This is a genomic window from Treponema zioleckii (assembly GCF_014737315.1).
GTDB lineage: Bacteria > Spirochaetota > Spirochaetia > Treponematales > Treponemataceae > Treponema_D > Treponema_D zioleckii.
Map to the genome: position 1 here is coordinate 1 of NZ_JPUF01000007.1, position 57,671 is coordinate 57,671.

The window sequence follows — 57,671 nt, forward strand, 5'->3', positions numbered from 1 at the left end:
TCTGTGTCTCATCCGTGTCAATCTGTGTCAAAAATTACCAGCTAACTCTCACTTGGTTGTGGTTTCGACTACGCTCAACCACCGGGGTTTTCAGCGCATCTGTGTCCCATCCGTGTTTATCTCCGTTCATCTGTGTCAAAATTGCCAGCTAACTCTCATTTGGTTGTGGTTTCGACTACGCTCAACCACCGGGCTTTTTTCAGTTTATCTGTGTCCCATCTGTGTTAAAAATTGCGAAACAGGTTTTTCGCATTACAGGAAAGTTGACAAAAAATTGTCGAAACGAGAGTAAAAACGGCTTTTGTGAACGTTTGCAAGGTGAGCCGCTTTGCGGCGTCAATAATTTTCCTTGCGCCTTGCACCGCGTGAACAAAAACGGCTTTTACGGTAGTGCAGACAATTTTTTACACTTGCAAGTTTATAATGTGGAAGCCGGGAGTTTAGTTATCCGTACCTTGTTACAACCTTTTTTTTTCTATAGAATAGCCGTTATGGCAGATGCAAAATCACAATTTAGGACACTTATCGCAGATGCGGTAAACGAAATCATAAAAGAAAAAAATCTTGAATCAGATGTTGTTTTGGCTGAAAAAATTGTAGTTCAGCCTTCCCCGAACCCGGAAATGGGTGACATTGGCTCACCGATGTTTATGTTCGCAAAAGCACTCAGAATCGCTCCTCCACAGATTGCGCAGGAGGTTGTTGCAAAAATCGGCGCGAATGCAAAAGATTTGGGCGAAGTGCTTGCTGTTGGTCCTTATGTAAACCTTAAGATGGACAAGGCTGGAGCCGTAAAATCAATTCTTTCAAAAATCGAGAATGAAGGTGAGAATTTCGGAACTCTTGATAATGACGGAAAGCCGCACTTGGCTGGAAGCAAAATCATGATTGAGTTCTCTTCTCCGAACACAAATAAGCCTCTCCACCTCGGTCACATGCGAAACGACGCTCTCGGAGAGTCAGTTTCACGAATTCTTAAAAAAGCGGGCGCAGAAGTTTGCAAGGTTGACCTTATCAACAACCGCGGAATTCACATTTGTAAGTCGATGCTCGCATACAAGCTCTTTCACGAGGCAAATGGCGACACTCCAGAAAAACTCGGCATGAAAGGCGACCACTTTGTAGGTCAGTGCTATGTTGAATTCGACCGCTACTTGAAAGGCGAAAAGGACAAGCCGGAAACGGCTCACCCGGAAGCTCAGGAAATGGCAGAAGAAATGCTCCGAAAATGGGAAGCTGGCGACGAAGAAACCCGAAAACTCTGGCAGACCATGAACGACTGGACTTTTAACGGCGTAAAAGAGACTTACGACCGCACTGGCGTTAGCTTTGATAAATTCTATTTTGAAAGCGAAACTTACCTTAAAGGAAAGGATGAGATTCAGAAAGGTCTTGAAAAGGGCGTGTTCTTTAAAGCTGAGGACGGTTCTGTCCGTGTTGATGTTACGGAGGCCGTTGGCAAAGGAAAAGACGGCGAAGACCACGAAAAAGTTTTGCTCCGAAAGGACGGAACTTCGGTTTACATCACACAGGATATTGGAACTGCAATCAGCCGCCACAACGACTGGGCTTTTAACGAACTTGTTTACGTTGTTGCAACAGAACAGAACTTCCACTTTAAGGTTCTCTTCTATATTCTTAAAAAACTCGGTTTTGACTGGTCAAACAAACTCTATCACCTCGCTTATGGCTTGGTAAATCTTCCGAACGGACGAATGAAGAGCCGTGAGGGTACGGTTGTTGACGCGGACGATTTGATTGACTCTCTGCATGCGGACGCTCTCAAAGCGATTAAAGAGCGCGGACGTGAGGAAGAAGTTGGAAACGCGGACGAGGTTGCTGAAAAAGTCGCTCTTGCCGCATTGCACTATTATCTTTTGCAGGTCAGCCCGATTAAGGACATGGTTTTCAATCCAGAGGAATCTTTGAGCTTTAACGGAAACACGGGACCTTACTTGCAGTACATGGGAGCCAGAATCGCTTCGATTTTGCGAAAGGCTAATGACGAAGGAACGAGTCCTGCAAGCCCTGAAAAGGCTGCAAGCCTTCTTAAAGCCGGTGAAGAATGGGATTTGGTAAAACGCTTGGGCGAATACCCGGAGACCGTGGCTCGTTCAGCGACTGCAAAAGACTCTTCTATTATGGCAAACTACATTTACGACATTGCAAAACTCTTTTCGAAGTTCTATCAGCAGTGCCCGATTATGACCGCTGAAACAAAGGAACTAAAAGAAGCCCGCTTAACACTCGCAAAGGCAACGCTCCGCGTCCTCAAAGAGGCTATGGGATTGGTTCTCGTGCCGTATTTGGACAGAATGTAAGGCTGCGTGGCAAGTTGACTTTGAGATAAAAAGTTGACTTTTGCACAGCCCGCGAGTTTTCCGAGTGAAAACTCGCAAAGAAGCTATAGCCGACTTTTTGATTAAAAATTGGCTTTTAGCGCAGCCTGTGAGTTTTCAAAGAAAAATTTGCGAAGGGGCTTTTGTTTATGAAATTTCTTGTATTATCTGATATCCACGGAAGTGCTTCCTGTTTGCAGAAGGCACTCGACTCATTTGAAAAAGATTGCGACGCGATTGTTATTTGCGGGGATTATTTGAATCACGGACCGCGGAATCCGTTGCCGGACGGATGGAACACAAAATCCACGGCGGAGATTTTGAATGCGCGCAAAGACAAAATAATTTGCGTGCGGGGAAACTGCGACAGCGAAGTTGACGAAATGATGCTCACTTTTCCTTGCTTGAACGCATATTCAAATATTTTTGTGGGAAAGCCTTCAAAAAACTCGGTGAACAGAATCTTCGTTCATCACGGGCATTTGTACACCCGTGAAAAACTCGTGGATTGGCTTCCAAAAAATACGCTGGTGATTTCTGGACACACTCACGTTTGCGTTCTTGAAAAATCAGACGGTTTGGTTTGGTTCAATTCAGGTTCTGTGTCGCTTCCAAAATGCGAGGAAGGAAAAACTTGCGGAGTCGTGGAAGCTGACGAAAACGGAGTGAGCAAGATTTCCCTCTATTCAATAGAAGGAAATCTCATAAAATCACTTTTGGTCTGATAAAATTTGGCAGTACAGTTAATCTTTCATGCCTAAAAGTTTTTTTGCCGTGCCGAAGGCTGTGTTTTCGTCCAAAACCGAACCTGCTTCCTGGAAAAACGGCAAAAAATCATCCACGATTGCCTTGTTTTTTTTGAATTCTTCTTCACTAGCTGAGCTGTAAATTGTGTTCAGAATTAGATATGTAAGCGGCGTGATGTTGAATTTGTCGGATTTCTCGGTCATTGAGCGTCTTGCTTTTTCGCCGAATTCAGATAGATACATTTTTAGCGAATTGTAAGACTTGAAGCTGATAAGCCTGTAAACGAGAGAGTTTGGAATTTCAGTAGAAATTGTTGAGCCGTCGCGGTAATTCAGGCCGAATTTTGCGCTTCCGATGATTTTGTCAACGTCCGAGCCTTTTTCAATAAGACTTTTGAGCGTTTTAGAATCGTCTGTTTCTGCCGCAAAAAGAAGTGCGTTTGAACCTGTTTTGCCTTCAATCTGCTTTACAAAGTCGTCCGGCGAAGAAGTTTTTTGAATCGAAAGCTCCACTATTTTTTCAAGTTCTTCGCAATTCTTTGAAAGTTCCAAATCTTTTCCGTAGTATGCGTTGAACATTATTTTTCCAAGACCTGATTTTTCGTATGTCCGTCTCATTTGATGGAAAATCTGCATGTACTTTTCATTTTGGCTTTCTTTTGAAAGTTGTGAGAAATCGAGTTTTGAGATGAACTGCGAACTTTGCACCTGAATCAAATCTTCTGTGAATTTCTTTGGGCCGGCTTTTACGGAGGCTTTTCGCTGAATCGCGTAATAAAGAATTGAAACTCCGTTTATTCGTTCGGAGTCAAAATTGATACCGTCGGCAAGCTGACTGAACTGTTCAAAATCCGCGTCGTCAATCGCTTTTTGAATCGGGTTTGCGGCAGTTCGTTTGTAGTCGTTGCTGGCGCGATCCCTGGCTTTGTTTTGGTCAAGGCACATGTTCGGTGCGAATTGCAGCCAGAATTGTTCTTTTGAATTAAAATTTGTTATGAATCGTTCGTTTGCGGACGCAAATACTTTTTTCTCAACGCCAAAATTCCAGAATTTCAGCGCGTTTTCTTTTTCTCCGATGTACATAAAGAACGCGAAGCCCTGCTGTAAAAAGGTCGGAAGGTATTCGGCGGCTTTGTCCGCGTGCGAGAGTGCTTGTGTGTAGTATTCTTTTGCCTTTAGACCGTTGTTCTGAGCCACTGAAACAAATCCGCGCAGCCACGGTTCAAAAAAATCTGCCTGTGCCGGGACTATTTCGCGAATCTGTGCAAAAAAAGGCTCAACGTCATGATTTTTGTAAACGTAATCCTGTGTGATTGAGTCATAAATGTAGATTATTGTCTGAGCTTTTGCCGAGTTCAGTTCTTGAGAAGTCTGTGTTTCGTTTTCCATATTCATGACGAAGATTATACTCCATTAGGCAAGAAAAACTCTAGCGAAAAACTTAGTTCACTTGATTGCTTTTTTGAAAAGTTTACGAAATGAAGGAAGTGAATTAGTATATGCAAAGAAAGACTCAATCAAGGTTACGGTCGGTCTTTACGCCAATGGTTAATTTAAAACCGCCTCTGTGGCAAGACGAGGCGGTTTTTTTATGCTCTCTTACTCCGCAGAAAGCAATTTTTTTGTGCGCTCCAGAGCTATATCAATGTTGTCGCACACGTTCTCTGCACCGATTTTTTCGATGAGCCCCATTTTTGTAAGAAGCTTTCGTGGCTGAACGTGAACTCCGCTCAAGACAAGAGTGATTTTTTGTCGCTTTAAGCCCGCAAGAGCCTGTTCCAACGCACGGATACCGCCGGCATCGAGATAATGAGTGTTTCTCATTCGCATAATCAGAACTTTTATCTCCGTACCGCTGATTCCTGCGCGTTCAAGAGCGATTTCGAATTTTCGGACTGTACCAAAAAAGAGCGGGCCTTCAATTTCGTAAACTACCGCACCTTTTGGAAGATTAAGTTTTTCTTCCGGCATGTCAATCGTGTTCATCGATGCGCCGATTCCATTTGAAATCTTGCCGTCAGAAGTCTCAACTTCGCTCACGTCAATCATTTTTTTGATGAAGAAGAATGCCGCAAAACCGAGTCCTACCTCAATGGCAACCGTCAAATCGACAAAAATCGTGATTAAAAAAGTGACTGTAAAAACACAAATGTCAGATTTTTGACCGTGCAAAAGTGCCTTGATTGCCGGGAAGCCGGCCATGTTCCATGCCACGTTTATAAGAACAGCCGCAAGTGCCGCCATTGGAATAAGCGAAGCGTACTTTCCCGCGAAAAGCAAAATTATAAGGAGCACGAGAGCATGAATGATTCCCGCGATTGGAGTTTTTCCGCCGTTTTTAATGTTCGTTGCCGTTCGTGCGATAGCTCCTGTTGCCGGAATTCCGCCAAAAAGTGGCGAAACGATGTTTGCGATTCCCTGGCCGATAAGCTCTGTGTTCGAGTCATGCTTGTCGCCCGTCATACCGTCCGCGACAGCTGCCGAAAGAAGCGACTCAATAGCTGCGAGAACTGCAATAGAAATAGCCGTTGGGAACAATTTGATGATTGTCTGCACACCAAAATCTGGCAAAGTTGGCTTTGGAAGCGAAGTTGGAATTTCGCCGATTGTTGTTGTTTCGTAGCCGTATTTTCGCAAAATCACGCTCAAAATCGTAGCGACGAGGATAACCAAAAGCGAGCCTGGAATCTTCTTGATGAATTTTCCCCAGACGAACAGGAATACGAGTGAAACTGCCGCCATTACAAAAGAATAAGTGTCGATTGTTGAGAAAAAGTGACCGAATGCAATCATCTTCGGCAAAAAGTCACCCGGCATTTTTGTGTATTCTTCGCCCAAAATCGTGAGTGGTGTGGAAAAATCTGTGGTGAGTCCGAAGAAGTTTCCGATTTGTCCGCCAGCGATTGTTACTGCGATTCCTGCAGTAAAGCCTGTCACGATTGTATACGGAATGAATTTTACAAGTCCGCCCATTTTGAATACGCCGAGCATAATCAAAAGGATTCCTGCCATTACCGTTGCCGTTGCGAGTCCCGAAAGCCCGAAGTTTGCCACAACGCCATAAACGATTACGGTGAACGCGCCTGTCGGTCCGCCAATCTGCACGGTGCTTCCGCCGAATGCCGAAATAAAAAATCCTGCGATTATGGCTGTAAAAATTCCTGCCGCCGCAGTTACGCCAGATGCGATTCCGAATGCGATTGCCAACGGAAGCGCAACGATGCCCACGATGATTCCAGCTATCAAATCGCTTACGAATTTGTCTGCGCTGTAAGTTTTGATGCTGTTGATGAGTTCTGGTTTGTACATAAAAACCCCAACTATTTTGAATGTAGAGATTTCTACATAATGCCCCTATTTGCGAAAAAACGCAACGGCTTTTAAATGCAAGAGTATGCTTCCGCGTATAAACTTGCGGGTGTAAAAAATTTGGTCTGCCGTTCGCTCGTCGCCTAAAAAATGATTGCCGAATCATTTTTTTTATCAATCTTTTTTTCGCTAGAATGCGTCTTTCAAAAAAAGCGAAGTAAATTCTAGAGGATTCTTTTGGAAAAATTCTATTTTGGGGTGTAAAATAGTTGTGTTATTTCTGATAAGTTTCGGAATCTATTTTTTGGATGCGTTTTTTTTGTAAAACTTGATATTGCAATAAAAAAGGAGATTGTAAAAATGAATATGACACGAAAAGCCGGGGTGCTTCTTCATCCTACTTCTTTGCCGGGAACGCCTGGAATCGGAACGTTTGGCAAGGCTGCTTATGATTTTATTGATTTTCTTTACGAAAGCGACATGAAAATTTGGCAGATTTTGCCGCTTGGGCCAACTGGCTATGGAGACAGCCCGTATCAGTCGTTTTCGACTTTTGCCCTGAATCCTCTGCTGATTGATTTAGAAAATCTTGTGGAACGTGGCTGGGCTTCTAAAAACGACGTTAAGACGCCGGAATACATTTCAAAGACCGGCAACGTAAATTTTGGTTCTGTTGTTTACTGGAAGACCGGTGCGCTCACAAAATGCGCCGAATATTTTTTTAACCGGCTTACAGACACAAAAGACGCAGAATTCTTTGAGACAAAGCGGGCTTTTTACCAATTCTACAATGAAAATGAATTCTGGCTAAAAGATTTTGTGGCTTACATGAGCATAAAGTCTTACTACGAGGCGAAAGCCGAAGACGAGCGAAAATCTGGTGCGAATGTGAATGCTTCGTGGAACGTTTACTGGGACGAAAAACTTGCCAAGCACGACGAGCAAGCTGTTGATTTTTGGGTGAACTCGCATCAGGATTGCGTTTTTTATGAAATCATTCAGTTCTTTGCATTTACTCAGTGGGACGAGATTCATAAATATGCTGAATCCAAGGAGATTGAAATTATAGGTGACGTGCCGATTTTTGTTTCTCCTGACTCAAGCGATGTTTGGGCGAATCAAAAATACTTTCTTCTGAACGAGAACGGCTCGCCAAAATGCGTTGCGGGTGTTCCGCCTGATTATTTTTCTGCTACGGGGCAGCTTTGGGGAAATCCTCTTTATGACTGGGATTCCTTAAAGGCTGACGGATATTCTTGGTGGGTTAGCCGCGTAAAAAATATGTTAAAACTCGTTGATTACGTTCGAATCGACCATTTTAGAGGATTTGAGTCTTATTGGGCTGTTCCTTTCGGTGCGCCTAACGCGATGGGCGGGGAGTGGAAAAAAGGTCCCGGAAAGGCTCTGTTCGACGCTATTAAAAATGCCATTTGCCCTAACGGAGAGGAACTTCCTCTAATCGCCGAGGATTTGGGCGTTATTACCGACGAAGTGGCTTCTCTTCGCGACGAGTGCGGCTTTCCTGGCATGAAAGTTTTGCAGTTCGCGTTCTCAAAGGACGAAGCTAATAACGGCTCGCTCGTAAATGCGTTCCTGCCGCACAATTTTGCGACTCCGAATTGCGTTGTTTACACGGGCACGCACGACAACGACACGACTCAGGGACTTTTGAATTCTCTTGATGACGAAACGCTCTCGGTAATCGCTTCGTACATAAAAGGCGAGTTTGTTTCAAAAGAGAATGCCGTAAAAATGCGAGATTCTGGAAAAATGTGCCACGAGCTTATAAAACTTGCTTTTGCGTCAACTGCAAAATTTGCCGTAATCCCGTTGCAGGATTTGTATGCTTTGGGCAGCGAGACCCGCATGAACATGCCTAGCACCAGCGGAACGAACTGGAGCTGGCGTGCGGACAAAAAATATATTTGTGGACCGAAAGCCGAAAAAGTTCAGGAATGGCTAAAAGAAATGGTTGTGTTCTACGCGCGCTAAAAAAAATTGTGGTGGCTGAGCTTGTCTAACTAGCGAAACCACCACATTTTTTTAATAGTGTTCATCACGGAAAGTGAGTTTTTGCATTGAAAATTTTAATTCGATGAATGTCGTTTTTTCTTCAATGCTCTGGTAAGCCATAAGTTCTGTTTTGTCGCGAGTAATATAAAGCTTATTGCTCCCAGTTATTTTTGGTCGCTCAAAATAAGTCTTTTCATCTTCTTTTGTATAAAAATCAAGCAAATATCTTTTTACGTCTTGCTTAAAATCCCGAAGGTTTTCTTCGTATTCAAATGATTCTTTGTTTATATAATTTCCAGTGAACAAGACTGTTGAATCGTCTTCCGAACCTGAAATTTCGGCTCTGAAAGTTTCTATTGAAAGCTGACCGTTTCTGCTTTCCGTATAGCTTCCGAGCCATGTTCCTACAATCCAATCATCATTAAAATCATCTATGGAGATTGCATTGGAATCATCCGAGCAAGATATTGTTAGTGTCAAAAAAAATATCCCAAGAAGCACAAGAAAAAAGTTGAGATTCTTTTTCATATGACCCCCTGTTAAAAATAGTCTTAAAATTTATTATAAAATATTTTAAGAACATTTCAATTTATTTTTCAATTTATTTTTTACAGTTAAAAAAAGCTAGAGTATTCCTTATATCGATTTTTTAAATTAAAATCAAGACTATGAAAAGAAAATTAATTTTTATTTCAGCTATTTTTTTCCTTGTGATTTCACGGACGATGGCTTCTCCTGCTGACGGCGGGGACGTGACTTTTTCGCCGGAGTGGCAAGATCACTCAGAGGTGTATTTGATCTGGGGAACAATGTCTGTTATTCCGCCGCTGGTGGGACTTTTTGGTGCGATTGGCGGAGCTTTGAGCGGAGCGGACGACGTTAGCGGCGGCATGAGCGGCGTTATAGGCTTTGGAGCTGACACCTATCTTTTTGACTGGCTTTTTGTTGGTTTTGGCGGAACTTTCGAGCATTTTTCTATGAGCTACGATGACAAAGAAGCGTATTCAATCAATTTTTGGACGGCTCAAGCTCCGTGCGGGCTTGCAGTGGCACATCAAAAAACTTTATATTTATCACTCTCTAAGCGGCGGCGTTGGATATTTTGCCGGCGCAAAGAATCAAAGTTTTTCTAGCAACATGGTTTACATGTTCAATCTGAATTATTTGGGATTCAAGTTCCCGGTTTATAACAATCTTCATGGTTTTTGTGAATTCAACATCGGTTCGGGGGCTTTTGCGTCGCTTGGGCTAAGCTACAAATTCTAAAATTTTGTGAGGTAATAGAGGCATTTTGATGAAAGAAAGGTTGAAGCTTTTATGGGATTTGTTTTCGGTTTTTTTTAAGATTGGAATCTGTACTTTTGGTGGCGGAATTGCGATGCTCCCGATTTTGCAGCGTGAACTTGCCGACAAACGTGGTTGGACCGACGAAAACGAACTTTTGGATTATTTTGCAATCGGGCAGAGCACTCCCGGAATTATTGCGGTTAATGTTGCGACGTTCATAGGATTTAAGAAAGCCGGTGTGGTCGGCGGGTGCGTCGCCACTTTTGGAATGGTTTTTCCGTCAATTATAATTATTACGCTGATTGCAATGTTCCTTTCAAATTTTGCGGATATTGTCTGGGTAAAAAAGGCGATGAGCGGAATCAACGTTGCGGTTGCGGCGATTCTTACAAGTGCTGTTTATAAGTTTGCAAAAAAATCCGTAAAAGGAATTTTTGGTCTCATCCTTCTTTTGGCATCTTTCGTCCTGATTTTTTTGTTCAATGTGAATACGATTTGGATTATCCTCGGAAGCGCGCTTTTGGGCGTTGTTATTGCTGCTTGCCGCGGAGATTTTAAAAAGTCCGCTGTCAAAAATCAAAATGAGACTTCGGAGGCAAAGTAAAAATGACTGATTTTTTGATTTCTGAAATTCAGAGTCAGAGTGCGATGGGGCTTTTGTGTCTCGTTGCGGTTTTCTTTTATGTTGGACTTATTACGATTGGCGGCGGTCAGGTCGGAATCACGATTATGCAGCAAACTCTGGTAGAAAATTTTCATCTTCTGGGAAATTCTGATTTTTACAATATGGTCGCTATTTCGGAGTCAACTCCGGGGCCAATCGGAATAAACGTTGCGACCTACATTGGCACTGAGCTTTACGGTGTTTTTGGCGGATTCGTTTCGACTTTGGGCGAAGTTCTTCCGTCTTTAATCTGCATAATGATTATCGCAAAATTTTTTGGAAAGTTCGCTGAAAAAAAAGGCGTAAAGGCGGCTTTTTCAACGCTTCGTCCCGCGGTTTCGGGCGTTATTGCCGTTGCGGCTGCAAAAATCATAATTCTCGCGCTTTTTGCGTTCCTTCCTGGATTTGATTTGTACACGCCTTCAACCTGGCACGAAACATTCTACATCAGCGGAACGAGTTTTATGTTCTATCTTTTGTGCCTGTTAGTGCTTTTTAAGACCAAACTTCATCCCGTTTTTATAGTCCTCGGCGGTGCGGTCTTCGGCGTGCTTTTCTTTTAGCGAAGTCTTTGAAAGCTTAATCTCAGATTGAAGTTGGGACTAAGCTTTTTTTGCGAACAATTGCAATATTTTTATCAAAACTCAACAGCGTCAAGGGAAAACTGTACGGAATCCGCGTTAATTGTTACGGAGATTATCTCTGAAAAGTTTCGGTATATCTTTCCTTCTTCGAGACCGTTTGTCTTTTTTGCCACAAGAGAGCCGTGCATAGAAGGAGTTTCTGCAGAGTCTGTGATTTTTACCCGATGCAAATTATCTGTCTTAATTTTAGATTTTTCTATTCCTAAACTTTCGGAATAGCTGTCTGTCTTTGGGGGGCCGAGATAAAAATAATCGTTAATTTTAAGAAAGAAAGATTCATACCAAGGTTCCACATATTCAATTGTATCAAGGGGAAAATCATCGATAATCGCAGTTTCGCCAGCTTTTACAACAGCAACAGAATCCTTTTTATTTGGAACAAAATTAAAGAAATCCTCCCATTCACCAGAGGCATTGGAACGGTTATTCAATCTAACTGCGGTTACTTTACAATCTGCACTAGACTTGTTTTCTATTGAAAAAGAAAAATTTCTTTTATACGAATATTCAATTTCTTCATAAGGTGCAGGACAAGAAATAAAGATAAACGAAAAGAACGATAAAAAAATAAAATAGCAACTTTCATAAGCGAAACAATCCTTTTGTAATTATGGTGGCTCAGAAAACAATATTTTTCCGAGTTCGCCATAATCTTGAACGTAAGTATTTTACCTGCTAGTACAATCTACAGACTGTTTTTATATCAGTTTCAGAAAGCTCTGTATTATACCTTGTAGTTGAAAAGCCTTCATTCATATAAGTTTTATTTGGTTTTACTTTGATATTCGAGTAAAGCATAATTGACTTAAAATCAAATTCACCTTCAAGTTTACTGTTTACTTTTTCCCAAAAACATGGATAATAACCTCTGATTTTACAGAATCCGATTCTGATTTTTTTTGATTCAAACCGAAAACCACTTATTTTTTTAGGTATTTTTTCATAATTAGACCCCGTTGACATATTTTCCAAAGATACAATATTTTTCAGCTCTTTTTTTAGTTTCTCATCATCAAGAACAAAAATAACGTTCTGTAATTATTTTATGTGCTTTTCCTACTAACTGCAACAATACGCAATAAGAATGTCAGTATCATGGGCTAGTTTATAATGCGGAATCACTGGTGACTTTTGTGTTCCACGGCTTTACAGTTTTTGTTTTTCATTTTAAACTCGAAGCTATGAGTACACATATCAATGCGCCAGAGGGCGCAATCGCACCAAACATTCTTTTGCCGGGCGACCCGCTTCGTGCAAAATTTATTGCCGAAACTTTTTTTGAGAATCCAAAATGCTACAACGAAGTTCGTGGAATGTACGGATTTACAGGAACGTACAAAGGTGTTCCGGTAAGCGTTCAGGGAACTGGAATGGGACAGCCTTCGCTTTCTATTTATGTTACCGAGCTTTTTAAATTCTACAACGTTCAGACTGCAATTCGCGTAGGAACTTGTGGAGCCGTAAACGCGGACACACAGCTTCGCGATACAATTATCGTAAATTCCGCTTGTTCTGATTCTTGCCTGTTGAACCAGCGTTTTGGAAACATGCATTATGCACCAACAGCAGACTTTAAGCTCGTAAAAACTGCCGACAGCATTGCCGAAAAAATGGGAATCCGCTATCAGGTTGGCTCGGTAGCTTCTTCTGATTTCTTCTATGACAAGAATGAAAACTGGAAAAAATGGGCTGAGTACGGAGTTCTCGGAATCGAGATGGAAAGTGCAGAACTTTTGACACTCGCTGCTGAGTACAAACGAAAGGCCATGGCGATTATGACTGTTTCTGACCACATTTTGCTTGGCGGACAGACGACTGCCGAAGAACGCCAGACGACGTTCACGAACATGATTAAACTTGCTTTGGACACAATCGTAGCTCAAAACAAGTAGAAGGGAACTTCGAAAAATTAAAACTTAAAAAAAACGGTTAGCTTAGACTATGCTCGGCAACCGTTTTTTTTCTAAAAGTCTTCAAGACTCTTTTGCTTTGAATAAATCGATTTTCCAAAATTCAAGACTTTTGAGATTCCGCAAACGACAATCATGTACGGAAGGTAGTTTGCTCCGAAACACTCAACTCCAATAAAAATCGGGGCAAAAAGCGTGTTTGTCGCACTTCCGAACGCCGCCGAAAATCCCAGAGCCGCAACGAAAACTGAATCAAGCCCAAAGAAAGGCGCGACTATTGCACCTAGGTTCGCTCCAATCGAAAAAATCGGGGTAAGTTCGCCTCCCATAAATCCTGCCGAAAGCGTAAAAATCGTGAAGAGCATTTTTAAAATCCAGTCGTACCAAAAGACTTCTTGATTGTTGAGAGCCGCAATTGTAAGATTCGTTCCGAATCCGCTGTATTTTCCGTCAAGCAGAATAAAAAATGCGCTTAAAATTACGCCCGCGCTTACAGCACGCACATAACGGTTTGGCGCAACGTGCGAAAGAAATTTCTTTGTGTATTTTAACCCTTCCGCAAACAGAGTTCCTGCAAATCCAAAAATGAATCCCAAAGCGATTAGCTTTAAAATCAGAATCTGGTCGATTCCGACGACAGGCAGATATTTTATGCTGAAATTCCTAAGCCCAAAGTAGTGAGCTATAAAATACGACGTGAACGAGGCTATTACCGCAGGAAAAAGTGATTTGTACTTCATTTCCCCTGCGACAAGAACTTCTATCGCAAAAAAGCAGGCCGCGAACGGAGTTTGGAACAAGCCCGCAAAACCTGCCGCCATACCGATTATTATAAAAGTGTCTCTGCAATTTTCGAGTTTTAGCCTTGCTCCAAGTTGGTCTGTAATAGACGCGCCAATCTGAACCGCAACGCCTTCTCGCCCGGCGCTTCCGCCGCAAAGGTGGGTAAGCCAGCTGCCAATCATCATAAGCGGGGCGAGTCGTAACGGAATCGAATTTTTGTCCTCTGCCGCATCAAAAACAAGCCCCATGCCTTTTCGGCATTTACCGTTCAGCCCGAATTTTTCGAACATAAAAACTATCACAAGTCCTGCAATCGCAAGAAAAGGCATAAAATAAAGCGGATTTGCCGTCCTGAATTCTGTTACAAGCTCCAGTCCTTTGCCAAAAAACACTTCCGCAAGTGAGACGATTGCTCCCAAAGGTAACGCCAGAATTGAGAGAAGAATCATCGAGCGGTATGATTTTACGCCAGTTACGACGTGGCTAAAAAAAACGGTGATAAAGCTTTTGTACGATTTTGGCAAAATTTGCTCCTATTTGGTTTCGTCTTTCCAGGCACGGGTCAAAACTGGAACTGTGATTCCGCCGAGCGCATTGCCGAGGACTGTTACGATTGTAAGAAGCGCGTTGTCAACGGAGAAGCATTTAAATGAGTCGAGACCAACTTTGAGTGTTGAAACGAACGGTTCCTGCGTTTCCGGCGAGAGAAGCTGGAAACCGAACGAAGCTCCGTTGTAGAAAGAATTTGCAATTGAGTGGTCGAATCCTGAGAAAATAAAAGTCGGCACAAATAGAAAACAACCGATTTTGATTCCTTTTTTCCAAGTGTCAACTGCAAGGAACATCAAAAGTCCGCAGAACGCGCCTGAAATAAAAGTTTTTAAAAGCGGATTTGAAAGTTTTGGAACGTAAACGTTGAACGATTCAGCACCGATTTTTGGGTAAGTGTAAGCAATCACAATTCCGAGCACGAATGTTGAAAGCAAATTGAACGTTACGATTAAGAGCACGAGACGAATATATTTGAGGTCCGTGAATTTGTAGCCGATGTAGCCGACTTTTCCGGTGTAAAGGTTGAATCCGTAAACGCAGATTGTGAACAAACCTGCAGAAAAGAGAATTGCTCCGAGCCAGGTGAGTCCCATGGTGCGGCAAGCCATGTAGACTGAGCCGCCAACTGTAATCATTAGTCCCGAAAGAATTGAAAGTTTGATGTCTTTAAGCATGATATTTCCTTCATTAACAAAAAAAATTGAATAAATTTTCGTTGCAGATTCTATCGTTTTTTACTATTTTTTACTAGCACGGTCTGAAAAATGAAAAATGAAACTGGAAAATTGAATGTCAATCGGTGGTTGAGCATGGTCGAAACCGCAACTTGACACAGATGAACAGAGATAAACTCAGATGGGACACGGATGAATTAAAGCGACGGTGGTTGAGCGGAGTCGAAACCACAATTCGACACAGATAAATTAAAGAGTGAACACCTGCAAGTTGACCCACCAGGGCGCGAGTTTTGGGAAACGCTAAAAGGATATTTTTTTTGGTCGGACAGTTTTACTTGTGCGTTTCCGAAAACTTGCGGGAAACGCACGCGTGGACTTATATTTGCAAAGTGAACTTTCGGCGTTTCCGTTTTGTTTGTTTTAGAAAAGTGCAGATTCCGAAACTTCTTCTGCGTTCGGAAGAGAGATTCGCATCAGTTCAAGCTGACCTTCAAAAGTCACTTTGTCGCCCGGAAGAACGGCAAAAATCTGCTCAGGTTTTACAGGCTGCTTTTCGCAGGGCGTTCCGTCTGCATTCGTTCCGCGAATAGTTCCGCTTCCGCCGAGAACAAAAACCAGCTGCGCGTTGGTATGCTTTCGGACGAAGAACGAATAACCGCCTTTCACTTCGATTTTGTTTAAGTCAAAATATTTGCACGAAAAACCGTCCTTAAAGTCGCTGAATGATTTTATGGTTTTTGCGTCCTCGTCAAAATCATGAATTGCGGCAAATGCTTTTTCCACGTGAAGTTCCCGGCCTCTCTCCCAGTCGTAGAATCGGTATGTGATGTCGCAGTTCTGCTGCACTTCAAGAAGCCTTATGCCGCCGCAAATCGCGTGAACCATTCCCGACGGAATAAAAAGAAAATCACCTTTTTTTACTTTTACTTCGTTTAAAAGTTCGGGAAGTCTTTTTTCGCTGAGGGCTTTTTCGAATTCACTTCTGTTAAACTTATTTTTTAATCCAAAAATGATTTTTGCATCCGGTTGTGCGTCCAGAATGTACCAGCATTCCGTTTTGCCGTTTGCTCCGCTGCCCTCAAGTTTTACGGCAGTTTCGTCGTCTGGATGCACTTGCACAGAAAGCGTATCGTTTGCCTGAATAACTTTTACGAGAAGAGGGTAGTCTTTAACGAGTTTTACGAAGTCTTCCTGCACAAGCGTTTTGTTTGTGGAAGCAATCCAGTCTTCGTAGCCCCAGATTTTTTCTGAATGAAGAGGAGTAAGGCTCTGCATTGTTAGTTGCGCTCCCAAAGTTTTTCTGGATAGTAGCCAGAAGCGATTTTTTGAGCGATTGCGTCTTTTACAATCTGCTTGTCTTCTGGGTAAGTCATGCCGAACCAGCTTTCCTCGCTGGTGAACACTTTGATTTTTCCTTCGCCGTATTTGATTATGTCGCTTGCGGCAACTGGCAAAAGTGCCTCGGCTTTTGGAAGTTCAAGAGAAGTTTCTTTAAAGCCGTCCCAGTATTTTTCAAAGCGTTCGAATGCTTTTGGCGAGAATCCAAAGAGATTCATGCTGACGGTCTCGTTGCCCGAAAGTTTGTAGATTTTGCCGTTAAGTTCGCTTTCGATTTCGTTTCCGCTAAAATTTTCGCCAGTGTAGTAGATTTTTGTGTTCTCGGTGATTGATTTTAGGTATCCGTTTTCTGTTTCTGCAACACCGCGGCTTACAGAACCGTTCCGGCTCATTGTTTTTCCGAGGACGTAGCCGACCATTGCGTGCTCAGTGCAGTCGTTGTTAATAGAAGAAAGATACTTTCCGAGCGTTTCGATTCCGTTAAGCCCGTAGTAGTCGTCTGCGTTGATTACTGCGAACGGTTCGTGGATTTTGTCTTTTGCGCAAAGAACTGCGTGAATCGTCCCCCACGGCTTTTTGCGGTCTGCTTTTTTTGCTTTTTCAAGTTCTGCGGCCGTTAAAAGTGCTTCTGGTGTTTGGAAGACGTATTCTGCGTCGAAGTTTTTTGCAACGCGGTCAAAAAGGCGTTCCCTAAAGTCTTTTTCAATGTCTTTGCGGATTATGTAGACTACTTTGCCGAATCCTGAGCGTTTTGCGTCGAATGTTGAAAAGTCAAGGAGGCATTCTCCGTTTTTTCCTACGGCGTCAATTTGTTTTACGCCGCCGTAGCGGCTTCCCATGCCAGCAGCAAGAACTAAAAGTGTAGGTTTCATTATTTTCTCCAAGTTTAATAATTTTGATAAAGGCTGATTTGAATGGTCGGAAAAGAATCGCACAAGAGCAAACCTAGCCCAGATTGTAGTGGTTGCGTAGCAAAACCGCGTAGCGGTTCGGAGGCGAAGGCCGTAGCCACGAAAAGCTGGGAATTGTCAGTGAATGAGTGGCGCGGAAAATCGCACGCGTGTTCCCAAAGCCGAATTTGCTCCGAATTTTGCTTTTGCAAACGATTTTAAATCATAACATCAGTTTTTAGAAAATTCAAATGGGGCGTGATTATGTGTCAGCTCAGGGCTTGCCGGTGAAAAAGAGGGGCTGGCGGTGCTCGTTGTGGCAGACGCGAGAAGTTAAACGATGCTTTCTAGAATGAATTCCGGCATTCCGCGAAACGTGGACAGGCAGTTTACAAATCGTTTTAGGATTTACTCTCAGGTTCATTTTACGGAAAATAATTTTGAATGAAAACAGAAATTTAAAATCCTGAATGGGGGACTAATATGGAAGATGATTTTTTTTGTTTGGCCCGGTCTGATTCCTCGGAACAGTAAATGTCTGCGTTTTTTTCTGGATTCACAAAAAAACTGAACAATCTTTGGGAATTCTCCGTTATATTTTCCGGGGAAAAGCTGATTTTTGGGGCTTTCTGTAAATCGCGATTTTGGGGAAGATGCAGGTAAGTTTTTTTTTCAGCAGTGGCATTACTTTATAATCTGTATCGGTTCCAGTTCTACTCCATTGCAATTCGCGGTTAGAAAAACAGAGGTTTTGTTCAGAAAATTATTTCTTCTTACGATTATAAAAAAGCGATTTTTGGTAAAATCATTTGTGCAAGTATACGCTCGAGATATTTCGACTTCTGAGTTAAAAACAAACCGCTTTGCATCGTGATATGTTTTGATATTTTCCAAACTGTATATAAGGGCATAATTTTCCTTAATCCTGCTGTCTTCTCTCTCAAAGAAAGAATTAATTATCTTTCGTCTGCAAAACTGATATTTTATTAGATTAAAAACATTGTCATCAACTTTGTCATAATAATGAATCAATTCACTCAACAAAGGATAATCAATTTCGTAGCGCTGCTCTTTGTATCCTTTATTTGACAAGGCAAAGATACAAAAAAACAGAGCAAGTAGAGTTATTAAAATCACTGCAAAAATGCAAACGTTCCTCTTTGAAAAAAAATTCTTCATCATTTTTGAATATCCTCTAGCACATTAGTTTTATTATAAAATGAATACTGAATAATCTTTGGAAATCCTCCGTATTTATATTTTCCGGGGAAAAGTGGATTTTTTGTACTTCCAATTCTACTCCATTGCAATTCGCAGGTGCTTTTTCCTGTAAAATTCTCCTTGATTGTCCAATAGTAAAACCTGAGAGGGGAGCATTTCAATAGAACTAACCTTAAAACTTTCTATAATCCAGCTTGAAAATATTGTCCTGTGCGATATAAATTCCTGTGCGGGAGCGGAGGTTCAACACTCAGTATTTTCGCGAATTTTTAGGAAATGCAGCGATTCCTTTTCGGAATACAGAAATGTAAAAGAATATTGTTATAAACTTGATAAAGATTTTGACGAACACGTTTTTACGCTTCAAGATTTTATTACTTTTTCTTTGGGGGAATAGAATGAAAAGAATATTTTTTAAATATCTTTGTGTTGTTTTTTGTATTATTTTTATTTCATGCTCGAATAAGAATAATTTCACAGATAATGAATTAGCAGAATTTTATGTATTGGCAAAAAAATTGGAACAAAAAGATTTTACATTTGGCAAAAAAATGGAAAATTCTAAAACTTTGAAATTGTACAAAGTAAGAGAGAATTTTTCACGTGAAGAAGATTTTTTTTCACTCGAAGAGTTTTCACTTATTGAAAATAAAATCAAGTTTGTACAAAAGAAAAAAAGGGCAGTGTGTTTTTAGAATTTGCTGCTGCTCCATCAGGCTGGGGACGTGGAATTATCTACTTAAAAAATCAGAATGATATAAAAAATCGGGCAGAAGTCTTTATTCACCTAAAAGATGAATTATATTATTTTGAAGGAAAATTCTAAGTGTTTTCAGTTTGAAATCGCAAGCTTAATAATTTCACTTCCCCCCACAAATCGCGATTTGTAGGCCAACTCAAAAATCCACTTTTCCCCGGAAAGTCCGCCACAAAAAGTGCCTTTTCCGGGAAAATTTAAGGATTGCGCTACATATAGCGTAGTTTTTACCGTTCTAAAACCGCTCGAATCAACTGACGAGTGGTTTTAGAATTTTTCGCGGACGGAAGTTTTCCGCCGATAAAATTCTTAAAGGAGGATTTTAAAACCTGAGCTGAGTTCTGCCTTTCTTGAGCCAGAAAGCGGATTTAAGGCGTAAAAACGCCCTGAATCCGCCGGAAAACTGCCCCGCGTAAGGCTCATCAATCTCAATTTGATATGTTGTGCCTTTGTCAATAGCGAAATAAAAAAATGGAAGCAACAGTCAGAAATTAACCCGGCATTTGACCATTCTGATATACGTGGATTCGGCAAAACCTTACCTACAGGTCAATGGACCGCCTGAAAGTACTTTCTGTCTGTAAACGGGCATATCAAAATCTTTTTTTAAGATTTGGTGCCCACAAATTGATCGAAGATTACTTATTATCCATAAAATCCTCTGTTGCTTCCAAAATTAAGACCAATAAATTATACACAAGCCCTAGACATGTTTCCTGTCATCATTCCCCATATAAAGCAGGAAAGTTCTCTTGCGGCCGCTGTCGTTATGACATTATAGTGAAGCCCCTTTCTTTCCATGCTCATCATCTTGTGCCTGATTCTTGCAATGGCCATATCTGCGTATTGAATAACCAGAGGGCTTTGACCTTCCTGTCTTTGCACAAGCCGCTTGCTTTTTGCAGAGCAGAGCCGGCCGTACTTTATACTTTTTGCCGATTCAATCAAGAGCTGCCGGATTCTGGAATTTCCGGATTTTGTTATCGCCGTGTGCCGGACGGTCAAACCGCTCGAGTCTTCTCCCGGACAAAGCCCTATGTAGTTTGAGAAAGATTTGGCATTGCCGAATCTTGAGAAATCTCCGACTTCGACTGCGATGCTCACCGCGGTGAGATAATCAATTCCTGTAAAACAGATTAATTTTTCAACGCCTTCCTTTATGTCTGAATTTTCAGCCATCTGTTTTATTTGAGCGTCAAGCCGCGCGACTTTTGCCATGAGTTCGTTCACTTCTGCAAAATATTCTTCAAATGCAAGCTGAAGCCATTCGTCCTTAAAATTGACAGTCCGGAGCCATTCAAAATGACTCTGAGTCCAGTAAGAACCTTTTTTAGGATATGTCATTCCCATCCTGAGAAGGAATGAAAGAAGTTCCTGCTTTGCTTTTTTCAGCTGCCGTTTTTTACTGCAACGGGCTCTGGTAAACTCTTTCATGGCCTCTGTTTTTTCAGTAGGAATCACAACCTGTTTAAAAGTCTTGTAGGCAAGGGTCTGGGCCAGGAGGCGTGCGTCCCTCCTGTCTGTCTTTACTCTGGGGCCGTTAGGCCTGTAAATTGTTGAGGGTGCGATAACGACACATGCAAAATCGGCTTTCTGCAAATCCCGGCAAAGTTTATAGCCGGTAGGTCCGGCCTCATACCCCACAAGCACAGGGGTATCTGAGCCGACAGTTTTAATCACAGATTTGATGTAATTTATTGCATTTTTTGAACTGGCTTCGCTTTTGTGCTCCGCGAAAAAACTGTCCTGTTCTTTTAAAAAACTGCAGTAAGAATAAGAACTTTTGTGGACATCAATTCCGATGTAAATTATAGTATTCATGTGGTGTCTCCTTTTTTGCATGAGGTAACGTCATGCTTTGTTTTTTTAGTTTTATGCAATTGTAGGACTGAATCCTCGATTTTTGCAAACTTGTGAGGCACTACATATTGTTCTGTACCACTACGCGGGGAACAATCCTGTGCGGTATGTGGATCCGGATGGAAAATGGCTTGATACTTTCATGGATATTGTTGGAATTGCATGGGATATTGTAGAAATTGTTGCAACTCCTGCAAATCCGTGGGCATGGGCGGCTCTTGGCGCTGATGTCGGCTGTCTGTTTATCCCAGGAGCAACTGGTGCTGGTAAAGTTATTCGAATTACAGAAGGCACTAGAAAAATGGGCAAGGTTTCTCGTGCCGCAAAAGCTGCTGGTGTTGCAGATGCGTTTGTTGATGCCGTAAAAGATGGTGAACGTGTATTTGGAAAGTATTCAGATTTGCAAAAGGTGACTAAGGGGTATAAAAGTACAATAGAAGCTCATCATCTTGTACCTCAGGCGTTGGCAGATTTATTGCATCAAGATGTTGGAGATTTTGCAAGTGTTGTAATTGACAAGGCAACGCATAGTGGATTTTCAAAAGAATGGAATGACGTTCTTGATGAAATAAGAGCCGTTCATAGTACTGGTGGTTTGAAAGCCGCCAAAGCCGAAATATTAAAACATGCAGAAAGAATATACAAAGATTTTCCAGAGATGCGTGAAGTAACAAAAGCCTGGCTGGATTCAATTTAGGAGAACTCATCATGAAAAAGCAAATACTTTTAGCAATTAATAGTGAAATATCTTTAGATGTAATTAATAAAATAAAGAAGATGTTTGGTGGTAAAATTTCTCATAGCAAGTTGTATGTTACTCTTGACGGCATTACCGCAGAAGAAGCTGAGCATGTTCTAAACTATCTAAAGAACGTTGTTGATTTTGAAATCGATATGGATTTAAATTATTTCACGGATGAAGAATTAATGGGGTTCGACTTTTTCTATTGTACCGGGCAGAGAAAACCTGATACAGGAATACGCTTTATTGATTTTGAATTTAAAATGAACGGGAATGCATCTTTTGATTACACTAATTTCTGTCCAAAGTGTAAGAAAGGGTTAAAACAGATTTCTCCTTTTGTCGTTAAAGGCCTTTCAAAAAAATATGCAGCAAAAAAATTCGTAAGCCCGTTTTGGGCGTACTGGATTGTCTCCTCTGAATTCATGGAAAAAATCCAGCAGCACAATATTTCCGGAGTTGAGTTCTGGGAACTGCTAAACTATAAGGGAGAGGCATCCAAAACGAATTTCCAGATGAAGCCGGCAAGGATTCTTCAAAATGTGCTTGACCTTAAGTATGTAAAATTCCCAAAGGATTGCAACTGTATAAATCAGAGGGTTGGCATACCGGACACAACCGTCCGTCTTCATAGGGAGGCAAAAAACATCCTGCTTGATTTCAATGAACTCTATGAGCACAATTCATCTAATTTAACTGGAATGTATATAATCAGCAAAAAATTATTAAAAATTTTTATTGAAGAAGGAATAAGGCCTCATTGGGATATAGATATTATCCCTGTAGAATTTGTTTGACAAACTGAGCAATGCTGTTCATCCAGCTTTGAGGTATAGAAGAAAATTCAAAATCTCCTCTTCCCCCAAATCGCGATTTGTAGGAAAATCAGCGCGTCTGAAAAAGCGTTGGATTTTTGCATTCGTGGGGCAAAATACAAAAACTTGCTTGCAGTTGCGTTATTTTTTTAGTGAAGCATGATTTGTAATGTCGGAAAACAATCGCACAAGACCAAACTTAGCCCAGATTGTAGTGGTTGCGTAGCAAAACCGCGTAGCGGTTCGGAGGCGAAGGCCGTAGCCACGAAAAGCTGGGAATGCCAGTTGATAAGTGGCGACGGTAAATTTTATGCGTGCTCTAAAAGCCGAATTTGCTCCGAATATTAGAGTTCGCTTTAAATAGCCGCTTTTCGCTTTCGTTCCTACGTTTTTGCCTACTTTTAACTTTCAATTATTAATTATTAATTTTCTCATTATTCCCTAAGATACGGAAATTTTGTAAAATCGTTGATATTTAATTTCAATAAATCGAGGTTGAAAAATGATTAAGTTGCGCGGCGCATTTACGGCTATGGTCACCCCTATGAATGCTGATGGCTCAGTTGATTATGAGGGTTTCAGAAAGAATGTGATTTTCCAGCTTGAGAGCGGAATTAACGGAATCGCACCTTTGGGAACTACCGGCGAGACTCCTTGTCTTGAGGAAAGCGAAGAAGAGGTGATGATTAAAATTGCTGTTGAGGAAGCTAAAAAATACAACGAAAAAACTGGAAAAAAAGTTCCTGTCGTGATTGGAACTGGTAGTAACTGCACAAAAGATGCTGTACGTTACGCAGAGCGCGCAAAAAAACTCGGTGCGGACGTTGCCCTCGTGGTGACTCCATATTACAACAAACCTAGCGACGAGGGCGTTTTCCGCCATTTTGAGGCTGTCGCAAAGGTTGGAATTCCTGTTTTGGTTTACAATATTCAGGGACGAACTGGAAAAAATATTTCTACTTCCATTCTTGCCCGTCTTGCTGACCTTCCGAACGTTATTGGCGTAAAGGAAGCCAGCGGAAACATAAACCAGATGATGGAAGTTATTGAAAAAATAAAGTCAAAACATCCTGATTTCTCTGTTCTTTCTGGAGATGACGGTCTTACTCTCCCGTTGATTGGTGTTGGCGGAGACGGTGTTGTTTCTGTTGTTTCGAATTTGGCACCTTCTCTTGTTACCGAAATGGTTACCGATGCTTTGGACGGCAATTTTGCTGAGGCTCGAAAAATCCATTACAGACTTCTTCCGTTCTTTAAGGCTGCTTTTGTTGACGGAAATCCTACTTCAATCAAATATGCCATGAACTACAAGGGTATGACTGCTGGTGCCGTTCGTCTTCCTCTCGTTGAGGTTACTGACGAGGCTAAGAAAGTTATTGAAAAAGCTTTGAAAGATTGTAATTTGTAATACTGCTAGGAATAAAAAAAGGAGAAAATTATGGCTGAAAGAATTAGTGTTGGTGTTTTGGGTGCTACTGGAATGGTAGGACAGAGATATATTAAGCTTTTGGAGAATCATCCGTGGTTCAAGGTTACTTACGTTGCGGCTTCTCCTCGTTCTGCCGGAAAGGCATATAAAGAGGCTGTTAAGAATCGTTGGCTCATTGGCGCTGACATTCCTGCTGACGTTAAGGACTTGATCGTTCAGGATGCGAATGACGCAAAGCTCGCTCTCGGAAAGTGCAAATTCGTTTTTTCTGCTCTCGAAATGGGCAAGGACGAGATTAAGGCTCTTGAGGCTGCGTATGCGGCGGAAGGAATCCCTGTTGTTTCAAATGCTTCTGCAAACCGCTGGACAGAGGATGTTCCGATGTTGATTCCAGAAATCAACTACAGCCATCTTGACGTAATTGCCGAGCAGAAGAAGCATCACGGCTGGGACAAGGGCTTTATTGCTGTAAAACCAAACTGTTCTTTGCAGACTTACATGATGCCGATTTTTGCCTTGCAGCAGGCTGGCTACCCAATCAAGAGAATGATTGTTACGACTTTGCAGGCTGTTTCTGGCGCCGGATATCCGGGCGTTCCGAGTTTTGACATGATTGACAATATCGTTCCGTTCATTGGCGGCGAGGAAGAAAAGACTGAAAAAGAGTGCCTTAAAATCCTCGGCACAGTAAAAGACGGAAAAATCGAGAATGCAGCTCAGCCACTTGTTTCGGCAACTTGTACGCGAGTTCCTGTTATTGACGGTCACACGGCGACTGTTAGCTTGGAATTTGACCTTCCAGAAGACAAAAAACCTTCTATTGAGCAGATTCTAAAAGTTTGGGAAGATTTTACTTCTGTTCCGCAGTCTCTTAAGCTTCCGAACGCACCTGTTCATCCGATTGTTTACCGCGAGGAAGAAAATCGCCCGCAGCCACGCCGTGACCGCGAGACCGAGAACGGAATGGCTTGCGTAATCGGACGTCTCAGAAAGTGTCCTGTTTTTGACGTAAAATTCGTTGCGTTGAGCCACAATACAAAACGCGGAGCTGCCCTCGGCGGAATCTTGAACGCTGAACTTTTGAAGGCAAAGGGATTCTTCGATAATTTGTAATGGGAACTTCAAAAAAAGCGATGTTTTAAGTCGTGCTATTTTAGCGGCTTAAAACTCGCAGGCAGCTTGAAAAATCTTGCAAAGAAAGTTTTTCAAGCTGCCAAAATGACGGCATGTTGGTTGTTTCGGTAAGTTTAAAAAACTGTTTTATGGAGATTTTTAGATGAAAAAATTTATACGCGGACTTTTTGTAGCCGCATTCGTATTTGCATCATCTTTCGCATTTGGTGAAGAATGGAGAATCTGCTTGGGTTCGTTCAATGTGCGCGAATATGCGGACGACCGGGTAAAAATCCTTAAAGACAGAGGGATTGATTCTGTTGTTAGAGAAATTTACGGCGATGACGGAAAAAAATTCTACCGTGTAATCTACTCAGAGTCTTTTGGAGATTCAAAATCGGTTGCAGAAAAACGCGATTCGCTTGCAGACACTCCGATTCTTAAAGAACTTGAGCACGATACCGTTTGGTTTTACAAAGTTACAAGCTCTACCGACGACGCAAAATAATTTTTTTTGATTTTAGGGAAAATTTTAGATGAACGTAAAAGAACTTTACCGCGAAATTTTGAACGAACATAACGTGAATCCCGAACACAAAAAGCCGCTTGAAGGCTCTGTTCTGGAACTTAACGGTGTTAATCCGAGCTGTGGCGACAACATAACTTTGTACCTAAAAGTTGAGGACGGTAAAATTGTTGACGGCGGATTTTCTGGTTCTGGCTGTGCCGTAAGTCAGGCTTCTGTAGATATGATGCTGGATTTGGTAATCGGTAAGGACAAGGACGAGGCTCTTCGCCTTTCGAATATTTTTATGGGAATGATAAAAGGCACTTCGACCCCGGAAGAAATTGAGGAACTTGACGAAGCCGGTGCCTTGCAGAATATTGCCCACATGCCGGCCCGCGTAAAATGCGCTGTTCTTGGCTGGAGAACCTTGAACGAAATCTTTGAGATGAAAGGCGAAGGCGTAAAAATGGGGCAGGGGACTGCTCAGCACGAGAATTGCCAGCTCTGACATTTTGACTTTTATTATCTGGAGAAAATTACGAAAAACGCTGATTTAAAAATATTGCCTTCACAATCCCTGCCGGTCGCTTTTTTTCTCGCGCTTTCGGGCGGTTTTTTTGATGCCTACACTTACGTTTGTCGCGACGGAGTTTTTGCGAACGCTCAGACTGGGAACATGGTCATGCTGGGAATTTCCGTGGCAAAACTGAATCTGCACGCCTCGTTTTTGTATTTGATTCCGATTCTCGCTTTTGTTGCGGGAGTTTTTCTTTCGGAAGTGATAAAACAAAAATCTTCTACCGCTGAAAGTTTTTCAAAATTTATTCTTTTGCTCGAAGTGATGATTTTGTTGGGCGTGGCATTTATTCCGCAACGACTCAATATGCTTGCAAACGTGCTTATTTCATTTGTGTGCGCCATGCAGGTGAACACTTTTAGAAAATGGCACGCAAACGGTTTTGCCACAACAATGTGCACCGGGAATCTTCGTACGGCAACGGAACTTGTTAATCGTTCGATTTTTGAGCGGAATCGTTCGCTTTTAAGAAAGTCTTTCGGATATTTTGCGATTATCGTGATTTTTATTTTGGGCGCAATTTTAGGCTTTTGGGCAACCAACTTTTTTGCCCAAAAGGCGATTTTATTTGCGGCAGGCATGGTTTTGCTCACGCTGGTTCGGATTCTCTTGGGCTAAAAGGAAAAAAATTAGGTATGATGTGACAATGGTCATATTGAAAATCCTGATTTTTTTCTCCATTCAAAAAGAACTTCCTAATTTAAAACTTCACTTTTCTTCTTTACCACGTTTTCATTTTGCACAAAATTGACTATTATTTCAGTATGATTAGAAAAATTTTATTCACTTTGACTTTGATTTTTACGTTGTTTTTTTCTTCTTGCACGAAAAAAAATTCTGGCACCGAACAGGCTGCATCGTCTGAGCACAAGACTACGATTACCGCAAGTTTTTATCCGCTTTATATAATGCTTATGAACATTGCCGATGGCGCGGACGTTGAGTTAAAAATGCTTGCTCCGAGCGATACAGGTTGCTTGCACGACTATCAACTTACCACAAAAGATATGCAGGCCATTTCTTCTTCTGATATTGTCGTCGTTAACGGACTTGGAATGGAAGACTTCCTTGATAAGGTTTTTGAGTCTAAAAGCGAAACGACGATTGTTGCAGGAGCTGATTTTGAGACTGTTGACGACAATCCTCATGTGTGGGTGAGCGTTGAGGGCGCGATTTATGAGGTAAAGAATATTTGTTCGGGACTCGTAAAACTTGACCCAAAAAATGCCGAGATTTACGAAAAAAATTCAGCACAATACATTCAAAAACTTTCGGAACTCAAAAAAATCATGCACGACACCCTTGAACCTTTTTCTGGAAGCACGATTATCACGTTCCACGAGGCATTCCCTTATTTTGCCTCTGAGTTTGGCCTAAAAATTGCAAGCGTGATTGAGCGGGAGCCTGGAACTGCGCCGAGTCCGAAGGAATTGGACGAAATTATTCAGACCGTGAACGCAGAGAATTCTAAATCCGGCAAAAATGTTCCGCTTTTTGCGGAGCCTCAGTATTCAAGTTCGTCTGCCGAAGTGATTGCAAATGAAACTGGCTCAAAGATTTACGAACTTGACCCTTGCGTTACTGGCGAGATTTCTAAAGATTCCTACATTGAATCCATGAAGAAAAATCTTTCAGTTTTGCAGGACGCGCTAAAAAATTAAAGGCGATTTATGGCTCATATAAATCTTCATCATCCTTCGATTTATCCTCATGTCTGTCTCACGAAAATCACGAATCTTTCGGTAAAAAACGGAAGCGACGTGATTTTGAGCAACGTGAATCTTGAAATTCGTTGCGGAGAGCTTACCGCGATTGTAGGACGGAACGGCGCCGGAAAAACGACTTTTTTGCGCGCGCTTTTGGACGAAATTCCGCATACTGGCGAAATAACTTACGACCACGGAGTTTCGGCTTCCGGGCGAAAAATCGTTACCCACAAAAAACCGAAGTTCGGCTACGTTCCTCAAAAACTTGCGATTGCGCCGGGAAGCCCGGTTTCTGTGTCGGATTTGGTTTTGAGCTGCGTTTCGAACTATCCGGTTTGGCTTCCCAGACGAAAAAAAGACATTCTCCGCGTTGAGAAAATCCTTTCGGCAACGAATACTCAAGCACTCGCGGACAGGCGGGCCGGGGATTTGAGCGGGGGAGAGATTCAGAGAGTCATGCTTGCCCTTGCGATTTATCCGCTTCCCGACATTCTGATTCTTGACGAGCCTGTGAGCGGGGTTGACAGAAACGGACTGAAAGATTTTTATGATTTGGTTTCGCGTTTAAGGCACGATTACGACATTACGATTTTGCTTGTGAGCCACGATTTGGACTTGATTGCCGAAAAAGCTGACAGGGTTGTTTTTATTGACCACGGAATCGCTGCTGAAGGCACCCCGGATGACGTGTATTCCGACCCGAAATTCATGGAAACTTTCGGACGAATTCATATTAATTCGTAATTTTAAGGAAATTTGCAGATTTTATGAGTTTTATTTATTCGATAATCGATACTGTTTTGCCTTTCTCTTGGCTTTCTCCCGAATTTATGAAGAATGCCTTGCTTGCGGTGATTCTTGCCGCTCCGCTTTTTGGTATGCTCGGAAGCGTCGTTGTTTCCAATCAAATGGCGTTTTTTAGCGATGCAATCGGGCACTCCGCCCTTACCGGAATCGCAATCGGCGTTATTCTCGGAATAAAAGAGCCGCTGGTTTCGATGATTGGGTTTAGCTTGTTTTTGGGAGCGGCGATTATCAGCGTAAAATGCCGCGGAAAATCCAGTGCAGACACGATTATCGGGGTTTTTTCTTCTACGGCGGTTGCCCTCGGAATTGTTCTCTTGAGTGCGACCGGAAATTTCGCGAAATATCAGAGGTATCTCGTTGGCGATATTTTGAGCATAAAACCTGTGGAAATTCTTGACCTTTTTGTTTCACTCGTGATTTTGATTGTGATTTTTTTGTTTTTTTACAATAAAATGCTCCTCACGAATCTGCACGGAACTTTTGCGCGGTCACGCGGAATCAAAACTTTTTTTATCGAAATGATTTTTGCACTGCTCACCGCCGCAATAGTCACTATCAGCATACGCTGGACAGGGCTTCTTGTAATCAATAGTCTCTTGGTTCTTCCAGCCGCTTCCGGCAAAATGATTTCGCGGAATGCACGTCGCTACATTCTGCTCTCTGTCCTGATTTCTTTGGCATCATGCATAATTGGGCTTTCTCTTTCTTGGTACATTGGAAGTGCGTCGGGTGCGACAATCGTTTTGGTGAATGCATTTGTGTTCATCATCTGCTTTTTTGTGGGAATTCTTAGAAAAAATTGATTTTTTGAAATATTTCAGCAAAAATTTGTCTTCATTTTTCAATTATCAATGTTCATACCCGAAAAATTTCATTATAATCGTTGCATTACTATTTAAATTTGAGGAATAAAATGCACGCTATCGAATTGGAAAAGGCTTACAATCCAAAAGATTTTGAAGATCGAATTTATGCCGAATGGGTAGAGAAGGGCTATTTCCGCCCATATTCAGACAAAGAGAACCCTGTTCATTCTCAGAGAAAAGAAACTAACATCAATTATACAGTCGTCATTCCTCCTCCAAACGTAACTGGTGTTCTTCACATGGGACACGCTTTGAACAATACTTTGCAAGATGTTGTAGTCCGCTATCACCGAATGAAGGGCGACAACACTTTGTGGATTCCTGGAACTGACCATGCAGGAATTGCGACTCAGAACGTCGTTGAAAAGGCGCTTAAAAAAGAGGGAAAAGGTAGAAACGACCTTGGTCGTGAGAAATTTATAGAAAGAACTTGGGCTGTCACTCACGAACATCACGACACAATCGTAAAGCAGCAGAAAAAACTCGGAAACTCGGTTGACTGGTCGCGCGAGAGATTCACTTATGACGAGGGGCTTTCGAAGGCCGTTCGTGACGTTTTCGTAACTCTTTATGAACGTGGGCTCATGTATAAGGGACAGTATCTTGTAAACTGGTGTCCGCGCTGTGGAACAGCACTTGCTGATGACGAAGTTGACCACGAGGATACAAACGGCGCAATGTATCATCTTTGGTATGAGTATGCCGACGGCAGCGGAAAAATTGAGGTTGCAACGACACGACCGGAGACTTTCTTTGGCGATACGGCGGTGGCCGTAAATCCAGAGGATGAGCGATACACTTCAATCGTCGGAAAAGAACTAAAACTTCCGTTGACTGGAAAAATCATAAAAATCATTGCGGATTCTTATGTTGACAAAGAATTCGGAACTGGTATGGTAAAAATCACGCCTGCCCATGACCCTAACGACTGGGAAGTAGGAAAACGCCATAACCTTGAAGTTGTAAATCTTTTGAATCCAGACGGAACGATGAACGAAAATGTTCCGGAAAAATATCGCGGATTGAAGCCTGAGCAGGCTCGTAAGCTCGTAATTGAGGATTTGCAGGAAGCTGGACTTTTTAAGGGCGAGGAAAAAATCGTTCATTCTGTAGGTCATTGTTATCGCTGTAAGACTGTTGTGGAGCCTTATTTGTCTTACCAGTGGTTCGTAAAAATGAAGCCGTTGGCAGAAAAAGCTCTTGCTGCATGGAAGAATGAGGAACTTGTTTTCTTCCCGCGAAAATGGGAGAACACTTATTCTCACTGGATGGAAAATATTCGTGATTGGTGTGTTAGCCGACAGATTTGGTGGGGCCATCGTATTCCTGCTTGGTACTGCGACTGCGGCAATACAATTGTAAGCCGCGAGGATCCTACAAAATGTCCTAAGTGCGGTGCTGATTCTACTCATCTTAAACAGGATCCGGACGTTCTTGACACATGGTTCTCTTCTTGGCTTTGGCCGTTCAGTACATTGGGCTGGCCGGAAGAAACTGCCGATCTTAAAAAATTCTATCCGACCACTGCGTTGGTAACTGCCTACGACATTATTTTCTTCTGGGTAAGCCGAATGATTATGGCCGGCCTTGAATTTACAGGAAAATCACCGTTCCATGACATTTATATTCACGGACTCGTTCGCGACAAACAGGGACGCAAAATGTCTAAGTCGCTCGGAAACGGTATTGACCCTCTCGTAGTAATCGACCAGTTTGGTTCAGATGCTTTGAAATTCACTTTGAGTTTCCTTTGTGCGCAGGGACAGGATATTCTCATTGACAATGACACGTTCAAGATGGGAAGCCGATTCTGCAACAAAGTTTGGAATGCCAGCCGATATATTCTCGGAAATCTTGAGGGACGAAATTTGATTCCTGTAAAGGACGAGGAACTTACTGAACTTGACAAGTGGATTTACACCGCTCTTGATAAGGCTTGCCGTGATGAACGTGCAGCTCTCGAAAGCTACAGATACAACGATGCGGCTACCGCTGTTTATGAATTCTTCTGGAATAATTTCTGCGACTGGTATGTTGAGGCTACAAAACTCAGCTTTAAGCACGGCGATGACCACGAAAAAGATCGTCAGGTTAGCGTTCTTTTGAACGTTCTTGAGGAATCTTTGCGTCTCTTGCATCCGTTTATTCCGTTTGTAACCGAGGAAATCTATTCTAAGCTTCCTCGCAAAGAACTCATTGAAAACAGAAAAGCTGCCGGCGAACAGAAGGTTTTGCCGTCTGACACTTATTCAGACTTGCTTACGACGGCACCTTTCCCGGAGCCAAAAGACGAACGTGTTGATGCAAAAATCACTTCACGATTCAATGCACTCCAGGATTTGATTCGTTCTATTCGCGGCCTCAGAAACGAATGCGGAATTGACCCTGCATTTAAAATCAATGTTGCAATCCAGATTGTGCCGCACAGCGACGCTGAGGTGTGCCGAGAAAAAGTTGAGATGATTCAGCTTCTTGCAGGGCTTTCTGGCGTTGAATTTGTAAACGAGAAGCCTGCATCTTCAATTGGTGCGGTTGGCAGTGGCTTTGAAGCTTTCATTATTCTTGACGATAATATTGATAAGGAAACTTTGCGCAAGCATTTCGACAAAGACCTTGCAAAGGCTCAGGGCGATGCTCAAAAAATCGAATTCAAACTGAACGGAAAATTTGCTCAGCATGCGCCTGCAGAGGTCGTTCAGGCAGAGCGAGACAAACTTGAAGAGTTCAAGCGAAGAATCGAAAAATTGAATTCTTATATTGACGAGCTTAAATAGAAGAATCTGAAATTCGCAGAATCTTCGGGGAATGCAAAGTTTGCTTTTCCTCGAAGATTTCGTTGTTTTTCATGTACTTACTGTTTTTTTGTTAATCATAGAAAATTGGAGGCTGATAATGGGCAAGAAATTTGATATGAAAATTGAAAAGCCGGTTCAAATGGACACTGAGCACATGAAACAGCTCAAAGAGATTTTCCTTGCGCCGTATATGCAGATTGCCACATCATTGATAGGCAAGCAGCGTCGCGCGGGCGGCAACATGTTCAGGCATCAGATGGACACGCTCGCCATTCTCATTGACTACGGATATATCGACAGTACGCTCTTAAAGGCCAGCATTGTTCATGATACAATTGAGGATATTCCTGATTTTGACGAAAACGTAATCCGAACCTGCGATTATGAAGGTAACGAAGTTTGCGAGCTTGTTCGCGAAGTTACAAAATGGCCTGGCGAAAATAAGGAAGACTTTTTAAAAAGAATCCTCAATAACGGAAGCCACAAGGCAAAAGTCTTGAAATGCGCTGACCGAATCAGCAACATGATTTCCCTTGGATTCGTTACTGATGAGAAATTCATTGAGCGGTACTGCAACGAGACAGAATATTTTATTTTCCCGATTGCGTTGGAGGTTGACTTCAATATGTATCAGGAACTTATAAGCCTTGTAATGACAAGAAGACAGTATCTCGAAGATTCTGGCTATCTCTTGCGAAAAGAGAGAGACAAGAAAGAACAAAAAAATCAAAATTGAACATAAATGTCAGAACAGTTTATTTTGAATAAAAAAAACACCTGCTGGATTTGGAAGTTGAAGTGAATTTCTTTCCAATTTGGCAGGTGTTTTTGTTTTCGAAGAATGCGCTTTATTTCTTTAAGAGGGCGGCGAATGGATTGTATGTTTCTCCGTCATCGTCGTTTGCGTGGCTAGAGAAATATGCGTTTGCGCTGTTGTCCTGTTCGTCGTTGCTTCCTGCGGTTGTGAGTGAGATTCGTTTTTCTTCCGCATCGATTTTCTCTACGATTACCTCGAATTTGTCGCCAACCTTGTATTTTTTGCTCAAGTTTGTCTTGTCGTTAACATCCTGCAATGCAGAAATGTGAACCAAACCGTCGATTCCAGGTGCAATGTTTACGAAAAGACCGAATGCTGCAATTCTTGCGATAGTGCCTTCAAGTTTTGTTCCGATTGGGAATTTTTCTGCAACTTCGTCCCATGGGTCTTTCTCAAGGCTTTTCATGCTTACAGAAACTTTTGAGCGATCTCCGTTCCATTCAGCCTTGATGATTTTTGCTTCAATTTCCTGTCCAACCGAAAGAACGTCCTCAACTTTGCTTACGCGGGCATGAGAAATTTCTGAGATTGGAAGAAGAACCTGAAAACCGTTTACGTCAACGAACGCACCGTAGCTCTGGAGCGACTTTACAGTTCCTTTTACGACAGTGCCAACGGTGAGTTTTTCTGAAAGCTTTTGAATCGCATCGTTAGCTTGGTTTTCGAGGATTCTGCGGTTTGAAACGATGATATTTTTTCCATCATTTTTGTACTCTGTAATAAGGAAAGTTTCTGTTTTTCCGATGTAAGCTGCTGGTTCCTCGCGGTTTTTGTAACCCATCTGAGAATAAGGACAGAACGCACGCGCAGTTCCGATTTTTACTTCGAATCCGCCTTTGATTTCTTTTTCGACTTTTCCTTCTACAGGAACGCCGGCTTTGTAAGCATTTTCAAGAAGTTCAAGTCCTGCTTTTGCGGCTTTGTCTGCTGAAAGTCTTGTAGTGAAGTACATCTCGTCTCTTTTTGCTGACGCGAAGTACACCTTGATTTTATCGCCTTCTTTGATTGTTAAATTGCCGTTCTCGTCTACGAATTCTGATTTATCGACGAAACCTTCGCTTTTTAATCCAATGTCGATAAATACTGTGTCATTTGAAATCTGAACTACTTCTGTCTCGATTTCTTGACCAACTTCAAATTTGTTCATTTTTTTCTCCATCTAAAGTGTTGCCGTAATTTTAGTTTTTTTTACGGAATTATAAAAGCCCTGTCGAAAAATGAATGCAAAACAAATTTGACGCCTACTTTTGAATCAGCCGAAAACTCCCGTAATAAGATTGTAAGCGACGCTTCCGGGACCCGGAATTTTTGGCAAATCTTTTTTGTTGAACCATGCCGCTTCTTTTATTTCATCTTCCTGAATTTTTATTTCGCCGCTTTCGTATTCTGCCCTGAATGCCAGCATCAACTGATCCGGGAACGGCCATGCCTGACTTGCGACGTAGCGGATATTTTTGACTTTGATTCCTGTTTCTTCATAGTTTTCCCGCTTTACGGCCTGCTCTGCCGTTTCTCCGATTTCAATAAAACCTGCAAGGCACGTGTAAACGTCGGTGTTTCGTTGTGCGTGGCGCGCAAGCAGATAATCATCGCCTTTGCTTACAAGGACAATCATGGCTGGCTCCAATTGCGGAAAGAAGACTGTTTTGCAGGTCGGGCATGTTCTTGCGGTAAAACATTCGTCGTCTACAAGCTGAGTTCCGCATTTTGCGCAGAATCTTTTATTTTTGCGGAAATTTAACAGCCCCATTGCGCGGGCTGCAAGCGAACCAAAATTAGCGATTTTATGGTCCTTCGAAGTTCTGTAAAAAAATTCCCTGAGCGGTATGTCTGTGCAGCCTGCAGGATTCGGTTCATCTTTTTCGAGCATGATTGCAGAATAATTGTATTCAATTTCTGCGAACCAATCGCTAGCCGCACTCAATTCTAGGCAGCGGCGCATAATCCGCTCTTCAGGAAGATGACCATCTTTGAGAATTATTGAATTTTCTCTAAAAATAAAGTGAATCTCGCAAAAAAGATTCATTTGATTTGAAATCATAGCCATATAAATATTCTACATCTGAAAAATGCAATTTGTAAAACAATTCTTGCTTTTTGCCTCTGTCTTTAAAAATTCTTAAAAAAATGATTTTTTGATTTTTTCTTTGTATTTTAGTGATGTCGGTAAATTGTATAATACTCCAAAAAACTCTGTCAGTTTTCCGAGGTATCCGTCGGTCTGCCGTTTTTGGGCACGATTTTAAGGTGAGAACTTTAAAAAGTGAAGTTTTTCGAAATTTCCTGTAATTACTCCAAAAATTTTCTTTTTTTTCAAAATGGGTTTATCATAAATTATGAGATTTATAAAAAACAGACCTCTAAAAACTCAGTCACTCATTTTTTCTTTCTCTTTTTTGGGCATGGTTCTTTTGATTGCCTGCGGAATTATATTTTTTGGGGCACGACGGAATTTTAACAAGCAGGCAAATGTTACGCTGTCTCAGCTCTGTAAAATGAAAATCCTTGATTTTGAAGGAAATCTGAACAGCGAGATTGCATTGGTTCTTCAAATGTGCAAGTCGCCGATAATTCGGTCTTATATGGAAAATCCGGATTCTCTTGATGTGGCTGATGAGGCTTTGGGCGAACTTGATTCTTACAGAAAATCTTTTTTGAGCAAAACTGTCTTTTGGGTTCCTGAAAAAACTCATTCATTTTATTCTGACGGAAAAATTTCTTACACGGTGAATCCTGACGACCCTGAGCAATATTGGTATAAAATGACGCTTTTGGAGACGGAAAACTATAATTTTAATATAAATTACAATTCTGAATTAAAAACGTCGGCCTTGTGGATTAATGCGGTCGTAAGAAATGAATCCGGCACGCCTGTGGGAATTGCTGGCACCGGAATTCCGCTTGACGGATTTTTTGATGCCGTTTTCTATGGCTTGGACGAAAAAATGAAAATGTTCTTCTATAATAATGCGCTTGAAATTACAGGTTCACCGGACAAAAGTCTTCTTGAGTCAAAAGTTTCGATTACCGAAAAACTCAGAGAACTTGATGAAGTCAAAAATCAGCTGGTGACCAAGGAGCCGCAATTTATTACGACGCGGACGGGCGTTTATGCGATTCAATATCTAAAAAATCTTGACTGGAACATTGTTATTTACGAACCGTTCACCTTAAAAGATTTGCTGGCGAACAATCTTTCGTTCACGGCGTTGCTTTTGGTCGTTGTGACGATTTTGAGTGTTTTGATTTACAACGCCTTTATTTTGCGTATTTTGCGCACCGTTTCAAAAGTCATGCTGCAGACTAAAAAAGATGCTGTTTTGCAGGCAGAAATCGTTTCTGCCGTAAAAAAGAACGTTGTTTCCACGGTCGGAAATCTTGAGCGGTTCGGAGATTTGATGATTAATCAGAGTTCAACGATAAATGAATCCGAAAAGAAGATTTCTGAACTTTTGACGCAGCTTAGCGAAATGGATAACCTCAGACGAAATTCGCTTGCGAACACAAAAAATCTTGAAACAAGTTCTCATAACGGGGCCGCGCAGCTTTTGGATTTGCAATCCAAAATTGATGATTTGACGGCTTGCTCAAATCGCTTGAATTCTGCAAATGATTTGATTGCGAGTGTTACCGACCAAACTTCGCTTTTGGCGATTAATGCCGCAATCGAGGCTGCTCATGCGGGCGAGCAGGGGGCCGGATTTGCTGTTGTTGCAAAAGAAATCCGAAGTCTTGCGGAAAAAAGCCGAGTTCAAGAGGAAGAGGTTACGGACTCCATTGCAGAAATGGATTTAATGGTAAAATCCATGATTGAATACACAAAGACTTTGAGCGAATCCTTTTCAATGATTGTAGAAAGCAGTCAGAACGTAATTGCGAACTTTGAGGAAATGTCAGTTTCGATTGAGCAACAGAATGTTTTGGGCGAGTCTATCGGTTCAAATCTGCGGGAAGTTACCGAAAGCGTAAAAACTACGACTTCAAAATTCGGCGAGATGAGCGTTGAAAACGAAGAAATGGCGACGGAAGTAGGAAAAGTTGCCGAAAATGCCGGTCTGCTCCTAGATTCCGCCGAAAGAGCCCTTGAAAAATGCAAGGTTTAATTTTTAGGTATCTCGAAAAACTCTGTTAGTTTTCCGAATTTTCCTTTTAGAGTTCAACTCCAAGTCCGCCGTTTTTTTCTACATCGGCGGCAAGTTTTTTTCTAAAATCAACGAGTTTTTGTTTTAATTCTGGATATTTTATTGAAAGAATCTGAATTGCGAGGTAAGCTGCATTTTTTGCATTTCCGATACCGACCGTTGCCACAGGAATTTGTGGTGGCATTTGTACAATCGAAAGAAGGGAATCGATTCCTGCAAGTCCGTTTGATTTTCCTGGATTGATGCATTCAAGAGGCACTCCGATTACAGGCAAAACTGTTTCTGAGGCGATTACGCCCGGAAGAGCTGCCGCAAGTCCGGCACCGGCGATAATAACTTCGCATCCGTCGTCTTCAACTTGCTTTACAGTTTTTGTAAGCAATGCGCCGGCTCTGTGTGCTGAAATAATGTAGGCTTTAAAATCAACTCCGAATTCTCGCAGCACGTCAGCAGATTTTTTCATTGTTTCTGCGTCAGATTTTGAGCCAAAGAAAATTGCAACTTTCATAAAATGGTCCTCGAATATAAAAAATTGAATTAATTTTATCAATTTGCAAGTTGTAAGAAAACTCTTCAATAAAATAAAGATACTTGTCAAAAGTTTTTAGAAATACTAGTATTTTATCGTGATTTTTATTGATTTTCTTATTTTTACGATATATGCAGTGCAAAATGCTTATCTTCCGCTTTTTTTGAGGAATATTGGTTATACTGCATCAGAAGTTGGTTTTTTGTACGGAATTTTTAATTTTTTTGGAATCCTGATTCCAATGGTTTTAACGCCGATTGTTTCGCGGAAAAACAACTTTATTTTTATTCTTTTTGTGCAAGGAATTTTTTTGACGATAATTCCGTTCGCTCTTTTTAATGTGCAGGGATTTTTGCTCACGGCGATTTTTATTGCTCTGTACGCGGTTTTTTATCGTTGGCTAGTTCCTGTCTCGGATTCTCTTATAACTAGCAAACTCGGTGAGCATCAGGAAAAGTACGGTGCGATTCGTGTGGCTGGAAGCGTGGGCTTTGTTGTTATGGCATTGCTTATGCAAAAATTCTGCAAGGTTGAATCTATATCGTTGACCGGTATGATTTTATGGCTTGCAGTTCCTGCGTTGCTATTTGTTTTTTCGGTTGGCGCATACGGCTTTTATGAGCGTTTGGCTAATAAAAAAGATGGTGCGCAGAAATCAGAATCAGCTTCAAGTTCCGTTTTGGATTCATCATCTTCATCTTTAAAAAATCCTGGCGAAAATTCTTTGCGAAGCCAAAAATCGACTTTGGAGATTATGAAGTCGTTCGGGCTTGGATTCTGGTTGATGATTGGCGTTATTTTCTTTGAGTTTTTTGGAATGACTCCGGCGAACAATTTTCTTTCAATGTACGTGCAGGAAGAGTTAAAAATCAGCTCCGTGGGATTTTTGTGGGCTTTTAACTCGATTTGCGAGATTCCTTTTATGTTTTTGAGCGGATTCTTTATCAAAAAATTCGGCGAGAAAAAATTGATTTTGATTTGCACGGTTGCGGTTATTGTGCGAAATCTTCTTTATGCGTTTGTTCCGAATTTTTATGGGGCGATTCTTGGGCAAATGACGCACAGCCTGACTTACGGTCTGTTCTTCCCGTGTTGTATTATGTTTGCCTCAAAGGCGGCGGCGCGCGACCCGAAAGCTACGATGATTGCATTTACAATCGTGAATTCTTTGAGCGGGCTTGCTGCCGTAATCGGTGCGAGCGTTGGCGGAATCATAATCGATTTGTTCAGCTACAGGATTCTTTTCTTGGTTTTTGCGTTCTTCGTGCTGTGTGCCGTTCTTATTTACGAAATCCTTGAAAAACTGATTTTACGAAAGCGACTCAGCTGAAAGTCCGTACTGCTCTTTTGGGTGATGGTTTGCGTGTCCGGCAGGTTCAATGTGAACCATCACATCGTAAACGTCGGAAATTGATTCTTTTATGGCGCGTTCCACTTTTCCTGCAATTTCGTGTGCCTGATGGACCGTCATTTTTGGGTCTACTTCAATGTCCAGGTCGATGTCCCAATAAGAGGCAATTCGGCGAATTCTGGCTCTGTGAGGGTTTGAAACTCCGTTAACGCTTTTTACGGCTTCAAAAAGCACTTTGTAAAGTTCTTTGTCGGAATTTCCGTCCATAAGTTCCAGGTTCGTTTCGCAGAAAATTTCGCAAGCGACTTTGAGAATGCAAAAACTTATTAAAATCGCAATGATTGGGTCTAAAATCGGTTGCTTGAAGATTTTTGAAAGGCTTAAACCCACAAGAATTGCAAGTGACATAAAAATGTCAGATTTCATGTTTTTTGCGTTGGCAAGAATCATTTGGCTTTTGCTTTTTTTGCCGAGGATAAACTGGCTCATTGCCAAAATCGATTTTCCGGCAATCGAAATTATTGAGGCCAAGATTGCAAGAAAACTCAGGTCGTTTGCCGTGGAAAAACTTCCGTCGCGAATCATTTGGTAGAGTTTTTTTGTAGATGAAATTAAAAATTCGCTTCCCGCGAGAAAAATTATAAAGCTCAAAATCATTGTGGCGATGGTTTCTGCCCGGCCGTGGCCCCACGGGTGTTCTTTGTCGCCAGGTTTTGCGACTACTTTTCCGACAAAAATCGTTGTGAGTGCGATGAGCGAGTCTGTGGCGGAATCAATTCCGTCGCCCATAACTGCAAGGCTTCCCGAAAGTCTTGAAAGTACGATTTTTATGACGCAGAGAACGAGGTTTCCCATGAGCGCGATTAAGCCTGCGAGTTTTATATAAAATGACCTGTCGATTTTGTTTTTTTTCATTTGTTAGAACTATAAATCAAAATTTAAGGTTAGTACAAGAAAATAATTATTTCAGCCATAAAACAGTTGTTAGCGAAAGCGAGGGAAGTGGGGCTTTCAGATTTTGACACGGATGAACACGGATGAACAGGATGGGACACAGATAGATTGAAAATTGAACGGGGGAATGAAAACACCCGAAGCACAGTGTGGCGTGTGAACTTCGGGTGGAGCTATTCAATTGAAAAAATTATTGTCGGGTCAATGTGATATCGAAAGTATCGATTCCAAAATCATCAAGTTCGCCATCAGCGTTCAAGTCAAGGTCGATTTTTCCACCATCTTTGATTTTTTTCTTCCTCTTCATCAGAAAAACTCCTTGATATAAAATTTGAATTCATGCTAATAGCATTAGTCTAATTTTATAAATGCTTGCAGAAAATCTCTCGGTTCAAGCGTACTTGCTTTTCCTTGATACGAGCGAGTTTGCAATAAATACAGAAAAAATTGTCCAAAAACGAGAAGAAGAATTTGGAAAAATACTTCTTCAAAATGTGACGAATCTGCTGAAAGATTATGGTTTTTTGGAATGCATGTTGATTTATGCTGTGCCACTGCTTTTTATATCGAATTCTGTGTTAAGACTCGTTCAGGTGGTGTAGGCTAGTTGCTCGCCATGCTGGTATTTTTGATAAAGCTGTTGTCGCTGTTTTGCCTTGCATCTGGAAATCACAGATTTTTTGCGACGGATAGAAAATCCATCGGGATTTATGATAAAATTATGTGAGATTTGTTTTAAGGACATGTGATGCCTGATTTTTATGTAAAAAACAACAGCGATATTGAAATAAACGAGAATCTTATCGAAAAGCTTACCCACAAAATATGCGACTGGCAGAAAAAAAATGATTTTACGGTTTGCCTTTTAATCAGAAAGTCGTCGGAAGAAAAATTGTTTTTGTTTTCGTTCGAAAAATCTGTTTGGGAAAAACTTGAAAAAAGCCCGGAGCCTGCAAAACTTCGTTTGATTGCAGACAATGAGTTAAAAAATTTTCGTGAAGAATTTTTGGGAAAGCTCCAATTTGTTTTTTTTGTTGGCTACCAGCTAAAAGATATTGAAAAAATTCCGCAGGAACAAAAAAAGGTTTTAAAAATTGATGGCAAAACTCGCCTTTCCATTGTTCCGACCGAACCGAAATTTTCTTTTTCGCAGGTAATTTTACCCGACGAAACGCAGCGTCAGATTGACGACGTTGTGTCTCTTTTAGAGAACATGCAGAAAATTTATTTTGACTGGGGATTTTCAGAGATTGATCCAATTCCCCGCTCTGTAATCAATTTTTGGGGCGCGCCCGGAACCGGCAAAACCATGACCGTTCACGCAATTGCGAAGCAACTCGGTAAAAAGCTTCTGATTTTAAATTATGCTGATATTGAATCCAAATATGTTGGAGAGGCTCCTAAAAATCTTGTGGCCGCTTTTGATTTGGCTCAAAAAGAGGATGCGATTATCTTTTTTGACGAGGCTGATTCATTTTTGGGTAAGCGAATTAAGAACGTTGACTCTGGAAGTGAACAGTCCATAAATTCGCTCCGAAGCCAAATGCTGATGAAGTTGGAAGAATTCAACGGAATCGTGTTTTTTGCCACGAACCTGCACGAAAATTACGACCGTGCGTTTGAGAGCAGAATTTTGAAGCATGTGGAATTCAAACTTCCCGACCAAAAAATCCGCGAGAAAATCATAAAAATAAAATTGCCGCAAAAAGCGCCTTACGATTCGAGCGTGCGTTTTTTTGACGGAGCGTTCAATCCTGAGCTGATAACAATGCTCGCCGAAGAAATTGAGGGATTTTCTGGAAGGCAGATAAAAAATTGTATTCTTGAAGCGTTGATGCATGCCGCAAAGCTTATCCCGCCAAAAGTGACTTCGAAAATCCTGATGGACACTTTTCGCTCAAAAAAAGCCGAGCTTGCAGCCTTAAAAAAGCAGAATAATATGGAAGATAATTCGGTTTTTGTGAATTTTACGAAACATGAATTGGACTAAATTTGAAATCCGTCTTGCATTCAGACTGTCTTGAAAATAAAAGACCCCGAAACAAAGCGACTGCTACTGCAGTCGAGTTCGGGGTGACATTTGTAAAATCAGTTGCCGAAAAGGTTTAACGTTTATTTTACAACAACGTTAACGAGTTTACCTGGTACGACGATAATTTTTGCTACGGTCTTTCCTTCCGTAAACTTCTTGAATCCTTCGGTTTCTTTTGCCATTGCTTCGAGCGTTGCACTGTCTGTGTTTGCGGCTGCCTCGAATTTTGCGCGGAGTTTTCCGTTAATCATAACAGGAAATTCCTTTGTGTCTTCCTGGCAATATTTTTCGTCGAATTCTGGCCACTTCTCGTAAGCGTTTGAGCCTGTGTGACCGAGCTTCTGCCAAAGTTCCTCGCCCAAGTGTGGTGCGTAAGGAGAAAGCAGGAGAACGAATCCTTCCCACATTGCCTTTGGAATCTCGTTCAGCTTTGAAGCCTCGTTTATAAAAATCATCATCTGAGAAATCGCTACGTTAAAGTCGAGATTGCCCGTGTCGTCTGTGACTTTCTTTACGGTTTTTGCGTAAGTTTTTCTCAATGAAGCAAGCTCTTTTTCAAGGTGACCTGTAATGTCAACGTCAACCATCGGTTTTTCGCTCAAATCCCAGATTTTTGAAAGGAATCGGTTTACGCCGATGAGTCCTTGCGTGTTCCAAGGTTTTGAAACTGTAAGCGGTCCCATGAACATTTCGTACATTCGAACTGAATCTGCACCGTAAGTTTTAATCATCTCGTCCGGGTTAACGACGTTCTTGAGAGATTTTGACATTTTTGCGACTACGCGCTCAAGTTCCTCGCCATCATCTTTTGCAAAGTATTTTCCGTCTCTTTCGTCAACGGCATCAACTGCAACGAGTGATTTTGACTTTCTCTGGAAAGCGAATGACGTAATCATTCCCTGGTTGATAAGTCTCTGGAACGGCTCTTTTGTTGAGACAACTCCGCAATCGTAAAGGACTTTGTGCCAGAATCGTGCGTAGAGAAGGTGAAGAACTGCATGTTCAGCGCCACCAACGTAAAGGTCTACTGGCATCCAATAGTTTTCTTTTGCTTTGTCTGCGAACGAAGCCGTGTTCTGCGGGTCGATGTATCGCAAATAGTACCAGCAGCTTCCTGCCCACTGTGGCATTGTGTTTGTTTCGCGGCGGGCTGGCTTTCCGCATTTTGGACATTTGCAGTTAACCCATTCGTCGATTCCTGCCAAAGGTGATTCGCCTGTGCCTGTTGGCTGGTAAGTTTTAACGGCTGGAAGTTCCAATGGAAGTTCGCTTTCCGGCACCGGAACGATTCCGCAGTCTGGACAGTGAACGAGAGGAATCGGTTCGCCCCAATATCTCTGTCGGCTGAAAACCCAGTCGCGGAGCTTGTAGTTTACTGCTTTTTTGCCGATTCCTTTTTCGCTTAAGAATTCGAGCATTTTTGCGATTGCGTCTTTTTTGTTGAGCCCGTCCAAGAATTCAGAATTAACGTGAATTCCGTCCTGAGTCCAAGCTTCTTTTTGAACGTCAACTTCGCTTTTTAAAACTTCGATTATTGGAAGATTGAATTTTTTTGCGAATTCCCAGTCACGGGTGTCGTGTGCAGGAACTGCCATAATTGCACCCGTTCCGTAAGAAATAAGAACGTAGTCTGCAACCCAGATTGGGATGAGTTTTCCGTTTACAGGATTGATTGCGTAGCTTCCAGAGAAAACGCCAGTCTTTGTTTTTGCAAGGTCGGTTCGTTCAAGGTCAGATTTTTTAGCTGCCTCTTCGCGGTATTTTTCTACGAACTCTTTTTGCTCCGCAGTGGTGAGTTTTTCAATGAGCGGGTGCTCTGGAGAAACGACCATGTAAGTCGCGCCAAAAAGTGTGTCGCAGCGTGTGGTGTAAACGGTAAGTTTTTGGTCTGTCGGCTTTCCGTCTTTGTCGGCAACTACAAAATCAACTTCCGCGCCTTCTGAGCGGCCAATCCAGTTTCTCTGCATTGCCTTTACGCTTTCTGGCCAGTCGAGTCCGTCCAAATCTTCAATAAGTCGGTCTGCATAAGCCGTGATTTTTAAAATCCACTGGCGGATAACTTTGTGAGTTACTTGCGCGCCGCAGCGGTCACAGTGACCTTCTTTTACTTCTTCGTTCGCAAGACCTGTAAGGCACGAAGGGCACCAGTTAATCGGAGTCTGTGCTTCGTAAGCCAAGCCTTTTTTGTAGAGCTGGAGGAAAATCCACTGTGTCCATTTGTAGTAATCTGGTGTACAGGTTTTAATTTCGCGGTCCCAGTCGTAAGAAAAACCGAGAGCCTTAATCTGCTCTGTAAAGTGAGCGATGTTCTTAAAAGTTGTTTCTGCAGGATGTGTTCCTGTTTTTATCGCATAGTTTTCGGCAGGGAGTCCGAAAGCGTCGTATCCCATCGGATGAAGCACGTTGTAGCCGTTCATGCGCAAAAAGCGTGAGTAAATGTCTGTTGCTGTGTAGCCTTCTGGATGACCTACGTGAAGTCCCGCGCCGCTTGGATAAGGGAACATGTCGAGTATGTAGCGTCGTTTTGATTTTGGAATCGACTCGTCTTCTACAGCTTTAAAAGTCTTGTGTTCGTCCCAATATTTCTGCCATTTTGGCTCAATATTCTGAAAAGGGTAAGCCATGATTCAACCTCTTTGTAAATTTGATACGTTCTGTATTCTAGCATTTTGACGAATCGCTGTCATTCACTATTATTTATTGGATAAAAGCTGTTATAACAAAAGATTAAAAAGTTGTGGATAAAGTGATAAACTCGTAATAAAATTAGATGAGTATTTTTACATCGTTTGGATAGAATAAAAAAACTTTTTTTTCGTGCCGATTCAATATTCTTATAAGGAAAAGTATGAACCGATTATAAAAAGTGTTTTTTCTTGGCTTCTTGCCTTTTACAGTTTTTTCATGTTGTGATTTTAAAGATGCTCCTTCTATTGATTTTGATGTGGAGTCCTTTTCATTGCATCAAACGGCTTGGAATTTAAATAGCTACACGAATTATTCATTTTCATTTGTGTATGAATCTGGCTGCAGTCCAAAAAAATGTAATGCGACGGTAAGTGTAACAAACGGTATCAGCAGTGTGAGTTGCGGGAAAACTTTTGTCGAAAGTATTGATGCTTTGTATGAAGAAATATACAACGACTATAATACTTATAAAGCGGAACTTGATTCGGGAAAAGCAATGTTCGATAAAATTGTTTTCAAAATCAACTATGACGATACGTACCATTATCCTTCAAGTGTTAGAATTGAAATATGGACAGATGAAGATGCTGGAGGAGATTGGTCTGTAACCATAAGTGATTTTAAATTGCTAATGTAAAACTCTTGTAAGATTCTTAGATAGAGAGAGTGACTCCTGCTCTGCAAGTGGATTTTTTTTGCGTGCCAAAAACTGAAAATTTGGATTAAGACAGTTACAGTTTTGCAAGCAAAACTGAAAAAATTGGTTTGAGTCATTTTCCTTGCACTTGTGCTGGTTGTGGTTTCGACTACGCTTGGTTGTTGAGCCTGCCGAAACACAACCACCGCAATTCCGCTCACCAGAGCGCGAGTTTTCGCTAGAAAACTTGCGGGAAACGCACGAATAAACTTAAATTATCAAAGTTAACTTGCAGCGTTTCCATTTATCTGTGTCTCATCTGTGTTTATCCGTGTTCATCTGTGGTTTCGGAACGGCAATATTAATTTTTGCTCCGCAAAGTCGGTTTTGCCGTTCCTATCAGTTTTCAAAATCATTTGCGAGGATTTCGTCGAGCATTTTTATGAGCGAATTGTATTCCGCGTCGTAGAAAAATTCATCGTCGGTAATTTCGTCCTCGTGTTTTAAAAGTTCAATCAAAAGCATTTTTAGTTCCTGATTCATATTCGGTTCCTTGCAGGTATGTGTATTCTGTACGTTTTGTTCAGTAGAGCGGTTTAAAGTCTCGCTCAGGACCGAATTGATATTGCTTTACAGACGCGGGTATTTGTAGTGAGGCTTATCAAGTTTTTCTAGAGCTGATTTCGCCTGACTCACGAAACGATTGTAGTCTTTTTCCGTAAAACTGATTTGCTCCAGCCGCCAGATGCACTCCGCAATTTTTTTTGAGAACTCACGACGTTTTAGGATATCGAGAATCTCATAAGGATTCGGGGCAAGGTCGCAAAGTAAATCTTCAAGACCATAAGAATCGATTTTTATATCCTTTGGCTTGATGATTTTTTGTCCTCTCAAAGCTGAAACTGGAATCCTGTTGTAGCCGTCGAAAATCTTGGAATCCAGAACAATCGCGCTGTCACCGTCAGCTCCCAAATATACTACCCAGTGCTTGTTCTCAATGCATAAAAGCGATTTGTAAGGCAAATCTTCAAGCGAGGTAAAATCCTCTGCCTTAAGCCGAATGTGTTTTCCTGCGTCCCAAGTTCCGTCGTTCAATGATTTGTCCGCATGGTTCGACAAAAAAATCATAAAGTTCACTGTATTTTTTTTGAATAAAACAAAACTTTTTTTCGGTAAACCTCTTCGGCGATTTTTGATTTGTTTTTTATGAGCCTCATGAACGCACAGTAGATAGTATAGAAAGTTTCTTTGTGCTTGAACGGATAATAGCCCGTTACGAACGCCCACACGGTGATGATTTTAAGCTCAAACAATATTTTTTCTTCAAGAGTTTTTTCCTTCATATTCTCGTTCGGCTTTAACCAAGAAAAGAATCGTGAACTAATCATTCCGCTGTTGATTAACGCAAAAAGAATGCACCCATTTTTCCATTGACAGAACCACTTCGTTGGCGGCTCGTTTTGACCGTAAATAACCATTTTTTTTCTCCAAGCCTTTTATCAGTCATGCTTAGGACTTATTGGATTTTATTACAGTGTTGGTGAGTTGTAAAATTGATTCGAATAAAATGAAGAAAATTGTTAACGGTGGATAAAATTTGATGGATACTTGATTTTATAAAAGTATTTTACCAACACTTACAAAAATATCATAATCGAAAGAAACTCGCTTGTCAATGTGAGCGAATTTGAAAGAACTTAGTATTTTTCGTTCAGGGCGCTTACGATGGCGAGGATGGCGTTGAGGTCGGTGGGCGAAAAGTGGCGGAGTTTATTGTAAATTTCTAAAAGCTGAGAATTTGCGGCGGGGTGCTGTAAATCTTCGTCCATGTCGAGCAGATAACCGATTGAAACGCCAAGAAAACGTGCAACTTTAAGCGCGGTATCGGCAGCAGGAACGCTGTTCCGTTTGATTCCGAAACTGATATTCGTAACATCAAAACCTATTGCATTCGCAAGTTCTTTGCGAGTTTTACCCAAATAAGAAAGTTCCTCATCAACCTTTTTCCAGAAATTCATAATTTCCAAAATATGACAAAAGACATTTTTCCACTTGTAAAAAAAGAGAATTGATATATAATCTGTTAAGAAAATGAGTTTTGTCATTTTATTGGTGACAAAACTCATGTGAGCCTCCTCGAGACGGAGAGGGGAAACTAGATTTAAAAAGGAAAAGTTTATATGTATTCAACTCTGGTAATTGCAGTTTCCATTATTAGTACATTTGTTTTAACTTGGATTTTTGCAAAATTAAAAATTTTCGATTTAATAGCCTATTTTGCACCTATTCGCGCAGGTCTTGGTCTATTCAGAGTTTTTGAAGTACTTGGTTTGTTTATACTTTCATTTTTCTTGTTTCAATCTGTTTTTGGAGGTATCGCTGATGAGCATGATTATACATACACATATTTAACGTCAAGACTAGAGGTCACTGCTTTTGAATACTTAAATCGTAGTGATAAGAAAGAGTTCTGTGGTATGGGAGAACGCAGAGTTCCGGCAGATACGGTTTTAAAGGTAATTAATATAGAAACTGATGATACGTATAAGTGGATTGAATCTTATATTCTTGTTGAGGGACGGCTCAAAAAAGTTTATGCCCGTTTTTATAAAAAAGGCATTGAAAAATTAAAAGAAAATAATGCTTATTGGTGGTTCAACCGAACAAGTCGCTCTTTCGAAGCCTATCACGAAAGAGCAGTTATTGAAAATGAAAGAATAACTGCTCGTTTACAATCGGAATTTGCAGAGGAACTTGAAAAACAGGAGATTTTCATAAACTGTTATGATGGAAACTTTTTCAAAAAACTTTGGCTTCGGATAACAAAATTCTGTATTCCGGGTGATGGGTACGATTACAAAAGTTCTTATGGACATGAGTATAAAGGCGTATTTGGAAACTTCCCTACGGCTGATGGGCAGTTGTGGTACACGGATAGTAAAAATAAAAAACAGTTCAAAGAACTTGTTGAACAATTTTATAAAAAACTTGATGAGCAATTATACGCATTGCCTGTTGCTGATTGGTAATTACTATTTACAGAGGTAAAGATTTAGAAAATTTAATTTTCAAGGAGAAAATATTATGGGTGCTATTTGGGATTTCATTTCAGGAAAATCAACTGATTGGGACGAAGTTAATCGAAGAAGTGCATCAGCAGCACGGTGTACAAGGGACTACGAAACTGAACATCCTCGACCGAGGAGAAATATCTATTATGCCGCTTATTGCAAAATCTGTGGTGAACAGGTTAGCCGTTCTGAGGCAGCTCCAAATGACCGTGATCCTGCAAGTGCAATACGTAGACTCCAACGTAAGGATGGTGGTTGTGGAAGAAATTGTCATACCCCTGAGACCGAGCCGTTTGAGTGGTAAAAAAAATAGCAATAAATTTTATGAGGTGACAAATATGAAATTTATACTTAATAAAGAAGAAATTCAGGCAGATACCTATGTGCTCGCAATTAATGGAATCTGGATTTGGAAGGACAATGATTGGAAACAACAAATTCCTTGTGCAGATAGAATGGATTTTTTCGAGAAAAGTAAAGAACAGTTAAAAAAGCATCCAGATTATTTAGATTTAGACGAATTGTATTCAAAATAGTCAAGTTCGAAGAGCGTGTAACATATATCACTAATTAGTGTCTGCTGAAAAAATCTAAAATTAGTCAAAGAAACGGAAGGCCAAAACAAAAGTATGGAGCAATATAATGGGCAAGAAATTCAAGACAACACCAACTCAAAAAAAAGCTGACAGGTATATTCGTTCTGCTAAAGCTCAAATTCGGACAAAGGCTGAATTGGCATTAAAGGGTGAAATTGCATAGTAAAAAAAGCCACTGCTATTCAGTCAAAACAAGGGCTCAAAAGTTTTTGTTTTAATGAATAGCAGATGGTTAGACTCCTAAGTGAGTTAGGTGCTTAAGTTTTTAATAGCACCATGTTGAGTGATAAAAATATTTGGAGGAAAAAATGAGCAGTTTAAGACAACGATGGGAAAGTTTTAAAGAAACGTTAAAAATAATTGCATTTGGATTAGGTTGTATTGCTGGTGCAGGTTTTGTTATATATACGATTTTCTTTGAAGGCAAATGATTGCAAAATTCGTCAGCACTGCTCCAGGTTTGATAAAAAGCAATTGAAATCTGAGCCGTTACGATGGCGAGTGTTTTTACCCGACAATGTTGTTTTTGGAACTCTGCAAGGATGCGACACATTAACCCTTGAATGATGTTTGAATGTCCAGCCCGCGTAGCGCAAAGTCAAATACGCGGGGTGGTGTGCAAAAAAATCTGCCATAGCTGGTTGTGGTTTCGGAACGGTAATATTAGTTTTTGCTCCGCAAAGTCGGTTCCGCCGTTCCTATCAGTTTTGCAGGCAAAACTGAAAAATTGGTCTAAGACATCTTTCCTTGTGATTGTATTGGTTGTGGTTTCGATATGCTTCGCTACTCAACCACCGGGCGTTTTCAATTTATCTGTGTCCCATCTGAGTTCATCTCTGTTCATCTGTGTCAAAAATGGAATTTCCCTTTTCATCTTTCCTTGCGATTGTGCTGGTTGTGGTTTCGGAGCGGCAATATTAGTTTTCGCTCCGCAGTTTTTTCACTGTCATTCACCGTTTGAAAGTTTGTCATTCCGAACCGGAAGCCAAAACAAATTCTGTATTTTAAATTTATCTTAAAATGTTTCCTTTTTTGAATATAACGATAATTATAATAATTTCTGTTGACAATTTTTTTCTTTTGAAGCAATATTAAAAATTTTTTCTGTATTTCGCAACATTTTGTTATGCATAAAATTTTATAAATCATACAAAACACAGTGGAGTGGTTATGAAAAAGTTTAAATTGAAAACCCTGTTTGCCGCAGCGTTTCTTTTTTCGGCAGCTTCGGTTTTTTCGCAGGTGAAAGACTATGTTTGTGTAGTTCGGCAAAAATACTTTCCAGAGCATATAAAATGCTTTGAAGGGTATCGGGACGAATTTAAGGCAAACGGAAGTTCAACGTATGCAAGCTACATTGACGCATATCTAAAAGGCGGATTCGGTTCTGGCTTTGTTTTTGTTGCACCGGACGGAACGAATTATATTATTACAAACCGCCACGTAGTTTCTCAGGCTGCAAGTGCTTCTGCTGAATTTGAAAATTCTGAGAACGGCGAAGTTACAAAATATGATAATTTAAAAGTCCTTCTTACCGATGACGAAATTGACATTGCGATTTTGGGATTTGAAGACGGTAAACGCCCGTTCAAAAAAGGCCTTACAATTTCTTCATCAACACTTTCTGATGGCGACGACGTTCTTTCGGCAGGATTTCCGGGATTGGGAAACGAGCCTGTCTGGCAGCTTGGAAAAGGTTCTGTTACAAATGCACGGGCACGACTCAAGGAACTTCTTGACCCTTCAATTTCTACGATAATTCAGCATTCAGCCCAGATTGACAGCGGAAATTCTGGCGGACCGCTGATGAAGGTTTCTTCAAAAGGCGTTGCCGGCTACGAAGTTGTTGGAATCAACACTTGGAAGGCGACTAGCCGCGATTCAACAAATTTTGCGATTCCTGCAGCCGTAATCACTCAGATGATTTCAAAAGTCCAGTCTGCAAAAAACACTTCTGCTGAAGAAGCACTTGGCGAGCGTTCAAAAAAACTTGCCTCGGTATTTATGGATTTGGGAAGTGATTTTACAGCCGTTGCAAAATACGTTTCTTACGAGCGTGCTTCTACCCGCGGTTCAAAAGATTTTGAAAGCGTCCTTCATTTTGCGCCGAGCAAAGTCCGAAGCTTGGTTCTTGAAGCATTCAGTTTTGACCCTGCAGAAGGATTCCGCTACGCAAGCGCGTATCAAATCTGGAAAAAATACAGCGCGTCTCAGCATGACGGCGTAAAATACACGGCCGGAAACGTAAAAATTCAGGACGGAAAAGCAACTGCCGATTTTACGAGCGACGGTGAAGAGCCAACAACCGTAACGACAACATGGATAAAGGAACACGGTCTCTGGCGGCTTTTGGAACTTAGTTCCGACGAAAAACAGTCTGATTCAAAGAATTCAAAGAACTCAAAAACAAGTGCAAAAAGCGATGACAAAAAGGAAAGCGGTTCTTCTTATTTTGGTTCACCGGAAGTTGATTTTTACGAAACTGTCGTATTCACAGGCGGAATTGATTTGAGCCTTAACGGAAACGACGTTGCTTTTGGCGGCGGAATGGAAGTATTTCTTGAGGATTCGACTTTTGGATTCTGCTTTATGTTCAACCACGAGCAAGTGGATTATTTTGGCGAGAAAAAAGGTCTGAACGTATTCGGGCCAGGTGTTATCCTAAAAATTCCTGTAAAAATGGGGAATTTCGGATTGACTCCGTATGGAAAGCTTAATCTGGGACTTGGCTTTGGCTTAAAAGATTCTCTTGCCGGATACACTGCTGAAGCTGGACTTCGTGCAATGTTCAATACGGACAACTTAGCTCATTATGGCATTGGCATTGCCTATAAAAAACTTCACTTGAGCGAGTTTATGAGCACGGATGATGATTTTTATGATTCCCAAAAATTTGACCTGTTCGAAAATCAGGGAATTTCGATTTACGCAATTTTTTCATTCTAAAAAAAATAAAAGGGGAAAAATATGAAAAATATTTTGAAAATGCTTTCAGCAGTTTTGCTGTCTGCAATGTTTGTTGGCTGTAGTTCGTTGGGGCTTGGATTTTATCCTGATGAAAAAACTGTTGCTGAGTATCAGAATGCCGTAGGTACTCCAGAAAATTCTGTTGTTTTTTATGGTCAGATTTGCTTTGCAAAGTCAATGAGCTTTTCTCAAATGGATCCTGATTTTCCTCCTGATTATCAGGAAATAACTGGGGAAATTTTTATTTCAAAACCTGTTGCACCTGGTTCAACATACGTACTTGAAGATTTGAATTGTGAAGAGTCTACTTCGACATATAGGTACATTTGGAATTATTCATATTCTCTTCAGACTTCAATAAACCCGCTCATAATAAATGTTCCGAAAGAGCCAGGTCTTTATTACATCGGTGTGTTTGACGGTAGAAAGCTTGAAGAAGGAAAAAAAGCTAAAACAATGAGAAATAGCGAAAAGTATGAATCGTACAAGCTTGCAAATGTTCTTAAACTATATAAAGGAACTGTATGGGAAGAGACGATTAACAAAAAAATTGAGGAGTTGAAAAATGAAAAATAGAATTAAAATTATGGTGCTGTCAGTTTTTACATTGCTAATTATGCCACTGTCAGCTGAAAAAAAACTTCCTGAAAAAATAAAAAGTCCGAATAAAAATGAAGTAATTGTTGTTGGAAAAATTTCTGTAAAATCTAAGCAAAACATGAATTTCTTTGCTGAAACTCGTGGATTATCTGAAGAAGAAAAAAAGACGCCGAATACTTATTTTGTTCCCTTTACACCATTAGTATCTGGAAAATATGGCGATGAATTTTTGGAATTTATAATGAGAAATCCTTCGGTTATTTTTACGGATGGTGATTTTTTCTGTGCATGCTATAAGATGAAGTCAGGTTCCCGAAATTTAAAATTTGAAGGTGCCACAAAATATAGTTTCTTTGGTAACGACAAGACTTTTATTTGGTTGCCTTTTGATTTTAACATTGACGTTCCTAAAGATGTTAAGGCTGTTTACATTGGAAGTTTCTACTATGAAACAATCGGAAGCGATTTTACATTAACGAACTTTAACCACGTTGATGAATATGAGCTTGCACAGGAAGCATTGGACAAAATGTCCGAAAAGCATTTTGATTTGTACCGTGCAGACTTAAAGGAAAACGTTGACGACAGAGATGTTGATGCAAAATAAAAATTAACTAAAAAAGCCCTGCAAGCGGATTTTTCGTCTGGCAGGGCTTTTTTTTATAAAGCTTTACTTAGTTTCTCTCTAGTCATTTTCCTGAACGGTGCGCTCAATTGTGTAGAGCGGCAAGTTTCGGCCAAAGAAGTTGTTGGGTGTGAGAAAATGTTGCTAGATAGCGGAAGTTCTTATTTGTTCCTTCAATTTTTCTTCTGTCATACCGAGCTTTAATGCCGCATCCTTCACTGTGAGCAAGCCAGATTTTATAAGGTCGATGTAGGCGAGTAATTTTCCTTCCAATCTACCTTCCTGTCTACCTTCAAGTCGTCCTTCTTGTCGTAAATCTTCCATTATTTTGCACATTTTGCTCACCCCCTTGTCATCTTGCTTGAAGTATTTTGTCTTTTCTGCCAGAAGTTCATAGTTCATGTTTTCTGGGACTTTGCATGAAAAATCCTGCATGAGCTTTCCCAGCGCAGTGTCGTCTTTGTTCTCTCCGTTCACATAGATTATGTGCGCCTTGTCATCAAAAATAACGCCGTCTTCCTGAACGGTGCGCTCAATTGTGTAGAGCGGCAAGTTTCGGCCAAACACGTCGTGCTCTGTGATAAAAATCACGTAGGTTTCTGGCAGTTGCTCAAAATCCATCTTCGGAAGCAAAAAATTCGTGTCTAAAACGGCACTGTAATATCTAGCACGTTTTTCGCACGCTCCGCCATCTGCTCGCTGGACTTCAATGTTGTAAAGTTTACCGGCTTTGTCTTTTGCCTTTATGTCAAGGCGGACTGAGCGCCCCTGCAGGTTCTTTACCGAAACCTGTCCCTTTGATTCGGTTACCGTCAAGTCCGTGCGTTTAAGAATGATGCTGAGAAGAAGTTCCGTCGCTTCTTTGTCGTCCTCAAAAACTTTAGACATAAAGTCATCGTCAAAAAGACAGAATTCCTGTATTTTTGCAATAAGTTTTTGCCTTCTTTCCTCCGAGATGCTTTCCATATTTTAAATATACTAGTGTTTGGGGCAAAAGTCTAGTTTTTGTGGCCTGACGGCGGAAAACTGGCTTTCCGCCAAAAATGTTGGTTAGCCAGTTTTCCCGCGTAGCGCAAGACCAAATGCGCGGGGTGGTGCGCAAGGGAATTACTTATAAAAAACGTAGCCGTTGCATGAGTAGATTTTGAAGAGGCCTCGTTCGGTGTTAAACTCGTATCTGATTGAAGTTAGGCACAGCGAGGTTGTATCGTCAACTTTGTACCAGACTGGCTGGGAGTTTTTTTCGTTTTGTGACAGCGAAAAATAAAAATCCGTCAAATCAATTTCTTTTGAATCAATCAAAATTGTCGCACGGTTGCGTTCTATATTGTATTCGGTGTAAAAACCGTCTGCACCGCGACCAGATGCGGAAAATGAATATTCTAGCGGGCACATTTTTTTGAACGGTTCAATTTCAAGAGCTCAGTCGGCCGTTTCCCATTCAAATTCTTCCTTTTTTCTTTGTCGTGGTATCGCTGAATTCCAAAAACTTTGTCGAATGAAGTTGATTTTTTTTCGTCTGTTGCCCATTTTGGGTTCGGCAACCTGCTCGTATTTACGATGTAATTGTAGCTTGACGCAATCGTATCACGGTCTTCGTCGGTGATTGTCTTTTCCAGTTTTTTTCTGTCGTAATTTGTGAGAGCGTCGTTTTCTCTGTCATAAAGGTCGTACTTTTCCATCACTTTTATGAGTCTTGAGTACTGGCTTTTGTAAGCCATGTTAATCAGGTTGAACGGACTTAAGGAATCAAAAAGAATCAGGGCTGTAAGAATTAAAAGCGAATATTTTGTGAACTGGCCTTTTTTTACGAAAGTGAGCGCAATCGTAAGAATCGAAAAAATGATAAAAAGCAAACTCGAATATCGCCAGCCCGTAAATCCGTATGAATTTATTCGAATAAAGTACGCAGGAATTTGAATGCAGATTAGCGGAATAAAAATGAACGCACCGAATTTGTAAAAAACTCTGATGACTGGAAGTTCGTCGTATTCGCGGAGGATAAAATAAAAAACGATGTAAAAACAAGATGCGAATGAGACGAACCAGTTGATTTGTCCGCTAGGCAGCTTAAAAAGAATGAGTGCTTTTGCAAGGTAAGCGTACAGAATGGCGACAAGAAGCGTAAACGCAGGGAGCATGATGTAAAGCACGATGACTTTGAAGGCTTTGCCCGAAGACTCTTCTTCCCTGCGGTTAAAAAGATAGAACGTAAAAGAATTTAGTGCAAAAACGATTGTGCTGAATCCCACGCAGCACAGGTAAATGTCGTAATCCTCTGTGTTTAGGATCAGATTCTGCACTGCATACACAAGGAGCGAGCTTCCGCCAAGAACAATTAGAGACATGAATGAGCAGAATAAAAAATGCTTGAATATGCCTGCAAAATATGTTCTCGGATTCTTTTTTGGAATGAATAGAAAAAGCGAGGCTGAAATTACGGAGAATGCGATTCCAAAATAGTAAAGTTCCGAATAAACGTGGTTTCCGAATCCGTTTGATTTTGAAAAATAACCGATGAAACCACCTGCAGTTGCTACAAGAATTTGTGTGAAATATTTTTTGAGCGTCGAAAGTTTTTCTGACAAGAGCGTTGCGGGGAGAGCGAAAACCGTTGCCATTGCGAATGCGTAGTAAATGTCCTGAAAATCTGCGACGTTGTAAATCTCAAGGCAGACAAAAATGAATGTGATGATTGACGAGGCAAAAATGACGGTTTTTTGGGAAAGATAACTTAAAAAGTCCGAGAATGCGATTTTTGCCTTTTTTGGAAATGTGATTGTTTCTTCAATTGTGTTTTTTTCAATTGTGTTCGTGTCGTTTTCTCTTCCCATAAATCAAACTCCTGATTTTTTAATTCACACTTTTTATTATCGATTTCCAACGTCAAAAAAGTTCGTCTTTTAAAATCTGGTCGGCTGGAATCAAAATTGTTTTTCGTCGTTCTTCGTCAACTTTTATCCATTCTTTTAGGCTCAGTGGCTGATAATTGCTGAACATGCAGAAGCAGTTTATCATCTGGCACGGAATTTCGCGGTCTTGCGTTGCGCCTTTGAGAATCGTTTTTCGCGTGAGGTTTTGGAACTGGTTTACGAGAATCTCGTCGTGGCTGTTGTGCACGTGCCCGTAAAGCATGTACGTGCGCGGTTCTCCGTTCGTGCGTTTCAAAAATTGGTGGTTGTAGCAGAATGTTGGGTAGTGGCTCAGAATCACGTGAAAGTCGCCGTCTTTTAGTTCCGCGTATGGGCGAATCCACTCGAAACGGTTAAGGTTTACGCCTTCGCGTTTGAGCCATTCTCCGTCGTGGTTTCCTTCTATAAGGCAGATTTTTCCGTTCAGACGGTTTAGGACGTAATTCACTTCGTCTGCGTCGCGACTTTTGAATAAATCTCCGAGTACAATCACTTGGTCGCCGCCCTGTACTTTTTTGTTCCATTGCTCAAGCATAAATGCATTCATCTCGCGCACTGTAACGAATCCTCTGTTGTCGAGCTGCGTGTTAAGTTTTTCATGAAAAAAATGCGGGTCAGAAATATAAAGCTTCATGGGGATATGATAGAGGTAAAACGGAAACGCTACAAGTTGGCTTTGAGAGTGAGAATTTATCTTGTGCGTTTCCCGCAAGTTTTCTGTGGAAAACTTGCGCTTTGGTGGGGGTGCTTACGGGTGTTCACGGAACGCGACGGCAAGGAGAGCCGCGTTCCGTGGGTGTGGTTTTGTGCTCGCCGCGTTGGCTCGCACTATCGGGTGGTGAGTTTTGTGCGTTTCCCGCAAGTTTTCTGAGGAAAACTCGCGCTTTGGCGGACGGGCTTTCAATTCTACGGGCGAGGTGAGAGAAATAGCCACGGTCATTTCGACTGGAGCGAAGCGGAATGGAGAAATCTACTTCCCGACGAAAGGTGTGCAGACCTCTCCACTTCGGTCGAGGTGGCAGGGAGCAGAGGACAGTGAGCAGAGGGCAGTGAGCCGGAACGCGGCGTCAAGGAGGGCCGCGCCCCGTAGGTGTGGATTTGTGCTCGCCGCGGAGGCTCGCAGTTTCGTTGGGCGGGGCAAGCTGTCTAAAAATTATTATTATGCAGAATTTCTTTCGGCATCTACACTTTTCCGCCGGTTCGGTTTTATTTTTACCGTGAGGTCATCGTATGGAATTCAAACTCCTGGCCGTCATCACGAACTAGCACAAGTCTATTTGGTGAGCAAACTTTTATTTTATATGCTACGGTAAATGGGTCGTCATAAAATACCGCGTCTGGAATGTATAACGTTCCGTCTTCAAGGATTGACCATGTGCCGCTAAAACCTTCACTTTCTTTG

Annotated in this window: 56 protein-coding genes (1 of these 56 running past the window's edge); 32 read left to right on the plus strand and 24 right to left on the minus strand. The window is 41.3% G+C overall.

Annotation, left to right across the window (positions count from 1 at the left end; all coding sequences use genetic code 11):
• The first annotated feature begins 491 nt into the window (after nt 1-491).
• Together argS and yfcE are read left to right on the plus strand one after the other, a co-directional pair.
• The gene (gene argS / locus JI65_RS02985) at nt 492-2,321 is read left to right on the plus strand and encodes an arginine--tRNA ligase (protein WP_191013896.1); all 1,830 of its coding nucleotides are present in this window, start codon (nt 492-494) and stop codon (nt 2,319-2,321) included.
• A gap of 167 nt (nt 2,322-2,488) precedes the next feature.
• Complete coding sequence (gene yfcE, locus JI65_RS02990; protein ID WP_191013897.1) at nt 2,489-3,064, plus strand: phosphodiesterase; 576 nt, start codon at nt 2,489-2,491, stop codon at nt 3,062-3,064.
• Between the two features lie 18 nt (nt 3,065-3,082).
• Here yfcE and JI65_RS02995 read toward each other — a convergent pair whose 3' ends face one another.
• Together JI65_RS02995 and JI65_RS03000 are read right to left on the minus strand one after the other, a co-directional pair.
• Nucleotides 3,083-4,480: a hypothetical protein gene (locus JI65_RS02995; RefSeq protein WP_191013898.1), complete on the minus strand. Its 1,398-nt coding sequence runs from the start codon at nt 4,478-4,480 to the stop codon at nt 3,083-3,085.
• A gap of 204 nt (nt 4,481-4,684) precedes the next feature.
• On the minus strand, nt 4,685-6,394 hold the full coding sequence (locus JI65_RS03000; protein ID WP_191013899.1) for a SulP family inorganic anion transporter: 1,710 nt from the start codon (nt 6,392-6,394) through the stop codon (nt 4,685-4,687).
• 339 nt (nt 6,395-6,733) lie between these two features.
• On the opposite strand from JI65_RS03000, the gene malQ reads away from it, so the two are divergent.
• Nucleotides 6,734-8,386: a 4-alpha-glucanotransferase gene (gene malQ, locus JI65_RS03005; protein WP_422822272.1), complete on the plus strand. Its 1,653-nt coding sequence runs from the start codon at nt 6,734-6,736 to the stop codon at nt 8,384-8,386.
• A gap of 51 nt (nt 8,387-8,437) precedes the next feature.
• On the opposite strand, the gene JI65_RS03010 is transcribed toward malQ, so the two are convergent.
• Entirely contained in the window at nt 8,438-8,887 is a 450-nt protein-coding gene (locus tag JI65_RS03010) for a hypothetical protein (protein ID WP_191013901.1), read from the minus strand.
• A 188-nt stretch (nt 8,888-9,075) separates the two neighbouring features.
• Here JI65_RS03010 and JI65_RS03015 point away from each other — a divergent pair, with 188 nt between their 5' ends.
• From JI65_RS03015 to JI65_RS03025, 3 genes are all read left to right on the plus strand, one after another.
• Nucleotides 9,076-9,540 carry a hypothetical protein gene (locus JI65_RS03015; RefSeq protein ID WP_191013902.1) on the plus strand — a complete coding sequence of 155 codons (465 nt, stop codon included), beginning with the start codon at nt 9,076-9,078 and terminating at the stop codon, nt 9,538-9,540.
• A 155-nt stretch (nt 9,541-9,695) separates the two neighbouring features.
• Nucleotides 9,696-10,298, plus strand: a complete 603-nt coding sequence (locus tag JI65_RS03020; RefSeq protein ID WP_422822273.1) for a chromate transporter — start codon at nt 9,696-9,698, stop codon at nt 10,296-10,298.
• Between the two features lie 2 nt (nt 10,299-10,300).
• Entirely contained in the window at nt 10,301-10,921 is a 621-nt protein-coding gene (locus tag JI65_RS03025) for a chromate transporter (protein WP_340138425.1), read from the plus strand.
• Nucleotides 10,922-10,995: 74 nt separating this feature from the next.
• Here the strand turns inward: JI65_RS03025 and JI65_RS03030 are convergent, their stop codons facing one another.
• Nucleotides 10,996-11,433 (minus strand): hypothetical protein, encoded by a 438-nt coding sequence (locus JI65_RS03030; RefSeq protein ID WP_191013904.1) that lies wholly within the window; start codon nt 11,431-11,433, stop codon nt 10,996-10,998.
• A gap of 750 nt (nt 11,434-12,183) precedes the next feature.
• Between JI65_RS03030 and deoD the strand changes: the two genes are divergently transcribed.
• Nucleotides 12,184-12,894, plus strand: a complete 711-nt coding sequence (gene deoD, locus JI65_RS03035) for a purine-nucleoside phosphorylase (RefSeq protein ID WP_191013905.1) — start codon at nt 12,184-12,186, stop codon at nt 12,892-12,894.
• A 71-nt stretch (nt 12,895-12,965) separates the two neighbouring features.
• On the opposite strand, the gene JI65_RS03040 is transcribed toward deoD, so the two are convergent.
• The 5 genes from JI65_RS03040 to JI65_RS03060 form a co-directional block, all read right to left on the minus strand.
• Nucleotides 12,966-14,219, minus strand: coding sequence for a chloride channel protein (locus JI65_RS03040; protein ID WP_197971894.1), 1,254 nt, complete (start codon nt 14,217-14,219; stop codon nt 12,966-12,968).
• Between the two features lie 9 nt (nt 14,220-14,228).
• Nucleotides 14,229-14,921 carry a formate/nitrite transporter family protein gene (locus tag JI65_RS03045; RefSeq protein WP_191013906.1) on the minus strand — a complete coding sequence of 231 codons (693 nt, stop codon included), beginning with the start codon at nt 14,919-14,921 and terminating at the stop codon, nt 14,229-14,231.
• Between the two features lie 423 nt (nt 14,922-15,344).
• Complete coding sequence (locus JI65_RS03050; protein WP_191013907.1) at nt 15,345-16,199, minus strand: type I phosphomannose isomerase catalytic subunit; 855 nt, start codon at nt 16,197-16,199, stop codon at nt 15,345-15,347.
• A gap of 2 nt (nt 16,200-16,201) precedes the next feature.
• On the minus strand, nt 16,202-17,134 hold the full coding sequence (locus JI65_RS03055; protein WP_191013908.1) for a nucleotidyltransferase family protein: 933 nt from the start codon (nt 17,132-17,134) through the stop codon (nt 16,202-16,204).
• 702 nt (nt 17,135-17,836) lie between these two features.
• Nucleotides 17,837-18,334, minus strand: coding sequence for a hypothetical protein (locus tag JI65_RS03060; protein ID WP_191013909.1), 498 nt, complete (start codon nt 18,332-18,334; stop codon nt 17,837-17,839).
• A gap of 437 nt (nt 18,335-18,771) precedes the next feature.
• On the opposite strand from JI65_RS03060, the gene JI65_RS03065 reads away from it, so the two are divergent.
• Together JI65_RS03065 and JI65_RS03070 are read left to right on the plus strand one after the other, a co-directional pair.
• Nucleotides 18,772-19,068, plus strand: a complete 297-nt coding sequence (locus JI65_RS03065; RefSeq protein WP_191013910.1) for a hypothetical protein — start codon at nt 18,772-18,774, stop codon at nt 19,066-19,068.
• Nucleotides 19,059-19,199, plus strand: a complete 141-nt coding sequence (locus tag JI65_RS03070) for a hypothetical protein (RefSeq protein ID WP_191013911.1) — start codon at nt 19,059-19,061, stop codon at nt 19,197-19,199. Before JI65_RS03065 ends, JI65_RS03070 begins: the two co-directional genes overlap by 10 nt.
• A 621-nt stretch (nt 19,200-19,820) precedes the next feature.
• Here the strand turns inward: JI65_RS03070 and JI65_RS03075 are convergent.
• Nucleotides 19,821-20,951 carry an IS110 family RNA-guided transposase gene (locus tag JI65_RS03075; protein ID WP_191013912.1) on the minus strand — a complete coding sequence of 377 codons (1,131 nt, stop codon included), beginning with the start codon at nt 20,949-20,951 and terminating at the stop codon, nt 19,821-19,823.
• A 148-nt stretch (nt 20,952-21,099) separates the two neighbouring features.
• Between JI65_RS03075 and JI65_RS03080 the strand changes: the two genes are divergently transcribed.
• The 12 genes from JI65_RS03080 (at nt 21,100) to JI65_RS03135 (ending at nt 33,084) form a co-directional block, all read left to right on the plus strand.
• Nucleotides 21,100-21,687: a hypothetical protein gene (locus JI65_RS03080; RefSeq protein WP_191013913.1), complete on the plus strand. Its 588-nt coding sequence runs from the start codon at nt 21,100-21,102 to the stop codon at nt 21,685-21,687.
• A gap of 11 nt (nt 21,688-21,698) precedes the next feature.
• Complete coding sequence (locus tag JI65_RS03085) at nt 21,699-22,529, plus strand: hypothetical protein (RefSeq protein ID WP_191013914.1); 831 nt, start codon at nt 21,699-21,701, stop codon at nt 22,527-22,529.
• 520 nt (nt 22,530-23,049) lie between these two features.
• A complete protein-coding gene (dapA, locus tag JI65_RS03090) occupies nt 23,050-23,955 on the plus strand; it encodes a 4-hydroxy-tetrahydrodipicolinate synthase (protein WP_191013915.1) in 906 nt (301 codons plus the stop codon).
• A gap of 30 nt (nt 23,956-23,985) precedes the next feature.
• Nucleotides 23,986-25,089 (plus strand): aspartate-semialdehyde dehydrogenase, encoded by a 1,104-nt coding sequence (gene asd, locus JI65_RS03095; protein WP_191013916.1) that lies wholly within the window; start codon nt 23,986-23,988, stop codon nt 25,087-25,089.
• A 163-nt stretch (nt 25,090-25,252) separates the two neighbouring features.
• The gene (locus tag JI65_RS03100; RefSeq protein ID WP_191013917.1) at nt 25,253-25,597 is read left to right on the plus strand and encodes an SPOR domain-containing protein; all 345 of its coding nucleotides are present in this window, start codon (nt 25,253-25,255) and stop codon (nt 25,595-25,597) included.
• A 28-nt stretch (nt 25,598-25,625) separates the two neighbouring features.
• On the plus strand, nt 25,626-26,105 hold the full coding sequence (gene sufU / locus JI65_RS03105; protein ID WP_191013918.1) for a Fe-S cluster assembly sulfur transfer protein SufU: 480 nt from the start codon (nt 25,626-25,628) through the stop codon (nt 26,103-26,105).
• A 54-nt stretch (nt 26,106-26,159) separates the two neighbouring features.
• On the plus strand, nt 26,160-26,792 hold the full coding sequence (locus tag JI65_RS03110) for a YoaK family protein (protein ID WP_197971895.1): 633 nt from the start codon (nt 26,160-26,162) through the stop codon (nt 26,790-26,792).
• Nucleotides 26,793-26,938: 146 nt separating this feature from the next.
• Nucleotides 26,939-27,835, plus strand: coding sequence for a metal ABC transporter substrate-binding protein (locus JI65_RS03115; RefSeq protein ID WP_191013919.1), 897 nt, complete (start codon nt 26,939-26,941; stop codon nt 27,833-27,835).
• A gap of 9 nt (nt 27,836-27,844) precedes the next feature.
• A complete protein-coding gene (locus JI65_RS03120; RefSeq protein ID WP_191013920.1) occupies nt 27,845-28,624 on the plus strand; it encodes a metal ABC transporter ATP-binding protein in 780 nt (259 codons plus the stop codon).
• A 23-nt stretch (nt 28,625-28,647) separates the two neighbouring features.
• Complete coding sequence (locus JI65_RS03125) at nt 28,648-29,490, plus strand: metal ABC transporter permease (RefSeq protein ID WP_191013921.1); 843 nt, start codon at nt 28,648-28,650, stop codon at nt 29,488-29,490.
• Between the two features lie 98 nt (nt 29,491-29,588).
• Nucleotides 29,589-32,327: a valine--tRNA ligase gene (locus JI65_RS03130; RefSeq protein WP_277950578.1), complete on the plus strand. Its 2,739-nt coding sequence runs from the start codon at nt 29,589-29,591 to the stop codon at nt 32,325-32,327.
• Nucleotides 32,328-32,463: 136 nt separating this feature from the next.
• Complete coding sequence (locus tag JI65_RS03135; protein ID WP_191013963.1) at nt 32,464-33,084, plus strand: nucleotidyltransferase family protein; 621 nt, start codon at nt 32,464-32,466, stop codon at nt 33,082-33,084.
• Between the two features lie 112 nt (nt 33,085-33,196).
• Here the strand turns inward: JI65_RS03135 and JI65_RS03140 are convergent, their stop codons facing one another.
• The gene (locus JI65_RS03140; protein ID WP_191013923.1) at nt 33,197-34,312 is read right to left on the minus strand and encodes a 30S ribosomal protein S1; all 1,116 of its coding nucleotides are present in this window, start codon (nt 34,310-34,312) and stop codon (nt 33,197-33,199) included.
• A gap of 105 nt (nt 34,313-34,417) precedes the next feature.
• The gene (gene nudC / locus JI65_RS03145) at nt 34,418-35,212 is read right to left on the minus strand and encodes an NAD(+) diphosphatase (RefSeq protein WP_242457147.1); all 795 of its coding nucleotides are present in this window, start codon (nt 35,210-35,212) and stop codon (nt 34,418-34,420) included.
• A gap of 289 nt (nt 35,213-35,501) precedes the next feature.
• On the opposite strand from nudC, the gene JI65_RS03150 reads away from it, so the two are divergent.
• Nucleotides 35,502-37,268: a methyl-accepting chemotaxis protein gene (locus tag JI65_RS03150; RefSeq protein ID WP_191013924.1), complete on the plus strand. Its 1,767-nt coding sequence runs from the start codon at nt 35,502-35,504 to the stop codon at nt 37,266-37,268.
• Between the two features lie 46 nt (nt 37,269-37,314).
• Here the strand turns inward: JI65_RS03150 and purE are convergent, their stop codons facing one another.
• The gene (gene purE / locus JI65_RS03155) at nt 37,315-37,815 is read right to left on the minus strand and encodes a 5-(carboxyamino)imidazole ribonucleotide mutase (protein WP_191013925.1); all 501 of its coding nucleotides are present in this window, start codon (nt 37,813-37,815) and stop codon (nt 37,315-37,317) included.
• A gap of 118 nt (nt 37,816-37,933) precedes the next feature.
• On the opposite strand from purE, the gene JI65_RS03160 reads away from it, so the two are divergent.
• Nucleotides 37,934-39,166, plus strand: coding sequence for an MFS transporter (locus JI65_RS03160; RefSeq protein ID WP_277950579.1), 1,233 nt, complete (start codon nt 37,934-37,936; stop codon nt 39,164-39,166).
• Here JI65_RS03160 and JI65_RS03165 read toward each other — a convergent pair.
• Entirely contained in the window at nt 39,146-40,102 is a 957-nt protein-coding gene (locus tag JI65_RS03165) for a cation diffusion facilitator family transporter (RefSeq protein ID WP_191013927.1), read from the minus strand. The genes JI65_RS03160 and JI65_RS03165 overlap by 21 nt on opposite strands.
• Nucleotides 40,103-40,889: 787 nt before the next feature.
• Between JI65_RS03165 and JI65_RS03170 the strand changes: the two genes are divergently transcribed.
• Entirely contained in the window at nt 40,890-42,131 is a 1,242-nt protein-coding gene (locus tag JI65_RS03170; protein ID WP_191013928.1) for an ATP-binding protein, read from the plus strand.
• A 122-nt stretch (nt 42,132-42,253) separates the two neighbouring features.
• On the opposite strand, the gene leuS is transcribed toward JI65_RS03170, so the two are convergent.
• Nucleotides 42,254-44,797 (minus strand): leucine--tRNA ligase, encoded by a 2,544-nt coding sequence (gene leuS, locus JI65_RS03175; RefSeq protein WP_191013929.1) that lies wholly within the window; start codon nt 44,795-44,797, stop codon nt 42,254-42,256.
• A gap of 242 nt (nt 44,798-45,039) precedes the next feature.
• Between leuS and JI65_RS03180 the strand changes: the two genes are divergently transcribed.
• Nucleotides 45,040-45,498 carry a DUF6174 domain-containing protein gene (locus tag JI65_RS03180; RefSeq protein WP_191013930.1) on the plus strand — a complete coding sequence of 153 codons (459 nt, stop codon included), beginning with the start codon at nt 45,040-45,042 and terminating at the stop codon, nt 45,496-45,498.
• 399 nt (nt 45,499-45,897) lie between these two features.
• On the opposite strand, the gene JI65_RS03185 is transcribed toward JI65_RS03180, so the two are convergent.
• The 4 genes from JI65_RS03185 to JI65_RS03200 all read right to left on the minus strand — a co-directional run bounded on the left by JI65_RS03185 (nt 45,898) and on the right by JI65_RS03200 (nt 47,624).
• Nucleotides 45,898-46,041, minus strand: a complete 144-nt coding sequence (locus JI65_RS03185; protein ID WP_191013931.1) for a hypothetical protein — start codon at nt 46,039-46,041, stop codon at nt 45,898-45,900.
• A gap of 87 nt (nt 46,042-46,128) precedes the next feature.
• On the minus strand, nt 46,129-46,626 hold the full coding sequence (locus JI65_RS03190) for a hypothetical protein (protein ID WP_191013932.1): 498 nt from the start codon (nt 46,624-46,626) through the stop codon (nt 46,129-46,131).
• Between the two features lie 5 nt (nt 46,627-46,631).
• Nucleotides 46,632-46,976: a hypothetical protein gene (locus tag JI65_RS03195; RefSeq protein ID WP_191013933.1), complete on the minus strand. Its 345-nt coding sequence runs from the start codon at nt 46,974-46,976 to the stop codon at nt 46,632-46,634.
• Nucleotides 46,977-47,195: 219 nt separating this feature from the next.
• A complete protein-coding gene (locus JI65_RS03200) occupies nt 47,196-47,624 on the minus strand; it encodes a helix-turn-helix domain-containing protein (RefSeq protein ID WP_191013934.1) in 429 nt (142 codons plus the stop codon).
• A 54-nt stretch (nt 47,625-47,678) separates the two neighbouring features.
• On the opposite strand from JI65_RS03200, the gene JI65_RS03205 reads away from it, so the two are divergent.
• The 6 genes from JI65_RS03205 to JI65_RS03225 all read left to right on the plus strand — a co-directional run bounded on the left by JI65_RS03205 (nt 47,679) and on the right by JI65_RS03225 (nt 53,339).
• A complete protein-coding gene (locus JI65_RS03205) occupies nt 47,679-48,527 on the plus strand; it encodes a hypothetical protein (protein ID WP_191013935.1) in 849 nt (282 codons plus the stop codon).
• Nucleotides 48,521-49,105 (plus strand): hypothetical protein, encoded by a 585-nt coding sequence (locus JI65_RS03210; protein WP_191013936.1) that lies wholly within the window; start codon nt 48,521-48,523, stop codon nt 49,103-49,105. Before JI65_RS03205 ends, JI65_RS03210 begins: the two co-directional genes overlap by 7 nt.
• Nucleotides 49,106-49,473: 368 nt before the next feature.
• Nucleotides 49,474-49,596 (plus strand): hypothetical protein, encoded by a 123-nt coding sequence (locus JI65_RS17500; RefSeq protein WP_277950580.1) that lies wholly within the window; start codon nt 49,474-49,476, stop codon nt 49,594-49,596.
• A gap of 739 nt (nt 49,597-50,335) precedes the next feature.
• Complete coding sequence (locus JI65_RS03215) at nt 50,336-52,111, plus strand: S1C family serine protease (RefSeq protein WP_191013937.1); 1,776 nt, start codon at nt 50,336-50,338, stop codon at nt 52,109-52,111.
• A 21-nt stretch (nt 52,112-52,132) separates the two neighbouring features.
• Entirely contained in the window at nt 52,133-52,708 is a 576-nt protein-coding gene (locus JI65_RS03220; RefSeq protein WP_191013938.1) for a hypothetical protein, read from the plus strand.
• Entirely contained in the window at nt 52,698-53,339 is a 642-nt protein-coding gene (locus JI65_RS03225; RefSeq protein ID WP_191013939.1) for a hypothetical protein, read from the plus strand. Before JI65_RS03220 ends, JI65_RS03225 begins: the two co-directional genes overlap by 11 nt.
• A gap of 162 nt (nt 53,340-53,501) precedes the next feature.
• Here JI65_RS03225 and JI65_RS03230 read toward each other — a convergent pair whose 3' ends face one another.
• From JI65_RS03230 to JI65_RS03245, 4 genes are all read right to left on the minus strand, one after another.
• Nucleotides 53,502-54,323 (minus strand): Rpn family recombination-promoting nuclease/putative transposase, encoded by an 822-nt coding sequence (locus tag JI65_RS03230; RefSeq protein WP_191013940.1) that lies wholly within the window; start codon nt 54,321-54,323, stop codon nt 53,502-53,504.
• 141 nt (nt 54,324-54,464) lie between these two features.
• A complete protein-coding gene (locus tag JI65_RS03235; RefSeq protein ID WP_191013941.1) occupies nt 54,465-54,752 on the minus strand; it encodes a hypothetical protein in 288 nt (95 codons plus the stop codon).
• Nucleotides 54,740-56,191 carry a DUF4153 domain-containing protein gene (locus JI65_RS03240; RefSeq protein WP_191013942.1) on the minus strand — a complete coding sequence of 484 codons (1,452 nt, stop codon included), beginning with the start codon at nt 56,189-56,191 and terminating at the stop codon, nt 54,740-54,742. Before JI65_RS03240 ends, JI65_RS03235 begins: the two co-directional genes overlap by 13 nt.
• 52 nt (nt 56,192-56,243) lie before the next feature.
• A complete protein-coding gene (locus JI65_RS03245) occupies nt 56,244-56,903 on the minus strand; it encodes a metallophosphoesterase family protein (protein WP_191013943.1) in 660 nt (219 codons plus the stop codon).
• Between the two features lie 6 nt (nt 56,904-56,909).
• Between JI65_RS03245 and JI65_RS03250 the strand changes: the two genes are divergently transcribed.
• Nucleotides 56,910-57,140 (plus strand): hypothetical protein, encoded by a 231-nt coding sequence (locus tag JI65_RS03250; RefSeq protein WP_191013944.1) that lies wholly within the window; start codon nt 56,910-56,912, stop codon nt 57,138-57,140.
• 341 nt (nt 57,141-57,481) lie between these two features.
• Here the strand turns inward: JI65_RS03250 and JI65_RS03255 are convergent, their stop codons facing one another.
• Nucleotides 57,482-57,671, minus strand: the end of a protein-coding gene (locus JI65_RS03255; RefSeq protein ID WP_191013945.1) for an SH3 domain-containing protein. The gene runs 464 nt beyond the window's last position; only the last 190 of its 654 coding nucleotides appear in the window; its start codon lies off the right edge, out of view; it ends in the stop codon at nt 57,482-57,484.

What these genes read in the sequence shown, in the direction of transcription:
- argS (WP_191013896.1), top strand. Translation starts at nt 492, where the DNA reads ATGGCAGATGCAAAATCACAATTTAGGACACTTATCGCAGATGCGGTA.
- yfcE (WP_191013897.1), top strand. Translation starts at nt 2,489, where the DNA reads ATGAAATTTCTTGTATTATCTGATATCCACGGAAGTGCTTCCTGTTTG.
- JI65_RS02995 (WP_191013898.1), bottom strand. Translation starts at nt 4,480, where the DNA reads ATGAATATGGAAAACGAAACACAGACTTCTCAAGAACTGAACTCGGCA.
- JI65_RS03000 (WP_191013899.1), bottom strand. Translation starts at nt 6,394, where the DNA reads ATGTACAAACCAGAACTCATCAACAGCATCAAAACTTACAGCGCAGAC.
- JI65_RS03015 (WP_191013902.1), top strand. Translation starts at nt 9,076, where the DNA reads ATGAAAAGAAAATTAATTTTTATTTCAGCTATTTTTTTCCTTGTGATT.
- JI65_RS03025 (WP_340138425.1), top strand. Translation starts at nt 10,301, where the DNA reads ATGACTGATTTTTTGATTTCTGAAATTCAGAGTCAGAGTGCGATGGGG.
- deoD (WP_191013905.1), top strand. Translation starts at nt 12,184, where the DNA reads ATGAGTACACATATCAATGCGCCAGAGGGCGCAATCGCACCAAACATT.
- JI65_RS03045 (WP_191013906.1), bottom strand. Translation starts at nt 14,921, where the DNA reads ATGCTTAAAGACATCAAACTTTCAATTCTTTCGGGACTAATGATTACA.
- JI65_RS03050 (WP_191013907.1), bottom strand. Translation starts at nt 16,199, where the DNA reads ATGCAGAGCCTTACTCCTCTTCATTCAGAAAAAATCTGGGGCTACGAA.
- JI65_RS03055 (WP_191013908.1), bottom strand. Translation starts at nt 17,134, where the DNA reads ATGAAACCTACACTTTTAGTTCTTGCTGCTGGCATGGGAAGCCGCTAC.
- JI65_RS03060 (WP_191013909.1), bottom strand. Translation starts at nt 18,334, where the DNA reads ATGATGAAGAATTTTTTTTCAAAGAGGAACGTTTGCATTTTTGCAGTG.
- JI65_RS03065 (WP_191013910.1), top strand. Translation starts at nt 18,772, where the DNA reads ATGAAAAGAATATTTTTTAAATATCTTTGTGTTGTTTTTTGTATTATT.
- JI65_RS03075 (WP_191013912.1), bottom strand. Translation starts at nt 20,951, where the DNA reads ATGAATACTATAATTTACATCGGAATTGATGTCCACAAAAGTTCTTAT.
- JI65_RS03085 (WP_191013914.1), top strand. Translation starts at nt 21,699, where the DNA reads ATGAAAAAGCAAATACTTTTAGCAATTAATAGTGAAATATCTTTAGAT.
- dapA (WP_191013915.1), top strand. Translation starts at nt 23,050, where the DNA reads ATGATTAAGTTGCGCGGCGCATTTACGGCTATGGTCACCCCTATGAAT.
- asd (WP_191013916.1), top strand. Translation starts at nt 23,986, where the DNA reads ATGGCTGAAAGAATTAGTGTTGGTGTTTTGGGTGCTACTGGAATGGTA.
- JI65_RS03100 (WP_191013917.1), top strand. Translation starts at nt 25,253, where the DNA reads ATGAAAAAATTTATACGCGGACTTTTTGTAGCCGCATTCGTATTTGCA.
- sufU (WP_191013918.1), top strand. Translation starts at nt 25,626, where the DNA reads ATGAACGTAAAAGAACTTTACCGCGAAATTTTGAACGAACATAACGTG.
- JI65_RS03115 (WP_191013919.1), top strand. Translation starts at nt 26,939, where the DNA reads ATGATTAGAAAAATTTTATTCACTTTGACTTTGATTTTTACGTTGTTT.
- JI65_RS03120 (WP_191013920.1), top strand. Translation starts at nt 27,845, where the DNA reads ATGGCTCATATAAATCTTCATCATCCTTCGATTTATCCTCATGTCTGT.
- JI65_RS03125 (WP_191013921.1), top strand. Translation starts at nt 28,648, where the DNA reads ATGAGTTTTATTTATTCGATAATCGATACTGTTTTGCCTTTCTCTTGG.
- JI65_RS03135 (WP_191013963.1), top strand. Translation starts at nt 32,464, where the DNA reads ATGAAAATTGAAAAGCCGGTTCAAATGGACACTGAGCACATGAAACAG.
- JI65_RS03140 (WP_191013923.1), bottom strand. Translation starts at nt 34,312, where the DNA reads ATGAACAAATTTGAAGTTGGTCAAGAAATCGAGACAGAAGTAGTTCAG.
- nudC (WP_242457147.1), bottom strand. Translation starts at nt 35,212, where the DNA reads ATGGCTATGATTTCAAATCAAATGAATCTTTTTTGCGAGATTCACTTT.
- JI65_RS03150 (WP_191013924.1), top strand. Translation starts at nt 35,502, where the DNA reads ATGAGATTTATAAAAAACAGACCTCTAAAAACTCAGTCACTCATTTTT.
- purE (WP_191013925.1), bottom strand. Translation starts at nt 37,815, where the DNA reads ATGAAAGTTGCAATTTTCTTTGGCTCAAAATCTGACGCAGAAACAATG.
- JI65_RS03165 (WP_191013927.1), bottom strand. Translation starts at nt 40,102, where the DNA reads ATGAAAAAAAACAAAATCGACAGGTCATTTTATATAAAACTCGCAGGC.
- JI65_RS03170 (WP_191013928.1), top strand. Translation starts at nt 40,890, where the DNA reads ATGCCTGATTTTTATGTAAAAAACAACAGCGATATTGAAATAAACGAG.
- leuS (WP_191013929.1), bottom strand. Translation starts at nt 44,797, where the DNA reads ATGGCTTACCCTTTTCAGAATATTGAGCCAAAATGGCAGAAATATTGG.
- JI65_RS03185 (WP_191013931.1), bottom strand. Translation starts at nt 46,041, where the DNA reads ATGAATCAGGAACTAAAAATGCTTTTGATTGAACTTTTAAAACACGAG.
- JI65_RS03190 (WP_191013932.1), bottom strand. Translation starts at nt 46,626, where the DNA reads ATGATTTTTTTGTCGAACCATGCGGACAAATCATTGAACGACGGAACT.
- JI65_RS03195 (WP_191013933.1), bottom strand. Translation starts at nt 46,976, where the DNA reads ATGGTTATTTACGGTCAAAACGAGCCGCCAACGAAGTGGTTCTGTCAA.
- JI65_RS03200 (WP_191013934.1), bottom strand. Translation starts at nt 47,624, where the DNA reads ATGAGTTTTGTCACCAATAAAATGACAAAACTCATTTTCTTAACAGAT.
- JI65_RS03205 (WP_191013935.1), top strand. Translation starts at nt 47,679, where the DNA reads ATGTATTCAACTCTGGTAATTGCAGTTTCCATTATTAGTACATTTGTT.
- JI65_RS17500 (WP_277950580.1), top strand. Translation starts at nt 49,474, where the DNA reads ATGAGCAGTTTAAGACAACGATGGGAAAGTTTTAAAGAAACGTTAAAA.
- JI65_RS03215 (WP_191013937.1), top strand. Translation starts at nt 50,336, where the DNA reads ATGAAAAAGTTTAAATTGAAAACCCTGTTTGCCGCAGCGTTTCTTTTT.
- JI65_RS03220 (WP_191013938.1), top strand. Translation starts at nt 52,133, where the DNA reads ATGAAAAATATTTTGAAAATGCTTTCAGCAGTTTTGCTGTCTGCAATG.
- JI65_RS03225 (WP_191013939.1), top strand. Translation starts at nt 52,698, where the DNA reads ATGAAAAATAGAATTAAAATTATGGTGCTGTCAGTTTTTACATTGCTA.
- JI65_RS03230 (WP_191013940.1), bottom strand. Translation starts at nt 54,323, where the DNA reads ATGGAAAGCATCTCGGAGGAAAGAAGGCAAAAACTTATTGCAAAAATA.
- JI65_RS03235 (WP_191013941.1), bottom strand. Translation starts at nt 54,752, where the DNA reads ATGTGCCCGCTAGAATATTCATTTTCCGCATCTGGTCGCGGTGCAGAC.
- JI65_RS03240 (WP_191013942.1), bottom strand. Translation starts at nt 56,191, where the DNA reads ATGGGAAGAGAAAACGACACGAACACAATTGAAAAAAACACAATTGAA.
- JI65_RS03245 (WP_191013943.1), bottom strand. Translation starts at nt 56,903, where the DNA reads ATGAAGCTTTATATTTCTGACCCGCATTTTTTTCATGAAAAACTTAAC.
- JI65_RS03250 (WP_191013944.1), top strand. Translation starts at nt 56,910, where the DNA reads ATGATAGAGGTAAAACGGAAACGCTACAAGTTGGCTTTGAGAGTGAGA.